This window comes from Desulfosediminicola ganghwensis (assembly GCF_005116675.2).
In the GTDB taxonomy this organism is placed as follows: domain Bacteria; phylum Desulfobacterota; class Desulfobulbia; order Desulfobulbales; family Desulfocapsaceae; genus Desulfopila; species Desulfopila ganghwensis.
Window position 1 is genome coordinate 1,649,388 of the sequence record NZ_CP050699.1, and the last position, 57,671, is coordinate 1,707,058.

Genomic DNA, 57,671 nt, shown 5'->3' on the forward strand with positions numbered 1-57,671 from the left:
CTTTTTTGGCAAACACTCGGGGGTGGAACCCTCACCGGAACGGGCAATGCATGTGACCTTAGGTGGGGAATACGGGAAGATTATGGGCTACCAGATGGCGGCCTCCGGCTATGCCGGGGTCTGGGCGACCAGCAATACCCGACAGGCTATTTTCGATGCCATGGCGCGGCGGGAGACCTACGCCACCACCGGTCCCAGGCTGGTGGTCCGCTTCTTTGGTGGCTGGGATTTCACCGAGCAGGACGCCCTGTCCCGCATGCCGGCCCATGTCGGCTATCAAAAAGGGGTTCCCATGGGCGGTGATCTCTCCATGACACCGGACGGCAAGTCGCCCACTTTCCTTGTTGCCGCCCTGAAAGATTCGATGAGCGGCAATCTCGATCGGATCCAGATCATCAAGGGCTGGCTCGGCAGTGACGGCAAGGCCCAAGAGCGGGTGTATGATGTTGCCGTTTCCGATGGTCGCGAGATCGGTGAAGATGGCCGCTGCCGGACACCGGTGGGTAATACCGTCAATGTTGCAGAGGCGACCTGGACCAATACCATCGGCGATCCAGAGCTGATAACCGTCTGGACAGATCCTGACTTTGATCCGGCCCAGAGGGCATTTTATTACGCCCGGGTCCTGGAGATCCCCACACCCCGTTGGACAGCGTATGAGGCCAAGAGATTTGAAATAACCATGCCGCCGGAGGCGGAGATGATAACCCAGGAGCGCGCCTATACGTCGCCTATCTGGTACACGCCGTAACGGATATCTGCCACGATATATTTCCCACTATCAGGGGGAACACAAATGAAATCTTCGATGATCTCTCACACCCTGGCCGCTGTCCTGATCCTTGGTATGATCGGGACAGTCTTTGCCTCTTCCACAGGGATGTCACCCAGCAAAAAAGGCGTGGGCGACGCTCTTTCCACCAAGGAGTACTCTCCCTACGTCGGTCGTGATTTCCCGACCCAGGTGTTCTGGGGTGACACCCATCTTCACACCGCTGTTTCCGTTGATGCGGGCACCATGTGCCGGGTCGGCCAGGAGGAAGCCTTTCGCTTTGCCCGGGGGGAGGAGGTGACCACCACCCATGGGTTGCGGGTCAAGCTTTCCAGGCCGCTGGATTTTCTGGTGGTATCCGACCATGCCGAGATGTACGGGTTGATGCCGCAATTGCTGAAAGGAGACCAGCAGGTGCTCTCCACCGAAAAGGGGCAACGCTGGTACGAGATGCTCCAGAGTGGTGATTATGATAAAACATTTGCCGCGGCCATGGAAATTGTCGCTTCGCTCTCCGAAGACGAGCCGCCGATTAAAAGTGAGCGGGCGGTAAAAAATGCCTGGAACAGCTACACGGCCTTGGCGGACAAATATAATGAACCGGGCAGGTTTACCGCGCTTATCGGTTATGAGTGGACAGCTATCGGTGGCTATAACCTGCACCGAAACGTCATCTTCCGGGGGGATAGCACCACAGCCAACAGGACCGTCCCTTTCTCCCAGTACGACAGTAAGAACCCGGAGGATCTCTGGGCAGAACTGCAGCGCTTTGAGCAGCAAACCGGCGCCGAGGTCCTGGCCATCCCCCATAACGGCAACCTGAGCAATGGCCGCATGTTCAATGTGGAAACCTTTGGCGGTAAGCCACTGACCAGAGAGCTTGCCGAGCTGCGCAGCCGTTACGAACCTCTTGTCGAGGTCACCCAGATCAAGGGTGACGGCGAGGCCCACCCGCTGCTTTCCCCCGATGATGAGTTTGCCGATTTCGACACCTGGGATCGCTCCAACCTGAATGGCACCGAGGCCAAGGAGGAGTCGATGCTGCAGTGGGAATATGCCCGCGAGGCCTTGAAAACAGGGCTCAAGCTGGAAGACTCACTGGGAATCAACCCTTTCAGGTTCGGTATGATCGGCAGCTCTGATGCCCACACCGCGTTCGCGGCGGTGGAGGAGGAGAATTTCTTTGGCAAGCACTCCGGTGTGGAGCCGGAGCCCCAGCGGTGGAAGCATGTGGTCATCGAGGCTCCCGATCCCCAGTTCACCATCTATGGCTGGCAACAGGCGGCCGGAGGCTACGCCGCAATCTGGGCCAGGGAGAATACCCGGGAGGCCCTGTTTGACGCCATGATGAGAAAAGAGACCTATGCCACCACCGGCTCCCGGATGCTGGTCCGTTTTTTCGGGGGCTGGGATTTTGAAGACAGCGATACCCTCTCCAGGCTGCCTGCGGATATCGGCTACAGGAAAGGGGTGCCGATGGGCGCGGACCTGCGCAATGCCCCGTCTGGAACAGCGGCGCCCAGTTTTCTGGTTGCGGCGCTTAAAGATCCGTATAGCGGCAACCTCGACCGTATCCAGATCATCAAGGGCTGGCTGGACAGCGACGGGATGACCAGGGAGAAAGTCTATGACGTTGTCTGGTCGGGTGAGCGCACCCCGGACGAGAAGGGCCAGCTTCCGGCCGTGGGCAATACGGTGGATGTGAAAAACGCTACCTGGACCAACTCCATTGGCGCGCCTGAGCTGATAGGGGTCTGGACCGATCCTGATTTCGATCCGGCTGAGAGAGCCTTCTATTATGCCAGGGTGCTGGAGATACCCACCCCGCGCTGGACAGCCTATGAGGCGAAGCGCTTCGGGGTCGAGATGGACAGCGAAGTGCCCATGACCGTGCAGGAGCGTGCCTATACCTCACCCATCTGGTACGCCCCCTGAGAACTGTGGCCTGTCAATAAAATGAAGCGCGGCTCGTTTCCCGGGCTGTGCTTTTTGGGTGTATGATGTATACCGATATCTATGAAAAAAATTCTTAACGACCCGTTGTTGCATTTCTTTGCCATCGGCTGCCTGCTGTTTCTCGTCTTTGAATATTTTGGATCAGCAGGCGAAGACGAAGATCTTACTATTCGAGTTTCCAGTGGGGATATTAAAGCGCTGGAGGCGAGTTTCAGCAGGACCTGGCAGCGCCAGCCTTCCAGGGAGGAGTTGGACGGCCTTATTGACGAAAAGGTCCGTGACGAAATTGCCTACCGGGAAGCGGTTGCCCTGGGCCTTGACCGTGACGATGCCTATATCCGGCGCAGGCTGCGCATGAAGATGGAACTTCTGGTCGAAGACATCACCACGGCGGTGCCGCCTACAGATGAGGAGTTGAAAGCCTACCTTGAGGAGAACCGGCAGGCCTTCAGGCAGGAGATGCGGCTGGCGTTCAACCATGTCTACCTCAATCCGGACCAGCACGGAACCACTCTTGATACGGATATCCAGCGACTGCTGGAAGAGCTTGACCGGAAGGGGGAACAGGCGGATCCGAGGATGTATGGTGACGCTATCATGCTCCCCAGAATCTACTCGCTCTCCTCCGCCAATGTAATCGACAGGCAGTATGGGGCCGGTTTTTCTAAAGAGCTTGCCGGCATGGAGACGGGGAGATGGCAGGGGCCGGTTCGTTCGAGTTATGGGCTGCACCTGGTCCTGGTTCGGCAAAAAAAAGAGGCGCACGCCCCTGAGCTTAAGGAGGTGCGAGCTGCGGTTGAACGGGAGCTGATGTCTGCCCGGAGGCAGGAGGTAAGGAAGCAGACCTACGACACACTGTTGGATAAGTACAGTATCGTTGTCTCCCGGGACAATGGCGTAAGGGATTAATATGGTCTCTTGGACGAAATATCTCTGGCCGGCAATCCTCTTCTTGTGGCTGGCGCTGCTGCTTCTGCCCAACGAGGTGCTGAGCCATGAGAGCCAGCCCGGTGCCGTGGAGATCAGGCATCTGGCGGGGGACCGCTATGAGGTCGCCTGGCGCGCCCCGATCTATTACAACAAGCCCCACCCGGCCAGGCTGCAGTTGCCAAAGAACTGGCAGACCATTGGGCAACCTGTCCAGCGGCGCACCCGGGACGCCATCCTCTTTACCAGGATAGTCTCCACCCAGGGCGAGGGGCTTGACGGACAGATCCTGCGTTTTCCCGGTCTTGAGTCGACTATAACTGATGTTTTTATCAAAATAGCGTTGGCCGACGGCAGTGTCATGACCACCACGGCCAGGCCAACACGACCCTGGGCAGAACTCCGCGGTGAGCGCTCCTGGCATATAACGGCCCGGGAGTATCTCTTTCTCGGTTTCCACCACATTCTGCTCGGCCTGGATCACCTGCTGTTTGTGCTTGGCTTGCTCCTGATCGTCAAGAGCAGGGTGATGTTGCTGCAAACCATCACCTCATTTACGATCGCCCATTCAATTACCCTGGCCATTGCCACCCTTGGGTATGCACGGGCGCCGCTGCCGCCGCTCAATGCGGCTATAGCCCTGTCGATCATGTTCCTCGGGCCCGAGATCATGCGCGCCCGGCGCGGTGAGGACAGCCTGACCATAGCCCGGCCCTGGCTGGCCGCCTTTGGCTTTGGCCTGCTTCATGGCTTTGGTTTCGCCTCCGGGCTCTCCACCACCGGCATACCGAAGACCGAATTGCCGTGGGCGCTGCTCTGGTTCAACCTTGGGGTTGAGTTCGGACAACTTGTTTTTGTCTCCCTTATCTTGTTGCTTGCCTGGTCGTTTAGAACCTTGAAGATAGTGTGGCCAAAGTGGGTGGAGGTGGTGCCTGCCTACTCCGTCGGCAGCCTCGGAGCCTACTGGACCATTCAGCGAACCATGATCATGATCGGAGGATTCTAGGATGAAGACTGATAAAAGCGCGTGGCTTGTCCTGGCGGCTTGGCTGCTGCTGATGGCATTTCCCTTTGAAGCCGCAGCGCACATTGCCGGAGGGCAGGCCACCGGCTTCTGGACCGGGCTTGAACATCCCTGGTCCGGCCTGGACCATATCGTGGCCATGGTGGCGGTGGGCTTATGGGGAGCTCAGCTCGGTATGCCTGCTCTGTGGGTTTTGCCGGTTGTTTTTCCGATGCTGATGTCGGTGGGGGCCATGCTGGGATTGCTTGGCATCCCGGTTCCCGGAGTTGAGGTGGGGATAGCTGTCTCGGCGGTGGCTCTTGGCATCATGGTTCTGGGGGAGGTGCGTCCCGGGATGGTGGTGGCCATGCTGGTTGTTGGATTCTTTGCGATCTTTCATGGGCATGCCCACGGCACTGAGCTGCCGGCCGGGCAGAGCGGACTGCTCTATTCCATGGGCTTTATTCTCGGCACCGGCTGTCTGCATGGAGTCGGTATCCTCATCGGTCTGGTTCACTACTATCCCCTGGGGAAGGGCCTTTTGCGGCTAACCGGTGGCTGTATCGCGGTTATGGGCCTGTTCTTTCTCTGGCATGCGGTAACCTGAGCCGAAAGCGAATGGATTCTGGGAAAACGTCATTGTTTGTTTCTGTGCTGACAGCAGTCTTGTTCATGTTGTGGCCGGGGACTGCAACTGCCCATCTGGTCACCACCGGCATGGGCCCTGTCTATGACGGCATAGGCCATCTCCTGCTGACGCCGGAGGATATCATCCCGGTTGTGGCGCTGGCTCTATTTGGTGGGATGCGAGGTGCGGAGAGCTGTCGGAAGCTGCTGATGATTGTACCCCTGTGCTGGCTGTTGGGAGGTATTACTGGCTTCGGTGGCACAAACATCCCGGATTTCCCGGTGCAGGCTGGTTCTTTGCTGCTCATCGGTTTACTGGTGGCTGGAGATGTCCGGCTACCAGTGCCGGTAACGGTCGGTATTGCCGGGCTGTTCGGCTTGCTGCACGGTTTCATGAATGGGGTGACCCTCAACAATGAGCTTGAACCATTGGGTCTTTTGGGAATAACGATAGCCCTGATTGTGATAATCACCATAGTATCCGCCTTGGTCGTTTCCATAGCCGAGGGCTGGAAGCGGGTCGCCGTCAGGGTGGGAGGAAGCTGGGTTGCGGCCAGCGGCCTGCTGATGTTTGGCTGGTACCTGAAGGGGGCCTGATGCCGGTTCAGCATTTAAGGGCGGCTATCTGCCGTATTCTGATGTTTGGTTTTGACAATTAATCCTTGTGGGTTACCCCCAGAAAGGTGTGCCAGACACCATTTCCTTTCCAGTGTTTGAGTACTGAAACCGGCAACGTCTTCAGATGGGCGGAGATCTTTTCCGCTTCGCTGCTGAGCAGGCCGGAGAGCACAAACCACTTCTGCTGCAAAAATCCTTCACTGGCCACAATATCCTTCATCACCGCGTAATGAATATTGGCAACCATCAGGTCGGTGGGCCGTGCAATAAGCTGTTCGGCGCGGCCGCTGACCACCTGGATGTTTGGTTCCAACTGGTTGAGCACTACATTGGCCTGGGCGGTCTGGGCGGCGAGATGATTGAAATCCACGGCCAGACATTTTTCGCAGCCCAGCTTGGCGGCTGCGATGGCTAGAATTCCGGTGCCTGTGCCGAGATCGAGCATGGTCTTCACCTTGCCGCCCATAGAGGCGATCTCGATCGCCTCCAGACAGTCGCGGGTGGTGGGGTGTGCGCCATTGCCGAAGACCACACCGGGGTTAAGCGAGATCGCTATCTGACCTGGTTCAACCTGCTGCTCGCTCCATGAGGGCTGCAGCACAAATCTGCCGATCTGAACCGGATCGATTGAGCCGCCCTGCCAGTCGGCGTAGCTCATCTCATATTGATCAACGAGTTGAAGTGTATTGTGATCTTCGACCACTTGGCCGACGGTTTCATCGGCTGCTTCCAGAAAAAAGAGAAATGAAAACTCATCTTCTTCCCAATTACCTAAAAAGGCGGGATGGGAGATGACGTAATCGAGGCTGATAATCCCTTCCAGGTAGTAGATATGCAGTATCGAGTCGGGGCGAAGTAGTGCTGTTGCGCAATTCATCTGCTTTTTCCTGACACAAATTATTGGTTGAAAATCTTCTGAAGAATTAACAGTTACATCGTAAAAAGCTGACTATACAGCGTTCACAGGCTGGCTGGAAGGATAAATTGAGCCAGGGTCCCCCGGTAGCCGTCATCGCGCGTAGTGATTGCCATCATTACAGCGAAAGAGGAAAGAGATTGTCCGCCTTGGCCGAATGCGCTAGTCTTATGGACTGTGAGCTGATGTAACATCGGGGCTCTGGCGTAGCCGAGCTGTCTGTGAAAGAAATGAGAGACTCTGTGCATGTCCGGCAGAGGATCGGTGACAGGTGGATGATTGCTGATGGATATTATTAAATTTGCTATTCCTGAGATTATTTTCGGCAGGGGAAGCCTCAATTACGCGGGTCAGTGTGCTTTGCGACTCGGCGGGAAAAAAGTCTTTCTGGTCAGCGACTCGGGTATCGAGGAGGCGGGCTGGCTTGACCGGTTGATGCACATTCTGAAAAAGGATGGGATCGAGTGGGTCTATTATCCCGGCGTAACCTCCAATCCCCGTGATTATCAGGTGGAGCAGGGCGCCGAACTCTACATGAAGAACGGCGCAGACGTCATTATCGCCATTGGTGGCGGCAGCCCGATGGACACAGCTAAGGGCATCGCTATCCTGGCCAACAATGGCGGACGGATACGTGATTACGAAGGGGCCAACAAGGTGGAACGCCCGTTGCCGCCCATGGTCCTGGTTACCACCACCGCCGGCAGTGGCTCCGATATTTCCCAGTTTGCCATAATCACCGATATGGAACGGGCGGTGAAAATGTCTATCATCACCAGGACACTGGTGCCCAATATTGCCATTGTCGACCCGTTGATTCTCAGAACCAAGAGCGAGACACTTATCATCAGGAGCGCATCGGATGCGCTGGCCCATGCTGTTGAAGCGTACCTGTCGGTGATCGCCTCGCCATTTACCTCAATGCACTCGTTGAAAGCGATTGAGTTGATCCATAAAAATCTGAAGCTGGCAGTGGAGACACGTTCGCTTGAGGCGCTTGAGCAGTTGAGTATCGCCTCGGTCTCTGCCTCCATCGCGTTTTCCAATGCCGGTCTTGGGGCAGAGCATGCCCTGGCGCACTCCCTGGGCGGCCAGTTTGATATTCCCCACGGCGTGGTTCATCCCATCCTGTTGACCTCAGTGATGCGATTTAATCTTGATGCCTGTGAGCAGAAGATGGCGGATATCGGCAGGGTGATACTCGGCGGTCAGCGAGGCTCTGATAACCGTACGGCGCTTGAAGGCATTGACAAGCTCACCGAGTTTTTCTCTTCTTTCGACGTTTCTTTAAAGCTGCGGGATGAAGTCGGCGAGGAGGGCAAAGAGATGCTTGAGCCAATAGCCAAAATGGCCATCAACGATGCCTGCAACCTCACCAATCCGCGACCGGCCACCAGTGAAGAGTTGCTGGCTATCTGTGAGGAGGTGTGGTAATGCCGGGGAAAACGACCCTAGAGGACCTGATAGGGATAGAGCACTGCAAGCTGGGATTTTACCAGGAGTTGCAACAGAACGTCGCCCAGCTGAGCAGATCGAATATGAAGCTTGACGAGAAGCGCAAAGAAAACCAGGCGCTTCTGGACGGGATCACCGATATGATGATCGTCCTTTCCGAAGATCTGACCATTAAACGGGTAAACCATGTCTTTCACCGCTGGTATCCGGGAGTGGACCCGGTAGAAAAGAGCTGCCACCAGATCTTGAGAGGAAAGTCGACCCGTTGTGAGGAGTGCCCGGCCCTGAAAGCTTTCGACTGCAATGAGGTGGTCAAGGATTTCTGCATTTACAAAGTGGATGGTAAGTATCGGCATTATGAGATCATCGCCTCACCATTGAAGACCGACCCGGCCTCTGAGCGCCAGGTGTTGTTGTTCAAGCGCGATCTCACCCGTGAAAAGGAATACCAGGCGCAATTTTATCAGGCCGAGAAAATGGCCACCATTGGCACCCTGGCAGCCGGTGTGGCCCATGAAATTAATAATCCGCTGACGGCAATCAGCGGTTTTGCAGAAGGTTTGCAGCGCAGGGTGAAAAAGCTGGAAGGCGTGGTGCCCGAGGAAATGCTCAGCGATTTCAGGGAATATACCCGAACCATTATTGACGAGGGACTCCGCTGTCAGGATATCGTCAGAAACCTGCTTACTTTCAGCAGGCCCAAGTGTACCAGTCTGGGGCCGGTGGATATGAATGGCTGCGTGCGGGACACCCTGTTTTTGCTCAAACATCATTTTAAGCGACAGCAGCATATTACAATCACGACCAGGTTGGCCGAAAGTCTGCCCTCTATTTGTGGAGATGAATCGCAGTTGAAGCAGGTGATACTCAATCTGCTCACCAACGCCTGTGATGCAATCGCAGAGGGCGGTATGGTGGAAATTTCCACTGTGGAGACAGAGACCTTGGGGGTCAAACTGGTGATCAAAGATACCGGTTGCGGCATCTCCTTAGAGAATCTGGATAAGTTGTTTGAGCCGTTTTATACCACCAAGCCGGTTGGGCAGGGGGTTGGTATCGGCCTGTCTACCTGCTATTCGATTGTGAGGAACCATGGCGGGGAAATCGTGGTGGATAGTACTCCCGGTAGCGGGTCTGCATTTGAAGTACGTTTGCCCGGGGTTGCCGATAGTGGAAGTTGCTCTGAGCAGACATTTTGTTTTTAGGAGATGAGCAGGGGGATGGAAGAAAAAAAATACAATATTCTGGTAATTGATGATGAGGAGCCGATTCGCAGACTTTTGCAGAATGAATTGAGCAACTCATATCGGGCAGTGCATGTGGCAGGGTGCGGGGCAGAAGGTCTGAAAAAGGCCCGTGACTACTGGTTTGACGTAGTCTTGCTCGATCTCAGTTTGCCCGATGTCCATGATCTGGAGTTGTTGATAACGATCCGGGAGTCTGTGCCCGATTGTGAAGTTATTATGATCACCGGCCATGGTGACATCGACAGCGCTGTGCAATCCATGAAACTCGGTGCCTGCGACTTTATCCGCAAGCCTTTCAATCTGGATCGGCTGGAACTGATAGTGGAAAAGGCACACCAGCGGGTGATGCTGGCACGTGAGAATGCGATCCTGCGTCATAGTGCCGACAGCGGCAGCGTAGCCGTCAATTTTATCGGCAACTCCAAAGCGGTAAAGGATATAAAATTTCTGGTGGAAAAAGTCGCACCAGCCAGAATTCCGGTACTCATTACCGGTGAATCGGGGGTGGGCAAAGACGTTGTCGCCCGGCTCATCCACCAGCGTTCCGGCTGTGGCGCCAACCCGATGATTGCCAAGAACTGTGCTTCGCTGCAGAAGGAACTAGCTCGAAGCGAGCTCTTTGGTCATATCAAGGGCGCTTTTACCGGAGCAACTGAAACCCGTGAAGGACTGTTGGCATTTGCCAATGATTCAACGCTCTTTTTAGATGAGATAGGCGAGTTGCCGTTGGCTGTTCAGGCTTCCCTGCTGCGGGCTCTGGAGACCAAAAGTTATCGAAGAATCGGCGAAAAGGAGGAGCGAACGGTCAACACCCGCTTTCTTTTTGCCACGAACCGGGTGCTGCTCGAAGAAGTTGAAAATGGCCGTTTCAACGAGGCTTTTTTCCACCGTATCAATGCCTTTACTATCGAGATTCCACCTCTTCGGGAGCGGAAAGAGGACCTGTCGCTGCTGGTCGACTATTTTCTGAACGCCTTGAGCCCGGATGGCAGCGATTACAGGATAATTGACACGGCCATGGACTGTGTGCTGCGTTATCACTGGCCTGGCAATATCCGGGAACTTCGTAATGTGCTGGAGCGGGCAATAATTCTGGCTGAGAATGGTCTTATTACCGAGCGGTGTCTGCCCCATGATCTGGCGGGCGGTGCTGCCGAGGAGTGTTCACCGCTGTCTCTGGAGACAGTTGAGCGCCAGCATATCATCAAGATGCTCGATTACTTTTCCGGTAATCGCCAGAAAACTGCGGAGTCTCTCGGAATAAGCAGAAAGACTCTCTATAGAAAGCTCGCCCGGTATGAAGATTAAATTCTGAGCCTCTTTATCTTTTGTCCCTTCCCTGTGTGTGTCAAAATGACCCGAACAGCCTCACTAGCGGGTCATTTTGTCTTTACACCCATCCTGCCTAAATAAAAACCCATAATTACTGTTGGTTAGCTGTAAAATTTCAGCCGTGTCACCTCGCCGATTGGTACCGATATGTCACAGTTGCGTGGCAGGGTGTGACCTTTTGCAGTGAGAGGGGATTGGCTATGTGCCTGTAGTAGCGTCATTACTGTTTTGGCACGACTGTTGCTATATATGTTACGGATTTTGTGTTGATTATTGTATGAGCTCTTCCAGAAGCGGTTTTCTGACCCGAAGCACCATAGCCGGGAGAAAACTTCATATTCGTAACATCAGAAAAAGGACGGTTTCATTATGGCTACACAGGAAATGGTTTATGGCTACTTCATCCCAAGCGTTACCCTGATCGGCATTGGTGCAAGCAAAGAGATTCCAGCCAAAATCAAAGCTCTTGGTGGAACAAAGCCCCTTATTGTTGCAGACAAAGGTATCACAGCCGCAGGTATTACCAAGACAGTAACCGATATGTTGGAAGCGGATGGCATGGAATGTGTTGTTTACGATGAGACCATTCCAAATCCGACCGATAATAATGTTCATGCGGGTGTTGAGTCCTACAAAATGAACAAGTGTGACAGCCTGATCACCCTTGGTGGTGGTAGCGCCCATGATTGCGGTAAGGGCATTGGCCTGGTGATCGCAAACGGCGGCACCATCCATGATTATGAGGGTGTTGATAAATCAGCCAATCCCATGCCTCCGTATGTAGCGGTAAACACCACAGCCGGAACTGCTTCAGAAATGACCCGCTTCTGTATCATCACTGATACCAGCCGAAAGGTGAAGATGGCCATCGTAGACTGGCGCGTGACCCCGGGTGTCGCCATTGATGACCCGATGCTGATGGTAGGAATGCCTCCCGCGCTGACCGCTGCAACCGGTATGGACGCCCTGACCCACGCAGTTGAAGCCTATGTGTCCACTATCGCCAACCCCATGACCGACTCTGCAGCAGAAAAAGCTATCGAGCTTATCGCCAAACATCTTCGACCGGCAGTGGCTAATGGTGAAGATATTGATGCTCGCGAAGGTATGTGCTTTGCCCAGTATCTGGCTGGTATGGCTTTCAACAACGCCAGTCTCGGCCATGTGCATGCAATGGCACATCAGCTCGGCGGTTTTTATGACCTGCCCCATGGTGAGTGCAATGCCATCCTGCTGCCACATGTCAGCCGTTTCAACCTGATCGCCAAGGTGGATCGTTTCGTCAAGATCGCTGAACTCATGGGCGAGAACACCGAAGGGTTGTCACCGCGTGCAGCGGCTGAACTGGCACTTTCTGCAATTCAGAAACTCTCCACCGATATCGGCATCCCGGCCGGTCTGGTCGAGTTGGGCAAGCGCTACGGTAAAGAGGTCAAGGCTGAAGATATCGGCACCATGACCGCCAACGCCCAGGTTGACGCCTGCGGGTTGACCAATCCACGCCGACCTACCGATGACGATGTAAAGGCTATTTACACCGCCGCGTTATAATACTCTGACATTTGCTGCATGAGCGGCTCAGCTCTTGAGCCGCTTAAAAGGTGAGATGAGGGTGGCCCGGTAGGTATGTCCAATGCCCTGTCCAGCATCGCATACCGCTCTGACTATCCCGTCTCTATACCAAAAAGGTCCCTGCATAATTACATGCAGGGACCTTTTCTTGATTACGGGCTGTTCAGTATACTGCTTACTTTTTCTTTTTCCGATCTTGAAGCAGCTCTGTTCTGGCAATCTCAGTCAGTGTTCTGAAGTCGATTTTACCACTGCCCATCTTGGGCACATTTTCCATAACCATGAAGGTTTTGGGAATGGCGATGGCGGGCAGATGTTCGGCCATCTGCTTCATGATCGATTTCTTATCAACCTCGACTGTGGTGACAGCCACGATCTTGGCCCCTTTCACCGCATCGGGAACTTCAACGACGGAACAGAGCGCATCGGTGGGAAGCATTTTTTCGAGAACATCTTCAATCTTCACCAGGGAGACCATCTCCCCGCCGATCTTCACAAACCGTTTCAGGCGGCCGACATGCCAGAGGTAACCGTTGGCGTCGATGTTGCCCATATCACCAGTATCATACCAGCCACGACGAATATGCAGGGAAGTCTGCTCGAAATCGTTGAAATAGCCCCGCATGACGTTCTCGCCTTTGATCAGGATACGGCCATCCTCACCGGGTGCGCACTCTTCGCCGGTTTCATAATTTTCGATACGTACCTGTACTCCCGCCAGAGGTTTGCCCACACTACCCGGACAGTTGTCTTCGGGGCAGTTTGCTGAAATAACCGGGGAACACTCGGTGGCGCCATACCCTTCCAGCAGGGTGATGCCGTGTTTTTCCTTGAAGGCATCGCGCAGTGAATCGGGACATTTGTCGGCGCCGCAGAGAGCGATACGAAGTGAATCGAAATCTCCACTCTCTGACTTACGCAGATAGCCCCAGAAGAAGCTTGGGGTACCGACCATCAGAGTTGGTGAATGCTTTCGGGCAATCTCACAAACCTTATTGTATTCCAGTGGATTGGCGTAGGTAAGGATGGTGTTGCCGTGATAGAGGGGAATCCACATATTCACGGTCATGCCGAATACGTGGAAATACGGCAAGGTAGAAAGGAAAACCTCATCGTTGGTGAACTTGAACCTTTCGGTAGCGGATTCGATGTTGGCCAGGATATTTCTGTGGGTCAACTGAACCGCTTTGGGATCTTTTTCACTGCCGCTGGTAAAGAGGATGGTCGCATTGGAGCGATCGGGGCCATTATAGAGTAGTTTTTTCAAAAGGTTGGGAGGCAGTTTGGACAACAGGGCGGCTTTTACTTTCTGGAAGCCATTGATGTTATCCATGATGTCCTCGATGTAGATCATGCCGTCTACATATGGACACTCAATCTTCTCCAGCAGCGCCTTGGAAGTGATAATCGACTTGAAGTCACATTTATCCTGGGCGAAACGGCAATTCTGCTCTGCTCCGGTGGAGTAATTTATCATTACCGGAGTTCGGCCACTCATGAGGATGGCGATCTTGGCAAGTATGCAACCGGCAGATGTCGGCAGCATCAAACCAATGTTACCTTTCTCCAGTTTTCGAAAAATCCCTGTAAGGATGAGGGATGCGATTAACGCTCTGTCATAACTTACCTTTTTGTTGGTGGTAAAGTCATGAATTGCGAGCTTATCGCCAAACTGCTTGGCGGAATTGATGAAATGGTGGTGTAATAGCACAGAAATCTCCTAGTGACCTATGACCTGTTAATATCCGGTAACCAAATACCATGTTTTGTGTACTTTGGCAATGTCAGGTCTGGAGGAAAAATAGCCATCTTTTCTTTGGGATGCGCCGGGACTCGTTGTTTCGACGATATTGTCGAGCCCGTTCTTTGATTGTCGTCTCAAGCATAGCTCAAAACACGGTGTTGTTCGAAAAAAATGCGTACTTTGACGGAGAAAGTCCGTTTGTTGTGAAAATAACTTATTGGCACGCTTCTTGGATGGTAAAGGGCAAACAGGTTGTTGTCAGTTGAAAAGACATATTTTCACAAGGAGAGTTTCAATGAATATGCGCAAGATTACGTCCATGACCATGCTGGTTTCCATACTGCTTCTGTGTGTTAACTCTGTAGTACTTTATATCGTTCCGGAGGGAAGAGTCGCGTATTGGGCCGACTGGCACCTGATCGGTCTTACCAAGAGTCAATGGGGTGATCAGCATATCACCGTCGGTGTACTCTTTCTGGTGGCAAGTATTCTGCACGTTTTCTACAACTGGAGCCCGATTGTAGCCTACATGAAAAACAAGGCTAAAGAGATCAAGGTCTTCACCGGATCTTTTAATGTAGCGCTGATATTGACCATACTCGTTGCGGTGGGAACGTATTACGAGGTACCGCCCATGAGCACAATTCTTGATATTGGTTCTGCTATCAAGGATGGTGGCGCCGAAAAGTATGGTGAACCGCCTTATGGCCATGCAGAGCTTTCTTCTCTGAAATTCTTTGCCAAAAAAGAAGATCTGGATCTTGAGAAAGCGATCGCCCTGTTGAAGGAAGCAGGCCTGAAGGTGGAAGGAGAGAAGGAGACCCTGAAGGATATTGCCGGAAGCAACGCAATGACTCCAAAAGAGATTTATGAGATCATCAAGCCTGCAAAAGTTCAAGTGAAAATAGAGAAGAAAGCAGGTGAGGAAGCACCGGGAAATGCCGGTGTAAGCGCACCCCAACTGCCTGATCATCCAAAACCGGGCTTTGGCAGAAGAACTCTTGAGGAGGTTTGTGCCGAGTATCAACTTGATCTACAGTTTATGATCGATGGTCTAGCCAAAATAGGAATTAATGCCAAAGCGGATATGACTATCAAGGATATCAGTAAAGAAAGCGGCAAAGAACCGCTGGAGATCTTCGAAGCGATTCATGTCATCGTGAATGAACAGTAGAGGCAAGTAATGAAGAAGGCTGGAATAGCAGTGATAATAATGCTTGCCCTGATAGCGACAAATGTTCTAGCCTCTGACATCATCCACGGTGAAGTCATCGACATTGACCGGGAGGCGATGAAAATGACGATCAGGACAAGTTCGGAAGAATCCGGTGAAATGATGAGGATCGTCTCTCTGACCGAGAAGCTGCTCATTAAAAATCAGGCTGGTGCCAAACGGCTCCCGGGTTGTATACAACCTGGGAATCGGGTGAGGGTCTGGGGAACGGTCAATGATCTGGAAGAAGAAGAGAAGGTCTTTGTCGCCGAGGAAATTCGAGGCTGTGGAATGGGCGGTTGTAACGACCCGACAGGAGTACGGGATCGCCTGAACAAAAGTAGAAAACGAAACTGTTGTCGCTGACGGAGTTGATAGAAATGGCAGGTCGCAAGACCTGCCTCTTTGTATTTAGATATAATATTACAGCAAGATACGGGTAGAAAGAGAAGGAGACTGAGATTTATGCGGGGTAATCCAATGTGGAAGACCAGCCTGCTGATCTGTGCGATTTTGGTGGCGCTGGTGACAGGCTATTTTGCGTATCAGGTTCATACTGCCTCAAACCAGTTTCGGAAAAATTCCCGCGAACACTCTAAAGTACTGGCGGCGGCGGTTGAACTGAATATCCGCAATGCGATGCTCAGCAATAACGGCCTTGAACTGGTTATTACCGATTTCCTAAAAAACAGCGCCCGCTTTATTTCCTACCTCAACGTTATCGAACGGTTTGATCAGCAAGAACTTTCCGCTTTTGCCAGGGAAAGTGGTCTTGCCGGTATAACCATTGTCTCAACTGGTGAGGGTGTTCAGGTGTCCGGGCCGGAGGGATGGGCAGAAAATGTTCGCTGCAGTCAAGATCGGATTCTTTCTTTAGACATTGAAAAACATCTCTATTCTTACGTCTATACTTCTGAAGATACAGAAGAATGTGTGGTTGTCGGTTTTGCATCAGACGATGTGGCACATATACGGCAAAGTGTTTCGGTAGAGACATTGCTCGAAAAGCTTAGTGAATTACCTGGAATAGTTTCCGTACAGCTGGAAAAGAGTACGCTTGATAGTTCAGGCCAGGAGGAACAACTGGCCAAGCTGGTACAACGCGATGGGCAGAAGGTGACAGAAACACGAATTCGCATAAATGACAGCGACCTGATTGTTACCCAACGTGCCGGGCATTTTGCTAAAAGGCTGAAGCAGATGGCTATTGAATTCATGGTGTTCGTTGGGTTATTGCTGGTCTTTGGCGTACTTTCCAGCTGGTGGCTCTATCATGCTGAAAGACGACGTCTTGCTGAAGCACGCGAGTATGAAAAAGAGATGGCCCGCCAGCACGAGGAAGCGGTCCTGGGCAGGGCTGCGGGAACCATCGCCCATGAGATACGCAACCCGTTGAATGCAATAAATATGGGCCTTCAGCGCTTACAATTGGAAACTGAAGGGCTCGATCCGGAGCATCTTGATCTGCTGGTTTCCATGCGGCAAGCGGTGGCGAGATCCAACGGAATTATCACCAATCTCCAGCAATATGTTCGTTCCTTCGAAGTAACGAAGGAGCAGGTTAAGCTGTTGCCCCTGATTCGCTCAGTGCTGGATCTTTATGGTGCAGCCTGTAAAGCGCAGGGGGTTGAGGTTGTGCTGGAGGCAGATGCGGAATATACTGTGCCGGGTGACACAGGACTTTTGGGCCAGCTTTTTGAAAATGTTATCAAGAATGGTGTGGAAGCTCAGTCCCATGGAGGCTATTGCCGGATTTCTGTGAGTGGTAGCGATACCTATTGTCGGGTAAGGTTGGAAAATGGTGGTTTTCTCCTCTCCGAGGACGACAGCAAACAGCTGTTTGAGCCATACTTTACCTCAAAGGTCCAGGGAACCGGTCTGGGGCTGGCTATTAGCCAGAAAATTGTCGAGGCCCATGGCGGGAGTATTGCGGCTGAACCCGATATCGACAGGCAAAGCCTTGTTTTGCTCATAGATCTGCCACGAAAATAGCTCTGTTGTTCCTGGTGAAATTGTGTCGACATGTTCGGGTAATGTTCTTTATAACGGTAATATATGCGTATTCTGATTGTTGATGATGAGCAGATGCAGCGGGAGATGCTGCAGGGCTTTCTGGAGAAAAAAGGCTACTCGGTATGTACCGCCTCAGGTGGAGAGGAAGCACTTCGCCTTTTCAGGTCTGAACCGGTACAGTTGGTATTGCTCGATCATCGCATGGAAGACATGAACGGGGATGAGGTGCTGGCCCATATGCGTCGGGAGTCGCCGTTGATACGCGCGATTATGATCACCGCCTTTGGCAGTGTGACGACTGCAGTCAAGGTGATGCAACTTGGTGCCGATGACTTTCTGGAAAAACCGGTAGACCTTTTGGAGTTGCTGGAAAAAATCGATCGTATAGAACAGGAGCTTGTAGCGGCCGAAGAGGCAGACGAGGTTACTGCTACTCTGGTGCAGCAGGAGCTGCCGGTGAATATCATTGGCTCAAGCCGGGAAATGCAGGATCTGCTTTCGCTGGTGCATCGGGCGGCGCCGGTGGAGTGGCCGACGCTTATCCGCGGGGAGACCGGTACCGGCAAGGAGTTGGTGGCAAAATGTATCCATTTGCTTGGCGAACGTAAAGATGGCCCTTTTGTGGAGGTGAACTGTGCAGCGGTTCCGGAATCTCTCTTTGAATCAGAGCTCTTCGGGCACGAGAAGGGCGCTTTTACCGGCGCTTCCAATATGCGCCGGGGCCGTTTTGAGCTGGCGGATAAAGGAACACTCTTTCTTGATGAGGTAGGGGAATTACCACTGCAGATGCAGGCCAAACTTCTCCGTGCCCTGCAGGAGAAAACCATCAATCGGGTGGGCAGTGAAACCAACCTGAAAATCGATGTACGGGTTATTGCGGCAACCAACCGGGATCTGAAAAAAATGGTAGCAGAAGGCAGCTTCAGAGAAGATCTCTACTTTCGCTTAAATGTGCTGGAACTCTTTATTCCACCGCTGAGAGAGCGTCGCGGGGACATTGTCGAGCTGGCCGAACATTTTCTCACCAGGCATGGTCGCGGAATCAGCTTTGATCCGGAAGCTCTGAGTGTGTTTGTCAAATACGACTTTCCCGGTAATGTCAGGGAACTGGAACATATCATTCAGCGAATGGTTACCTTTGCCCGCGGCAGAGTCATCAGGATGAGTGATCTCCCTGCCGAGGTACGGGAGCAGCCGGAGAATGGTGGCATGCTCAGCGAACGTCTGGCCAATGTGGAGCGGCGTATGCTGCTGTCTGCTCTTAAGGAGCATGGCTGGGTCCAGACCAGGGCCGCAGACTCCCTGGGTATCAGTGAGCGTGTCCTGCGCTATAAGATGAAGAAGTATGGTATAGAAAACAGTATGAGTTAAACGCAGTTTCCCTTTATGTCCCTGTGTATTACCAATTCAATCACGGAGGCAGAAGCATGCGAACGCTGTTGGATAAGGTTGTCTCTTTTCTGGGAAATCGTTTCCCCGGGGACCATTCCGGTAGCAATACGACCATAGATCTCCCAATTTCCCATGATCACCTCCGTGAACTCCTGTTACGGGACCCGGTACCCCTCTATTCGAAAGAGCATGATCTGGCCCTGTTCTGGTCAGCCAAATCGGGCTGCACCTTTGGGGTAAAATGGTTTTTGCACCATACAGACCTGCTTGGCCGGGCCCTGGAGCACAGCAGCTGGGTGCACGATTATCGTGAGCAGGTTCTGACGATTTCCCGGCAGTTTCAAGAGAATATCGGTTGCATCGCTACGTCCTCCATGCGGGTGGTCAAGCTGGTGCGCAACCCCTACGCACGGGCGGTCAGTTCGTATCTGATGGCAGTACGGGCAGGATACGAGAATGAACCTGTAGCGAGGTTCCTGCAACGGCCTGTGGATAGTAACAATGGCTTTTCTTTTGCCGAATTTGTTGACTATCTGGCGACCATAGATCTCAGGAATTGCAATATTCACCATAGACTGCAGCTGCATCCGGCTGAAGAGGCGGGCGGGGTGATGCCTGACCCTGTGATTCAGCTTGAGGAGAGTTTTAAACAACTGGCAGAATGTGAAAAAGTTTTGGGATTAACTCCAGCTGATCTCGGTCAATTCAGAAAGTCAGGTCATAACACCGCCAGAGAGGTATGGCCTGAGTTCTGGGGAGAAGTGCGGCTTTATCGCCATCTCGGCACTAAAATCCTTCCCCAGACCGCAAATTTCTATGATGAAAAACTCCAGATTAAGGTTGCAAGCCTATATGGGGCAGATTTTCACCATTACGGTTATGACCTGAACTGTGTACCAGGCAAAGAGGGTGTGGAGCTTGAGGAGCATGCACCGGATCAGTTGCTCAATACGATACGTGAGCAGCTGCCCGTAGTCGGGGCGGTTGAAATTGCCGGTAAGCCGGTGGGATACTGGCCGGACAGCTGGTGCGCGATACGTTTTGAGGCACAGATGACAACTTTCGCTGCGGCAGGCTCCGTCTCTTTAAGTGGTTGTCTGCCCGGAGGAGTGCTTTCTCACAATACCTTGACCGTGAAAGTGAACGATATCAGCAGAAAAGCTGAAATTGATGACTGTTCCGACTTTCGTGTCGAACTGCCTGTTGCGCTGGCCAAAGGAGAAACGGTGCAGTTGCGAATAGAGTCGGCGTTCAGCAAAAGTGGTGTCGAGGCTGAATTGAATAGTGATGACAGGCAACTATCCTTCTATCTGAAAGAGATCGCTTTTCATGCTGTAACTCCCGGGTCAATTATTTAACACATTGTAAAAATGAACTAAATATGAACAATAGTATTTAATAAATTAATTAAACTTGAAAGCGGTTCTGCCATATTGTAGTATGCATTTGATTTTGCATATACAGGAGGAACCATGAAAATCAGCAGAAGAAACTTTCTCAAAGGGAGCGCCATGGCGGGTGCCTTGACGGTACTTCCCAAGGTAGACGCACACGCCGCACCTGCTCCCGAGTCATATGCCACTCTTATAGATTTGAATAAATGTGACGGTTGTGCGGGGAAAGATACCCCGCTCTGTGTCGCTGGCTGCCGCAGCGGTCGGGCGCAGGATTTTCCGGAACCGATCCAGGATCAGGTTCGGGACTACTGGCCACAGAAAAAACATGAAGACTGGTCGAATAAACGGCATGTCACCGATCGCTTCACTCCATATAACTGGCTCTTTGTGCAACAGGTCCAGGTGGGAGGGCAGACACTTTCCATCCCAAGACGCTGCATGCACTGTGATAATCCACCTTGTGTGAAACTGTGCCCTTTCGGCATTAACCATAAAACACCTGAAGGGCCCGTATATATCCAGGAAAACCTGTGCATGGGCGGCGCGAAATGCCGCAACGTCTGCCCCTGGAGTGTGCCGCAGCGCCAGGCCGGAGTTGGACTGTACACGTATATTCAGGATTACCTGCCCATGGGCGGTGGGGTAATGTTTAAGTGCGATCTTTGCCGGAAAGAGCTGGTACAAGGCGGTACCCCCCATTGCATTTCGGCCTGTCCGAAAGATGCCATGAGTATCGGTTCCCGGGAGGCGATACTGGCCAGAGCTGAAGAACTCAAAGATGAATACGACGGCGATATGTACGGAATGGATGAAAACGGTGGTACCTCTACCATATATGTCTCCCCGGTAGCGTTTTCCGAAATAGATGCCGCACTTCAGAAGGCGGCTGCAGAGCAGGGCAGAAAAAAGGTCGTTCGTCTGAACAAGCCAGAGAATATGCTGGAGAAACAGAAAGGTTTGGCGTTGCTGAGTCTGGTGGCGCCAGTTATAGGTGCGGTAGCGGCATTTGGTCTGGCAGGAAGAAAGACCACGGATGAGGAGGTGCAGAAATGAAAAGAGTACGACATTCCCTCGCGGTCCGACTTACCCACTGGCTGATAGCTTTCAGCGGCATCCTGCTGCTCTTTTCCGGTTTTGGGCAGATGCCTATGTACGCACGTTATAACGTGGTGAAAATTCCAGGGTTGGCCTGGTCATCAGACTACGCCTTGACCCTTATTCTGCACTATGTATCCGCGGCAGTTTTTACCGCTGTCGTGGTCTTTCACCTGGTGTATCATCTCCGCAGAGAGGAGTTCGCTATCCTCCCTAAACGGGGTGATCTTGGTGAGTCGGTACGTGGCTTTCTGGCCATGTTCGGCCTGGGGCAGGAACCCGAAAATGAAAAATTCCAGGCCAAGCAACGGGTAATTTATGCCATAATCGGTTCCACCACACTGGTGCTGATTTGTACGGGGCTTTTGAAGTCCTACAAGAACCTTGGTGCCATCATTATCGACCCGATGATCCTGCAATGGACCGCCTACATTCACACGATCTTCGGCATGATCTTTATGCTGCTCCTGATCGCCCATGTCGCGGCATTGCTGTTCAAGAGCCACAGGCCGTTAATTCCCTCGATGATCACCGGCAAAATTGATCGCCGATATGCCGAGCATCATCACTCCAGGTGGCTGGATGGCGAAGGCAAGTAGTCGTTCATCGTTGCAATACAGCAGGATGCGCTGTGAAGTTTCATCCTGCTGTATCAGTAAAAAATAACTCCTTAACCGACAGATTATATCTCCGCAATTTGATAAATATTCTCTTGCAGTATGCGACCGTTGACGAAGTCCAAGAGGGCTGGAAGCCATTCTGGTCGTGGCGGTAGTTGAAAAGGTGCTCGGCCATTGCCAGCCCACTGGATCCGTAACGCTGAGATTGGACGTAAGCCGAGTTTAATATGGAAACTATTTATGGGCGGATTTCCTACCCTCCACCTCTTTTTCAACGCGGCACAACAACGCGGAATGCGGCCAACTGCCTATTTCAGGACTGCAGAATTCAGGATCGTCCGGGCAAAGAATATTGGCGTTTGACTCAAAAACACCAAATAACTCTGGGAGATTTGGCTCCCGCTCCGGGAACCACCAGGAGTGTTGGATGTCGACCATCTTGGGATGCATGACGTCTGTAATCTTTACCCGCTGGCGTATCGAACCAAGCGGAGTCGATATCATGGCCCAGTCTCCTTCGGAAAGCCCCAAATTTTCTGCTGTTTCGGGGTGAATTGAGACTAATGGATCGGGTATTTTTTTGCGGGCCTTTTCTATTTGTCGCTGTTCCGAATGATACATGGGCATAAAGCGGCTTCCGGTGATCAGAATCAGAGGATATTCCTCCGCCAACTCCGGGCTGCTCACCGGGCTCCATACTGGCTCACGGTATTGAGGCAGAGGATCTGCCCCCAGCTCTTCAAAAATCGAGGATTTCAGTTCGACCTTACCGGATGGGGTCCCGAAGCCGAACTGTTCGTACCGACGATATTCCATCTCGCCAAATACACCGTATTGATCCGCCAGTTGCTTGAATGTCAGGCCAACAGGTTCCAGAGAATGGTCATAGACGTCTTCAATCGTTTCCCAAGGCCAATATTCCTCCTGACCTAAGCGCATCCCAAGGCCGCGGTAGAAATCATAACTATTGCGCCGTTCGTACATCGGCTCAACCCCTTGCGGACAGGCCATGCAGAATCTGCCGGTCAACCAGATTTCAGAGGTTTCCACAGTGGAGGCTGCAGGAAAAACATAGTCCGCCAAGGCGGCGGATGGGGTCATGTAGTAGTCCACAACCACATATAGCTCCAGGGCTTGCAGAGCCTCAAATACCCGTTTTGTATTGGGTAAGGCAAGAAGCGGATTGTTTGCCAGGGTGATTGCAGCTGTTACTGGATATGGCTTGCCGGTAATAATGGCGTTCATGACCTCTCTGGCATGCGCGAGATTGGAATGCCACGCCTCGGGAGCGGCCATGTATCCTTCGGGGAGTCTCTTGTTGGCGGCTGAGTTTTTTTCCCATCCCGGGAAACCGAAAAACGGATATTGGTCAACGCCAAGCTGCTTGGCCTTTTGACTCTCAGGCAGCATATCGTTAAGCTCGAGATACTCAGTATCACGTATTTTTCCTATTTCACCAGCCAACGAGAAGACCTCTCCGCCGGGGATTTCCAGGTTGCCGGTAATAGCCCTGATAATTGCCCGACCTCTCGCACACTGCGTGGAATTGACGCCCTGCTTGTCCAGACCCAGTCCAAAAGGAATTACAGCCGGGCCGTTTGTTGCGTACATTCTTGCCGACTCTGTAACGAGAGCTGCAGGCACCGAAGTGATTTCTGCAACCTTCTCCGGAGTGTAGGGCTCAACCGCCTCTTTCAACTCTTCGAAACCAACAGTCCACTGGGATACAAACTCACGGTCATATAAATCTTCGGCAATAATCAAGCGAATCCAGCCGAGCATGAGCGCAAGGTCCGTGCCCGGGCGAATCTGCAACCACACATCCGCCTTTTCCGCCTCTTTTGTCCTTCTCGGGTCAACGACAATGACCTTGGCTCCATTTTTTCGGGCGGCAACAATTTTAGGGTAAAGGCCAACCGGGCTGGATTGTGAAGCGTTACAGCCCCATAAAACGACGCATTTGGCAGCCGGCACTTCGCTACCCATGATCATGCCCCCGTAGGTGGCAAATTCAGTCGCATAGCTGGGACACATGCAAATCGTGTTTACGCCACAGGTGTTGGGAGAGCCGAAGAGATTGAAAAAACGGCGGCAATCCCAATGATATGTTCGTTTGGTGCCATGGGTAAATGTCAGGGTTTCTGCTCCGTGTTTATCCCTAAGTTCCGAGAGATTTTGGGCCACTTCATCCAGAGCCTGGTCCCAGGATATCTGCTGCCAGCGACCTTCCCCTTTCTTCCCAACCCTTTTTAAAGGATAATTCAACCGCTGTGGGTGATAGAGATGATCCTGCATTAAACGGCCACGTTCGCAGATGACTCCCCGAGTGATTGGATGGTCCGGGTCTCCGGTAACCTTTACTACTTTGCCGTTCTCCAGATGCAAAAGGGTGCCACATCGTGGATGGCAAAGACCACAGTAACTTCTGCGAATTTCCTTCATGTGTACCTCCAGGCTTGGTTGAGAATAATCAGGTTTTGGGCCTTTGAACCATGGCTGGACCAAGCTCAATTGAAACCATTCCTTTCATTATCCAGCATGAATTTCACCAACATCAAAAATCAGAAGTGGAACTGCTTACGCAGGTAAATGTCCGTTTATTTGCTTAGAGTTACGCAGTACTTTATCCTGATATAATAATTTATATCGGTTGTAGATTATGTTAAAATAGACTGGCAGTCAATTTTAAATCGACCGGAAGTCGACAAAACATTCACACGCAAAAAATTGCGCACCATAACAGCGAGGAGAAGACATGAAAAAGGCCGCTTCAGTTGCGAGCCGATCAGGCTGTAAGACCACCCGTCGAAGCGGGGCACCATCGGGGCCAAGGAAGGCGGATGAGAGACGCGCAACCTTGATTAAAGCGGCAGGCAAGCTTTTTGCTGAAAAGGGCTACGAGGCTACCACGATGGATGAAATTGCAGCCGCCGCCAATTGCGCAAAAGGTACACTGTATCATTACTTTTCTAATAAGGCTGAACTGCTGCAGGTTCTGAGAGAGGGGTTCGAACTAGAAGCCATGAAGCGTATCAGGGCGAGCGTGGATAACTGCCATGCTGATGATTGGCGGGGTCGTATCAAAGCATGGATAGATGGGGCCGTTGAGGGGTATTTTGAGATGAATGAGCTGCACGACAGAGTAATCTACGGTTCAGGAATGCCGTTTCGAAACCCTATGGCAGATGCTGAAGTAACCAAATATCTTGCGACCTTGATAAGCGATGGAACTAAAGCTGGAGCCTGGCACGTTGATGATGAGCACTGGACTGCCGTAGTTATGTTCTACAGCTTTCGAGGTGGCTGTGACGAGGCTATTCTGGGAACACAGTGCGCAAAAGATATTCCGAATAAGCTTTACGATTTGTTTTTCAGAATTTTAGGTGTAAACCATTGAAGAAACTATAATTGTGATTTCAGGTTCTTGGATATGGAGTAGGCTGGTAAAAATGCGGCTTGCATTGTACTTTTCGTTAATATTGCCATTTCAAAGATCTTACCACTCTAATAATCTCAAGCTTTGCCTGCCTTACTGGATATTTTCGATCGAGTCATTCCTGATTCCTCCACCCATTGTCGAGCACAGAATTTCGGCAGGTGTGAAACATCTGCAACTGACTCTATATAAAAAACACGTATAATTAGAGGAGATAGGGTCGGAAAAGGAATATTGAATCAGGAGGAGGCGAGATGATAGAGAATGTCATTATTATGGGGGCCGCCGGTCGTGATTTTCATAATTTCAACGTCTACTTCAAAGACAATTCCCGATATCGGGTTGTCGCTTTCACCGCCGCCCAGATCCCCAATATCGAGGGACGAAGTTATCCACCGGAACTGGCAGGAAAAATGTATCCCGCCGGCATCCCTATCCGGGCAGAAGCGGAGCTTGCCGGCCTGATCCGCGAAAATTCCATTGATCTGGTGGCCTTTTCCTACAGCGATGTTCCGTATTCCGAGGTGATGCATAAAGCCTCGATCGCCATGGCTGAGAATGCCGATTTCATCATGATCGGTGCACGCTATACCATGCTGAAATCGGCTAAACCTGTGATCGCCGTCTGTGCCGTTCGCACCGGATGCGGCAAGTCTCCAACCACCCGGAAGATTTGTGAATTACTTGCAAAAGAAGGCAAGAAGACAGTGGTGGTTCGTCATCCCATGCCCTATGGGGACCTGCGAAAACAAGAGGTGCAGCGTTTCTCCAGTTACCAGGATTTCGGGAAAATGCAGTGTACTATCGAGGAGAGGGAGGAGTACGAGCCGCTGGTCGATCTCGGTATCACGGTCTTTGCCGGAATTGATTATGAGAAGATTCTGAGGGCGGCGGAAACAGAGGCTGATATCATCATCTGGGACGGAGGCAATAACGATACACCCTTTTTTGCACCCGATGTCCATATTGTCCTGTTCGACCCTCATCGGGCCGGTCATGAACTTCTTTACTATCCGGGTGAAACCAACATGATCATGGCGGATATAGCGATCATCAACAAGGTGAACACTGCCCAACCAAAGAATATAGATGAGGTGCGGCACAATATCGAGCGTCATGCACCAAAGGCCCGGATAATTTTGGCCGAATCCGAAATCAGCGTCAACAGACCGGAACGCATCCGGGGACGGCGGGTACTCGTTGTCGAGGATGGCCCGACGCTGACCCATGGAGGCATGGCCCATGGTGCCGGTATGATCGCTGCCAGGAAGCATGGAGCTGCAGTAATAGTCGATCCCCGGCCCTATGCGGTCGGAACGCTGGCGAAAGCGTACAAGACATATCCCCATATCGGTCCTGTCCTGCCGGCCATGGGGTACAGCCCGGCCCAGGTAAAGGATCTGGAAACCACCATTCACAATGTCGATTGCGACCTTGTTCTCTTCGCCACTCCGATCAAGCTCAACCGGTTGCTTTCCATCGATCATCCGGCTCTTCGGGTTTCTTATACATACCGGGATCATGGCAAGCCTGATCTTGAGGATGCACTCCGTCCTTTTCTTATGAAACTTTTCCCTTAGCCCGAATTTCTCATGAGCATTTTGTAAAAAATGAGCAAAATGTATTTAATTTAAAGGTAATGCTTCGTTCTGTTGCAGCAATTTCTTCATTTTCATGCCAGACCTCCTTTGTCTATGAGTGTGCTCTTTATTTGGGAAAGAGAAATTTTAAGGTGAATACCATGCTCCAGTCAGGGCCAAAGTCGGGTTTTTCCGCATAGCCGTAAGCCTGCAGTTTGAAATCAACGGGTTGATTGCCGAACCGGTGCAGTTTGCCGATGCCTCCGCCGACAGGGATGGTCCAGGTACTGTCGCTGTCCGCCTCCCAGTTGGCGGTAATGATGGGCGTCATGGAGAGGTACCAGCCGTTAGCCAGGTTGTAATTGATGAAATACTGAAACAGGAACTTATTGACATCCGGAGCATCACCCGGGCCGGCATACGACCACATATTTTGCGCAAGGGCTCCAATAACCCATTTCCCAGGCATCGTGAGTACCACGGCTGCGATTCCCGCCGACCATTTTTCCGAGCCTAATCCGTCACTTTGAGTGGGGAAATCAAGTACCGGCCCAATTCCGTAAATGACCTCCCCCGGCTCGGCAAGGCTGAAGAATCCCTGGTACTGGATGTTGCCGAGGCCGTTTTCCGAAACATTGGTCGGGGGAATGACCACATTACCCAGGTCGCTTCCATCGATATTAGCATCGACAGAGATGTAAGGAATGATGAATCGGTTGATCAGATTGTATTTTCCGATATTTACCGGATACACCGGCTTGGCGATGACGACGTCGGCACTGGAATCGTTGGGCATTCCTTCGTAATGCCAGTACTCGAAGGGCAGGCTGATCATGTCGCCCACGGGGTTTTGCGATTGTTTGGCCAGGTCACCTTCGGCAGACGCGTTGGATAAGGCCAGGAAAAAGGAAACGAGCATGATCAATACACTACAGTGGCGCTTCATGAAGTTATCTCCTCTCTTCAGGTTGTTGAGAAAAATAGCAAGCAGAACAGCATCCCGCTTTTCCCCGCGAAGGAAACGACACATAAGATGACTCATCGTGGGAAACGACAAACAAGCCAGGTAACGATTATAAGCATATGATAAACTGTATCGTCTTGCTATATCCCTGAACAAACGTTTTTTTATTTGTTGGGGTTGGGCGTCTCATGATTCTTTTTCAAGAAGAGGCATTGATAGTGTCTGGATCTTCATGTACGTCAGGATGAGGTGTGTAATGCTTCAATATTATTGATTCACTCATGGAATTGAGTCAGGTTGTTGATGCCTTGAAAGTATTAAAATCGGTGAATGGAATTTGGAACGGCACACAACGGTCTATTTAGACAAGCGGCATCTTCCTTTGAAGCAGATCCGGAACAATCTCAAAATCGATTGTGGAATTTTTTCTGAAAGTCTCCAGGAAATTTTGAAATGTAGTGGTAATCGTGAGCTAATAATTTGTGATAAGCATAAATGTTGACAGCTTTCGATAAAAGTGAGTTTCCTGCTTTTCGCCTGCAGTCGAGTTTGCCGAAGACTTGATTTGTAATGATGTTAGGCGCCATGTCAGGTACTACGATACAATCAATAGCAAGGGGAGCACTACCTTTGGGGTGTTCTGGAGGGCGGGATTCAAACATGTCTGTAATCCCTCAAGATCAAATCTCAAATTTTACACCTTATCCTTCCCACGTCCCACTTCTCCCTTCCGACCTCTAACCTTCCCAAATCCCAGTTCCAGTTGTTTACTCCTTTCAGGTGAGGTTCCAGATCCACTTATCCGTTTACTTCCGGGGTTCCGTGGTATATTCCCTGGCTTTTTTAAGGGCTGATGTAAACTCGTGAAATATCCGGGCCAACAGAACATGCCGCTGTCTCATAAATATTCCTCTGGGTGAGTTGTGGAGAAGATTTCCAGAGGGGTGAATTTGTCACTCCCTCTGGTTTGGAGACTACTCCTGTTTTTTTAACTTTTTGCAATTCCTGCTGTTGTTATCCAAGCGTCCAATGCAGTTATTTTTTGAGCGCTTTCCCATCACGCCACGGCTTGCCGGTACGTTCTCCGATAGACCAGTATTCATGCGCCATAAAATCAAAGAGAATAGGGTCGATCTTTTTCAGGTCAGGCTTTTTACCGGTGAGGCAGGTTTCATCTATGTACGTATTCACCAGTTCACCAATGAAAATTTCATGGGGTCCAAGCACGACGGTATCATGCAAACGTAACTCCATCGAGAGCGGACAATCGGCTATCATCGGGGCATGGGCGAGCTCTCCCCGGGCTACTTGAAACAGCTCGCTTTTATCCACCTTTTCACCGGTCACGAGGCCCGCATAGTCTGTTGCCACCAGCATTTTCTGCGAAGGGATATTAATGCTGAATTCCTTATGCTCATTAATGCCTATGTTGCTGTAGTGGTTGCTGTGCAGGCCAATTGAAAGATATTGCGGGACATCTCCATGGGCATGATTGAGTATGCCCACATGGGCGATGGTTATCCAGTTGGGTTTGCCTTTGACATCGGCGCCGACAATAGTGGTGAGCGAAGGATAAAGTCCGTTTTTGGCATCAATGTTTACACGGTTCATGGCGTTCTCCTTAAAAAAGATTAGTTGTGCATGCAAGTATTTGGTTCTAAGAATTCTTTTGCTTTAAATTTTTTCCATTAGCGACAGAGAAATACGTTAGTTATCCGTCCAACGTCCAACATGCTTTAAGCTACCCTTTCTGCAGCTTGCGGCTGGCCTCAAGAGTCAGTCGTGTCAGTTGATCTCCATTTTCCTGGCCGAGTAGTTCGGAGTAGCGTTTATAAAGATTATGCCAGACCTCCTTGATCTGCGGTTCAATCGCGAGACCTTTTTCCGTAGGGTGGATAAAGGTATTGCGTCCCAGTCCTTCCTTTCTGATAAGTCCACGTTTATCCAGTGCGTCCACAAAGCGGGAAACCGTGGAAGGGGCCATATTCATAGCCTCAGCCAGCTCCTTCTGGGCTATGCCGGGGTTCTCCATGGCCAGCATCAGCAGGAAGGCGTAGGAAGGGGTCATTGCTATAGCTGCAAACTCTTCTTCGCCCATGCGGGTGATTACCCTGGCCAGTGAGTTGGCGGTGAAGAAGAGACAACAATCGAGTGGGCTTTCTGTTTTATGTTTCATATCAGGTCCTGAATTATTAGTTGCACACACAAATATTCTTTTAGAGAGTATAAGTCAACAAATAATTTTAAGGTAACAGGGAGGCAGGAACAACAAGCGGCATACGCTAGGAGAATACTCCGATTTCTCACTGAGAGCCTGCAATTTTCAGGTTTGTATAGGTTGAATGAGCTTCTGATTGTCCCAGAAGTTCAATAAGAACTGGTAGGATATCACGCGTAAGGTGGCAGGCGTATGGGGTAGGCTAACCAGAGGGACGTGCCACATTTTCTCAGGATATGGGTTGGCCGTTTCCATACAAAAAATACCTAATCTTGACTGCAGTAAGAAATATTCAGTGCATATCTGGTTAAAATAAAACGAAAAAACAGCTTTTGTTACGTATACTCAGGAATCATCTTCAGTTGTCCTGTCTGTCAACCACAGCAGATAGTCGATGACCATCTTCAATCTCGCCTTGCATGATTGTGTCGTGCAAGTTCCCAATCTGCCTGACACCCTAGAAACTCCAATCCCTGAGGTGCGTAGCCGAAGATAATCCGAGAGTACCTTTGAGGTGAGTCAATCAAAGACGTGGTTTTTTTCTGCAGGTGTTTGAAATTGTGTCTCCTGATCCCGATTCTACAATTCCTTGAGCTTCTTCATATCCTTTTTATGGTAAAGATCAAAAAATATAACGCTGTTGTCCGGCAGCTCGTCGCATCCATCGCATTTTTGTTCTAGGCGTTGATTTTCCTTACGACACAGATGACACCAGTAATAGATCAGGCGGTAATCTTTCCGTCCTACATACTTTTTGAGCCGGCCATTATAAAGTCCTCTCATCTTACCGTCTGAATTACCGGGGTCAAACAACAATCGATCAATTACCCTGTTGATACGAGCATGACCAGATGGGTCAACAACCTCAACCTGGTCAAGCTTCCTTGAAAAATGTGGCATCGGCCGATATGCAAAAGTTGTGTTATTCATAGCGTAGGTACATGATAAAACATTTCCGCATGTTAAAATATTGGTTGTTATTCGACTAACACAAAATTGTTACCAGATAACGGCAAATAGATCTACTTGAAAACATTGTAGATCTTGTGTGCCGATGTTGGCAGAGATAGATGTCAAGTCCAGAATCATGGAACCAGTAAGTGTAGTTCACGTGATCCGTTGATGCCTGATACCGTTTAACTATATTCCAGAGATGCCTAACATTTATACGACAAAGATGCACATAATGCATTGATATAAAATGTAATAATTAACACAGCGCCCCTCCTGCCGTTTGAACCAACTATTCGACAAAATGCAAAAGTCTATTATTTGAAATGCGTAGAGTGTCAAAAATGGCGTGCCAACCACGAGACACTATGTTGTAATGTAAAGATATGATTAATCTATCTTAGTAACTCGCTGGCGTTTGTTCATTGCTTATCATATCACAAATGCCTTATCCTACGCGGGGTGACGGGGGAGAGCGATGACTCCAGCACCAGCAGTTTTGAAATGTTGTGGTAATTTAGCGTATCAGTCTATCTGTAAATAAACCTAAAGCGACAATAATCTTAGCTGTTGTAATTCGAGGTAACATCATGCAGCAAATTTCGCAGGAAAGGGAAGGAGAGGGAATAGGCAATACCCTACAGACACTGCTGAATTACACAGTTATTCTTGGCACCCTGATAGGTCTTTATTTCACAATAAGAATTAATTATCTCGTTTTTCATATTCTGGCAGAGGGTTACAGTATTATCATTGCATCTTCTATCTTCGTGATAGCCTGGAACTCCAAAAAGTATATTCACAATCCATATCTGTTGTTTATTGGAATTGCGTATTTCTTCATCGCCCTGGTTGATCTGCTGCATACCATGGCATACAAAGGTATGCCGCTGTTCACGGATTACGACTATTACGCAAATCAACTCTGGATTGTGGCCAGGTACATAGAGTCCATTACACTCCTTGTTGCCTTCGCTTATATGCGCTTGAACCGGATGCCTCGAGTAAATCTTGTTTTCATTGTCTATACGATTGTGACAGCTCTGTGCATAGCCAGTATTTTCTACTGGAAGATCTTCCCCGAATGCTTTGTTGAGGGGCAGGGACAGACAATGTTCAAGATAATAAGTGAATATGTTATCTGTGCCATTTTGGTGACATCGGTCTATCTTCTGGTGAAAAACAGATCAAGATTCTCACCGAAGATATTTTACATTCTCCTGGCGTCGATTCTTTTCACCATCAGCTCAGAGTTGTCATTTACACTGTACATTGACAACTATGGAATGATGAACCTGGTTGGTCACTATTTCAAGATTTTCTCATTTATCCTGATCTATCTGGCACTCATCAAGACAGGCATCGAAGAGCCGTTCAATTTGTTTTTTCTTGACCTGAACCGAGCAAATAATGATTTGAAAGAAGAGATTCGGATCCGCAAGGAAACCGAAGCGGAAAAGGAGCACCTTATCAACAATCTTACTCATGCTCTGGAGGAGATAAAAACTTTACAGGGGTTGCTTCCTATCTGCTCATTCTGCAAGAACATCAGGGATGATAAGGGGTACTGGAATAATATAGAGTCCTATCTCTCAGTTCATGCCGATGTTGAGTTCAGCCATGGTCTATGCCCGGATTGTGCAGAAAAAAATTATCCTGAATTCTATGAACAATAGGAAAAAATCTGCAGCTTCTCAAGTTGTCCTGTTTCTCCCTTCCCCATGATGGTAGTCATCACAGACGGTTAACCTGGAGAATTGGAGTTCAGTACATCTGAAAGAGCATCAAAGCTGATAGGTTTTTCCATAAAGGCGGCGGGACTAAGAGGAGAGAGTTGTTCACGCTTCGTATCGTTCAAGCATCCAGAAACGATTACCACCTTCACCTTTTGGCAGAGTGTTCTGATACACTGAAAGGCTTCAATGCCGTTCATTTCTGGCATATTGATGTCGAGCAGGACCACACCGATACTTTGTTTATTTCTGGTAAATAATTCTACTGCAGCAACACCATTAAGAGCAGTGATGACAGGATATCCCATATTTTTAACCATGGACGCTGCCACGCCGAGAAAGATGGCATCGTCATCAGCAATCAGTATTGTCGGCAGATTTTTCAAGAATTTTATCACCCGGAAACTCTTGATTGAAAAGACTAATAGCGTGTATTAAGCATTATAATCACGAGACTCTCTTGTATTGCAAAGTAGCATTCAGGAGATTAGTTAACAATGATAAAATGGGTGTTATCAGGAAAGGAGCTCATTTGAGGTAACAATTTTTGCTGTTGAAAATCCATTCAGATCTATGTTTAGTGATATTTTATTATAGAGGGTCTATCTTGTTAGGGACCCAGGCCCTTGCCAAATCTAAGATTAAGGCTATTTCATCTTCGCTGAAAAGTACATTGGTTGAGAGCCAAACCAGGTTAATAGAAGTCTTTGGTAGGACATTCCCACTACCAATCTAAAGAACCTGATGGACTGATCTGGCTTTCTACAGTTCATTTCCTCTCAATTCCAGATGAATACCTGCGGTGCCATATTCGAAGCTTTTGACTGTACGCATTAGTTCAACCTATGCGTACAGTCAAGACACTGAAGAAGATGGCCTTGCACGTGTTAATCCTGATACGCTCCGGCAGAATAGGTCAATTCATAGCTGTGGGAGTAGATCTCGATAAGGTTGCCGAACGGGTCTTCGCAGTACACCATGCGGTATGGTTTTTCGCCGGGATAGTATTCCCGTACAGGCATTCGCTGCTTGCCGCCATGCTCGACGATCTTTTTGGCGAGCCCTTCCACATCCGGGTCCTGCACGCAGAAGTGAAAGACGCTGGTCTTCCAGTATTCAAAATTGTTTTCCGGTTTTTCCGCGTTCTTGAACTCAAAAATCTCAACGCCTATTTTATCACCCGTGGAGAGGTGGGCAATCTTGAAACTTCCCCAGCCCTCGCCAAAGACATCGTTGCACATTACGCCGATGGCTGAATCGTCTGCGAAGATTTCAGTCGGTGGCATAATGACGTACCAGCCGAGTACTTTGGTATAGAATTCAACAGCTTTTTCAAGATTTGTAACTGAAAGACCGATATGAGAAAAGGTTCTTGGGTAAGTCATGTACGTGCTCCTTAATGGGTGTCATTGATTACTGGGCTATCCCAGAGTTACTGGTATAGTATAGGGAATAAATTGACAGGTACAAGAAGGCACTTATTGGTGTGATACGTACCCACAGGTTGGTTTTGTGAAGCTACAGTGTAGCGCGAGCGATAATTTTTTTTGGGATTGAAGATGATTGAAAGAAACGGAAAACACTACCATTGCCCTGTGGAGGTCGCCATGGACATGCTCAGCGGCAAATGGAAATGTCTCATGCTCTGGCATCTGCATGAAGGTGATAAGCGTTATAAGGAACTGGAGCGAATTGTGCCAGGTGTAAGCCAGAAGATGCTCAGCCAGCAATTAAAAGAGCTGGAGCGGGATGGTCTGCTCACCAGAACGGTGTATCCCGAGGTACCTCCAAGGGTGGAATACGCGCTGACTGATCTGGGTAAAAGCGCTTTTCCCATCCTTTCCATGATGCACCACTGGGCAGTTGAAAAGCTTAAGGTGACAGATGAGAACCATACCTCGGAAGTTACCAGCTGAAAGACATACTCACCTGCCTGAAACCGGCCAATTGAATGATGAACGGGGAAGAATGAAGTTGTTTGATGAGACCCGGATCAATGGTGTCTCATTCATCGCTGAGTATCAGGAGCTGACCAGACGCGTTCATAACATGGAAGCAAGATCGCTATGCAGAGCTTTTTCGTTGATTTGCCTGATTATCTTGTACTTCTATGTTTGACGCGTGAGCGTGCTTTTGATGATCCTGATAAAATCAACAATCGATTCGTTACGTATGGTGTTGGCTTTCGCCATGTAATATGAGTAATCGATTGTGCCATGCTTATCACGTCGAACAGGTCTGGAGTCACTTTTGCCTGTACTTTCCAGGCGACCACCCTGGTATTGGATTGCCTCCATATTTTCAGCACAGGGCTCCTCAAATTTCTCAGTCCACGATCGAGTAATAATTCTTATATTTTCCATGACTAAACTCTGTTCACCAGCAGGTTGAATGTAGATATTTGTAAGTGAACATCATCGTACTCAGGGTTGTGGAAAAATACATTGCTAAGAATTGTTTGTTTTGTAATTATCTGGCAACAATTAAGACAAAAATTCTAATATGGCGCAATTATGGATAACTACGATCTGAAAATACTTGATTGTTTGCAAACTGACGCGAGGATTTCGAATGTGGCTCTGTCCGAGGCGATACATCTATCACCTGCACCATGCCTGAGAAGGGTTCGTGAACTTGAGAATCAGGGAGTCATCAGCGGCTACACGGCGCTGCTCGATCAGGAGAAGATGGGATGGGGGGTAACTGTGTTTATCGAGATTCGGCTCGACAAGCAGGTGTTGAGTTATATTGAGGTATTTGAAAAAAAGATTGCCCAGTATCCTGAGATAATGGAGTGCTATCTGATGACAGGTTCATCAGATTACCTGTTGAGAGTAGTAGCCCGGGACTTGCCATCACTGCAGACGTTTATCACCGAAAAACTCGCCACGATACCGAACGTTGCCAATATGCGTTCCAGCATTGCTCTCAAGCAGGTGAGATATAAAACGGCTTTGCCACTTGAATGAGGCTGTAACGATTATGGATAGTCTGCGGAAATGGTTTGCCGCGTTAAGTTTGCTCTACCCCGTTCGTGTTGTTGAAGTGAGCTGATAAGGTTTCTCTTCGGCAGAGTTCTGAAAAATTTTAATTATCTGCTTGCAAAATGTATAATTTATAAATTATACAAAGTAGAGTCATGTAGATCTGAATGTGGACGCAGACGAACATATTATGCCAGCATAGCTGAAGAAAAAGGAAAAGATTCATATATGGAATTCAAGAGCTTGAACGATGCGGCCTATTCGGAAATCCGAGCAAAAATATTGCAGGGGGAATATGAACTCGGCAGCCGGATACGCGAAGATGTCCTGGCCGAACAGATCTCGATAAGTCGCACTCCGGTCAGGGAAGCAATAAACCGCCTTGTTGCAGACGGGATAATCATCAAAAAGCCACAGCGAGGTCTGTATCTTATCGATCCGGACCCTGAGCAGATTGAAGAACATATTGAGATCAGACTGTCTCTGGAGAAACTCGCTGTTAAAAAATGTATCGAACTGCTGACAGATGAGAACCTCGCAGCGATAAATGACTCACTACGAGCGTTTGAAAAAGAGCTTGAGCGAAAAGATTACACTGCGTGTAACGAGCTTGATGGCGAGTTTCATATGCTGATAGCACGATTGTCTGGAAATAGTCGTCTGGTAAACTTACTCGATGAATTTTCGGCCTTCTTCCAGTTGATCAGGAAAGAGGAGAAGAAGCATAATCCGGAAGAGAAGAACAGCATCACCCTCTCTGAACACCGGCAAATTGCTGAGGCTATCAACAACAGAAATGTCACTGCGGCCCAAAAGGCAATCGAAGGCAACATTCAAACGATGCGCCACACTTTGCTTAAAAGCACCTAGTGGTTTGGTGAAAAATTGAGGGGAATTCTTCCAAAAGGGCAATCGTGGATAAGCTCTAGATATTCCCCTGAATAACAATAAATCACTACTGATTGATTGTGCTATGCAACGCGCAGCCACTGATAGTTGTCGATATGAATAATTTATAAATTATAAAATGTTAAAAATGTGACGCCTTTTCAGACCGGAGAAGAGCGCGACAGGAGGTGAGTGAACTTGTTCATGCTGATTGCCACATTCCCTGAATCTGCTGAAAAGTACATAAAGGGATGGGATAAAAGGCCAGATTTTCGTATCTGGTGCAGGTGTAGATCGACAATGTAATTGAATGTGTGAGGAGTGTTATGCCGAGATTTAATGCGAATTTGTCAATGATGTTTCAGGAGGTTGAATTTCCGGATCGTTTCGAAGCAGCCGCCAAAGCTGGCTTCAAAGGTGTGGAATATCTTTTCCCCTACGATTTTGAAGCGGAGCAACTGGTCGAGTTGCTGCAAAAAAATAATCTTGAACAGGTGTTGCACAATCTGCCTGCAGGAGACTGGGCAAAAGGTGAGCGTGGCATAGCCATATTCCCTGATCGAATAGGTGAGTTCCAGGACGGTGTCGGTACAGCCATTGAATATGCCAAAGCTTTGGGAAATAAGAACGTCAACATGCTGGTTGGAATAGCACCGGATGATGTCAGCAACGATGTTTTGACGAGCACGCTGATCGAAAACGCCACTTTCGCGGCAGGGGAACTGGCAAAAAATGATATCGGCCTCTTTTTAGAGCCGGTCAATAGCAGGGATATTCCGGGCTTCTTCCTCTGTAGAACACAGCAGTGTCTTGATGTGATAGCAGCCACCGGATCAAACAACATCAAACTGCAATACGATATCTACCATATGCAGGTCATGGAGGGGAATCTCGCACCCACTCTGGAGAAGAATCTGGGCAGCATAGGGCATATCCAGCTGGCTGATAATCCCGGCCGTCACGAACCGGGCACCGGTGAGATCAATTATCCATTTCTCTTCGATTTTATCGACCAAATCGGCTACCAGGGCTGGATCGGTTGCGAATACATTCCGGCCACTACAACAGTAGAAGGGTTGGGCTGGCTAGACCCATACCTGTAATGCGGGCTAGCCCCAGGACTCAGATCCGCAGTTTGTAAGAATCAACACTTGTAAGAATTCAATGGAGAAAAAATGCGCAAGATCGGATTTGTCGGACTAGGAATAATGGGCGCCCCAATGGCTGCAAATATTCTGGCTGGTGGTTGCCAATTGTATGGATGCAGCCGAAGTGGTGTTCCCCAGGGGTTGATAGATAAGGGAGCAGTTGCCTGCGCAACCGCAAAGGAAGTGGCAGAACAGGCAGATGCTGTCATAACAATGGTTCCGGATACTCCCCATGTGGCAGAGGTCTTGTTTGGTGAAAATGGAGTCGCCGAAGGATTGAGCCCGGGCAAAGCAGTTATTGATATGAGTTCCATATCACCGATCGAAACCAAAATGTTCGCCAAACAGATCAATGCGCTTGGCTGCGAATATCTCGATGCACCAGTATCAGGCGGAGAGGTCGGCGCCAAAGCAGCGACATTGACAATCATGGTCGGCGGGTCTGAGGGAGCCTTTGAAGCAGCAAAGCCGATCTTTGAACTTATGGGTAAAAATATTACCCACGTTGGCGCAAATGGTGATGGTCAAACCTGCAAAGTCGCCAACCAGATCATTGTTGCCCTGAACATCGAGGCGGTGGCAGAGGCCCTGCTGTTCGCTTCCAAAGCTGGGGCAGACCCTGCCCGCGTGCGCGAAGCGTTGATGGGTGGTTTTGCATCTTCAAAAATTCTGGAGGTGCATGGCGAACGCATGATCAACCGCACCTTTGAGCCGGGTTTTCGTATTGAGCTGCATCAGAAAGACCTGAACCTGGCGCTTTCCAATGCCCGGGCCATGAAGCTGAGCCTGCCAAACACTGCAACGGCGCAGGAACTGTTCAACGCATGTACAGCAAACGGAGGAGAGGGTTGGGATCACTCCGCTATGGTACGTGCTCTTGAACTTATGGCATCCCATGAGGTTGCCTGACAAATAGCCCTGCCTGTTGTCCTGAAGAAGGAGAATGGTGCGACCCCCCATTACCCTGTTTGGGGATGGGGAGGTTGTTGGCATCATGCGGTATCATTAAAATAAAGAAAGAGGCCTGCTGAGACGTTAACAGAATACGAAAATATTTAGTTTGGCCGAGCCGGTAACGTGTCATATCAATCCTGAATCTTTACTGTTCCCGCAATTTCAAATATGTTTATAGTAATATCGATTGTGAGCTGATCGCAGGATTACATATGAGGATTGCATTGAGTCTCCTGGAAAACTGTATTTTCCAGGTTAATGTTGAATCTTAACGAGTTTCAGCGCCATGCCTGACAGAGCTCTCCGAAAGCTGGTTAACAGCATCTCTTTCCGTATCGCTTTACCATCGTTCTTCACCATTCTGCTCTTCATCATAGCCATATTCTTTATTATTCTTCCCGAGCTGGAAAAAAGTTTCATTAGCAGGAAGCAAGAGACAATCAGGGAACTGACGGAAACGGTCTGGAGTCTGCTGGAGTCATATTCTGAACGTGAACAGTCGGGCGAGCTGACGAGGGAAGACGCGCAGAACAGAGCCATTTCACGTATCAGAAAATTACGATATGGCATTGATAAGAAGGACTACTTCTGGATTAATGACACGTATCCCAGGATGGTTATGCATCCGTACAGGCCGGATTTGGAGGGAAAAGACATTTCCGATTTCGAAGACCCGAACGGCGTATTCCCTTTCAGAAAATTTGTCGATCTTGTTAATAAAAAAGGCTCGGGATACATAGACTATCTGTGGCAGTGGAAAGATGATCCGCTCAAGATATCCCCTAAGTCATCCTATGTCATGGGGTTCAAGCCGTGGGGATGGATTATCGGCACCGGCATGTATTTAGATGATGTCCACGCGGAAATGGCCGCCATACGCATCAAACTCAAGGTCATATCTGCAGGCATCCTGTTCATTGTCTCATTATTGGCCGCCTATTCGATTCGCCAGACGATGCTGGCAGACCGGGAGAGGGAAAATATTGCAATAGAGCGGGAACAGCTGCTCGAATCATTGGCGCAGAGTACTGAAAGATTTCGAAACCTGCTGGAGACGACCAGCGACTGGATCTGGGAAACCGACAGAAGTGGCAGGTATATTTATTCAAGCCCGCGAGTAAAGGATGTGCTCGGTTACGCACCCGAAGAAACTATCAACAAAGACCTGATGGATCTTGCATCTCCCCGTTCATCCGAGGCGTTGTCGCCCCAATATGAAGAGTTGTTGAGGGCTAAAAAGCCGTTCAGCGGCTTTGAGTGCACTTGTCTTGGCAAAGACGGGCAGGTAGTGGTGTTGGAAAACAATGCAGTGCCTGTTGTAAACGAAGAGCAGGTTCTGCTAGGTTTTCGGGGGATTGCCAGAGATATAACGGATCGGAAAGTTGCCATGGAAGCATTGAAGAAAAGCCGTGACGACCTGCGTGCCAGCCTTGAGGAAACCGTAGCGTCTCTTGCGTCAACAGCGGAAAAAAGAGATCCTTATACCGCAGGCCACCAGCTGCGGGTAGACCGTTTAGCATGTGCTATTGCCAAACAACTTGATCTTTCTGAAGATGAGATTGAAGGGCTCCACATCGCCGCTTTGCTGCATGATATCGGCAAAATTACCCTGCCTTCCGAATATCTGGCTAAACCAACAGAACTTAGCAAGAAAGAACGGGCGATTATCGAGTGCCACCCAGAGGTGGGGTATGAAATACTGAAACCGATTCATTTTCCATGGCCTATAGCGGATATTGTCTATCAGCATCATGAGCATCTGGACGGAACAGGCTACCCCCAAGGGTTGATGGATAAAGATATTTTGCTTGAAGCAAAAATTCTGGCTGTTGCCGATGTGGTGGAAGCAATGTCTTCCCATCGGCCGTATCGGCCATCACTGGGGATCACTAAGGCGTTAGATGAAATTAGGGATGGACGGGGCATTCGGTATCACGCGCCAAGCGTTGACGCCTGCCTGCACCTGATCCAGGAAAAGAAGATAGAGTTCTGCACAGAAGATTGGTGCCAGATATTTCTTTAAACCAGCAGCTTACCCATCAGCATGGGTGCCCTTGATAGTCAAAGAGAGAGGGGCAGGGTGGATCGAATTCGGCTGTTTCAATTGTCTGTCAGTTTTATTGATTCGCTCTAGATTTTACAGATTTTATTTAACCAATACAGGTTATTGAAACTTTTTTGATCATCTTATCGGAGGTCGATTCGCTCTTCAATAATCCCCATGTAGCTGCGAATATGTTCTTCGGCAATTCTCCTGCTTGTCTTTTTGTCGCGTTTTTTGAGTGCATCAAGGAGTAGGCGTTGGCTTTTGAATTGATCGAACATCTGTTCCTTGCTGAAAACAAGGTAATGCCAGAATCTGGCACCGACACTCTGGTAGTTACGGAGTAATTTTTCCAACTGTGGGTTCCCTGTGGAGGAATAAATCACATTGTGAAAATCAGATTCATGCTTCAGTAAGGCTTCACCGTCTACTCCATTTTCAATTTCCAGTGCTGCCACATTTTCAAGGATCCCGGTAAGCGCATGGAGTTCCTCTTCTGTAATCCTCTCTGCTGCCAGTTCCCCGGCGATTCCTTCGAGACCAATCCGTATTTCAGTTATTTGTTTGAGGAATTTGAAGTCCATCGGGGCAACCCAGGTTCCTGACCGTGGAATGCGCTTTATGAGACCCTCGTTCTGGAGTTCTAAAAAAACCTCGCGCAACGGTGTTCGCCCAATTCCATACCGTTCCATAATATCTTTATCTTTCAACAATTCGCCGGGGGCGAGTTGTTGAGTAATGATTCGATATTTAAGCCCTTCATATGTTCTTTGCTTGGTCGAGGTCATGTGTTCCCTGCTCTGTTGCTATTTCGATCTCAGCAGTCTCATCCGAAAACTGACTTCAGGAAAAGAAGGTAAGGCCATTGTAAATGGATGTGGTCCTGAGAATTCCTCATGGATTCCTCAATTAATCCGACAAGAATATAATCCAACGAATTAAAAATGAAAACCAACTCATTTTACTCACAGAATTGTGTTCAAATAAAATTCCTGAACCTAACTGTGTATCAATGCGAGGTGATATGTCATTAAGAATTGGCCCATTGATTTTTTATTACAACGGATTCGCGAATTTTTCCTGCAACCACTCCATTTCTTTCCCTTTTATTTCTAAGTGATTGTAACCCATAAGGGACAAAAATGTAATCAGTCAAATTGGCGAATTACAAATATGGAAGGTTTTTGTATCTTGACTGCTGGTATATCAGCTAGTATATCAGTAGTCAGGATACAAAGCCCATTGCCTTAAAACACCCATGAAATCAGCGTGGTTTTGCAGAGAAGAATATGTCTAGCAGAGAGAAGGAATTTCACAAAAACGGCGTAGTCACGATGGTTGGGCTTGATTTCGGCTCAACAACAAGTAGCGCGATGGTGGCTCATGCTCGTGTTGGCCGTAATTCAGTTACTGGCCGAATGGCTTTCGGTCATCCCGATATCATATACCGCTCTGAACCCGTGTTCACACCTTTTGAAAATGACAGGATCGATGAAATAGCACTGCGGGGCTATCTCGACCGCTGGTTGCAAGCAAGTGGTATAAGAATAGATGAACTGTTCTCAGGCGGGGCAATTATCACCGGTCTGGCCACCGAAAAAGCAAATGCAGGCCGGATCGCTGAACTGGTTAAAGAGCGAGTGGGAGAAGCTATAATCGCAACGGCTTCGGATCCTTGCCTGGAGTCCTGGCTCGCCTTTATGGGCAGCTGTTCAACTCTTTCCCGCTGTCACAGCGAGCGTGCCATAATCAATCTTGATATCGGAGGTGGCACTACCAATCCGGCTCTTGGTGTAAATGGGAATGTGCTGGCTGCTGGCTGCTACTTCATCGGAGCCCGTCACTTTCAGTTTGAGCCTGGAACATATCGCCTTACCTCGATCTCCGCTTATGGTCGCGTGCTCCTGGATCACCTTGGGATTTCCAGAATAGTTGGAGACGATCTGAAGATACCTGAGCGAGACGCGATTCTTGAGTTCTATCGGATAATGCTGGAGGCAATTGTCCGAGGCACGGATAAATTACTGGAAAGCCATGCCGCCCGATTACACACTCAGATCCCTCTGCCTACGAAAGAGTTGTCGAGAAAACCTGTAATTACTTTTTCCGGCGGAGTCGGTGAACTCATTTACAGGCATGCACTTGGCCAGCCTCTTCCCGATACCACCCATTTTGGGGATCTGGGTATAGATCTGGCTCGCTCCATCATGTCCTCGCCGATCCTTTCCGCGGGTATCTCCAAGCTTGTACCTGAAAACATGGGCAGGGCCACAGTCTATGGACTTGCCATACATAGCACCGAGGTCTCAGGGGCCACCCTGTTCCTTCCACGAAAAGAGATATTGCCCCTGCAGGATGTGCCCATCGTGGGGCGGATGTCAATGGATGCCGGTGATGAAAAAGTTCGTCAGCTTATCAAGATGATAGCTAAAAGCGAGCGTGGGGGGGCGATACAGGTTACCGCTGCTGCTGAAGATGATCAATCTGAAGGAGTTATCAAGGGGCCGTCAGTTGAAAAAATGGAACGGGTAAAGGCCTTGGGTCAGAGGCTGTATTCTGGCGTAGTGGCTGAAGGGATCACGCCCGATACTCCGCTCATCGTGCTTGTCCCTAACAATTGTGGCAAATCGCTGGGAAATTACGCCACTGGCTGGCGACGGCTTTCTGCCAATATCGTGGTGATCGATGAAATTCCTGACAGGAATGCGCACTTCGTCAATATTGGCCGTAATCGTAATAACATTGTGCCTGTGTCGTTTTACGGGGTGCAGTAATGCACTCTAAAAAAAAATAAATTTGATAAACGTTTTATGAAAATTATTAAATCGTTAGAAGACATATTCGTGCCTGCTCCGGGCCCTGATGAGGTATATGCAACCTCCCTCCTCGATCGGCAGTTCAACTTCAAAGGCTTGAAGAAACTGCTCGGAGCTGCAGACATCAGCAAGGCGGGTGACCGTACCGCAGGGCTTGCAGCCAAAGATGAAATGGAAAGGGAGGCGGCACGCTCAATTCTCTCAGGTCTTTCCCTGCAACATATTTACGACACGCCCCTGACCGATGGCAGCGGACGGGTCGATAGTGTCATGCGTGCCGGATACGAGATCGACCTTGAGCTGTTTCGCACGATCGCGACCATGACCGTAGGCCAACTGAAAGATCATCTCCTTGCTTCGGGCGGCGCGGAGGTTGAGCGGCTGGGTAAGGCATTAACGCCAGTTATGGCGTCTGCTTTAGCCAAAATAATGGATGTGCATGAGCTTGTCTTCATCCCCAGGAAAATTTCCAAGCCCACCAGGGCACGAACGCTTATTGGTCTGCCGGGCTGTCTCTCATTCAGGCTTCAGCCGAATCACCCCAAGGATGATCTCGATGCAATTTCTCTCTTGGTCTATACAGATCTCAGTTTAGGCATGGGAGACTGTCTGATCGGGGTGAATCCCTCTGAGGGCTCGGTGGATAACGTGAGCAGAATTCTTCATCACCTGGATAAACTTCGGCGAGAAACCGAAGCGCCGTCTCAGATCTGTGTTCTGGGGCATGTTAAAACTCAGCTGGCGGCTCTCGACCAGGGGGCGCCTGTGGAAATCCTCTTCCAGAGCTTTGCGGGAACGGAGAGAACACTTACCGAGGAGTTTGATGTCACCGTAGAGTTTATGGATCGGGCGTACGCGATTATGGCGGAGCGTGGTCCTCTTGCGGGTAGAGCAGATCAGTTCATGTACTTTGAGACCGGACAGGGGAGTGAGATGACCTACCGGAAGCATGACGGTATCGACATGACGACCTGCGAAGCTCTCTGTTATGGACTCTGCCGTCGCTACGACCCTTTCATGGTCAATAATGCTACAGGCTTTATTGGCCCGGAAACTCATCTGAACGATTTCGAGTTGATGGTATCTACCCTGCAGGATCATTTTATGGGAAAAATCCTTGGTCTGCCCATGGGGATAAGCCCAAGCTATACCCTGCACTCACAGTCACATCTGGAAGGGCAGCAGATGGCCGTTCAGCTGGCGACAGCCGCAGGTGCGAACTTTTTTATGGATGTTTACTTGGGGGCCGATCGCATGCTGGCCCATTTTGTGAACAGTGGCCATGACGACCAGACCATGCGGGAGATTTACAATCGGAATCCTGCCCCAGAATTTCTCCGATGGGCGGTTGACCGGGGGATCTTCGAGCAGACTCCTGACGGCAGGGTGACGAGGGGGCCGAACTGGGGCAATCCCAGGCTGTTCATTTCCTCAGACGCGGAGTTTCAGCGATTGCGGGAATCCCTTCCCAACGCCCCCGGTTTCGACAACGCAGGTCCTCGTCCCGTCAATGCTGTACAGCGGGTTCTCCGGGCTAACCAGGCTGTAGGGCGAGAGGCTGTGCACAGCGACCTGAGATTTGCCGAATTGGCGTCATTCAACTTTCGAACCTTGTCCACTTTGGCTGTGGCCAAGGTCGATCATCTGAAAAACCCTGAGCTTGGCTCACGGCTCAGCCCTGAATCTGCTGCAACGCTTACCCCAGAGCACCGGGACGTGCAGATTGTCGTAACAGACGGACTCAGCGCAGAGGCGGTTCACCATAATATCTCAGATTTGCTGCCTGTGCTCCAGGATGGTCTGGCCAGTCGGGATTTTACCATGGGGCAGCCCATACTCGTTCCGTATGGGCGGGTAAAACTGGTCGAGGCATTGGGGGAAGCCCTGAAACCGCAGCTGCTGATTCTGCTGGTCGGGGAACGCCCAGGTGGAGATGCCCTGTCATCAAGGAGCCTTTCAGCCTATCTGGCTATCAGGCTTGCCGACAGTTCGTCGCTGCCGGAAGCCATACGCTACAGCGGCAACGCCAGTATCGTATATGAGTACACGCTGATCACCAATATCTATGCTGGAGGGCTTCCTGCGGTTGAGGCGGGAAGTGTCGTCGCGGAAAAAGCGATGGAAATACTCGAACATCAAGCCGCAGGAAATAGACTGGAAGATATTCTCGCACGGCTCGAGGGAGTTAACGAACACCTTTGAAAGCATATACAACGCTGCTGCCGCTGACGCCGTAGCAATCAATCAACACATCAATCCCCCAAAGGAGGAAAGACCATGATGTACCCTGTCAAACATTTCAAGAAGGCCATGTGCACTCTGGTGGCCCTGTCGATGTTCGCGCTGACTGGCCCAGCTGGCGTGGAAGCCGGTTCCGTAAAAATGAAATTTTCTCATCAGAACAACGTCTATGATGCTGATCAGTTACTGGCCGAGACCTTCAAGCAGCTGCTGGAAGAGCGAACCGACGGTGGGATTAAAGTCGCTATTTATCCGGGAACCCTGACCACCAGCGAAGAAGAGGCGATGGAATTCGTCAAATCCGGAACTGTCGATGTTGATACCAACTCAGCCGGACACCTTGCAGGATTTTATAAAGATATTCAATTTCTGCAGCTGCCCTACCTATTCAAAAGTCCAGCCCATTATAAAGTGGCCAGGCAGTCAGGGGTTATCAAAGAGATACTCGCTGAGCTTGAAAAGGCAACGGGGTTGATTGCTCTCGGTATCTATTCAGACTGTAACGGTTTTGCCATTGCCAGCACCAAGCCGATTAAGAGCATCCAGGATGCGAAGGGAACAAAACTGCGTTGTATGCAGAATCCTCTCTTTGTGGATATCTACAGCGAGTTCGGGTTTACCGTTACCCCCACAGACTGGGGTGAACTCTACACTTCCCTGCAGACTGGCCTGGTGGAGGCAGACGACCTCGGCGTGTATTGTAACAACATCTTCAAGATGAGTGAGGTGGTAAGTAATTATGCAATCCTCCGTCAGATGTGGACGCAGAAAGTCGTCTTCATCTCTCCAAAGACCTGGGCCAAGCTCTCTGGAGAACAACAGGAGCTGGTACGCTCCGTAGCCAATGATGCGATTGAACTCACCGATGCATGGCAATACGCTCGGGAGCAGGAGGCCATCGAAAAGGTACAAGCTGCAGGCGGTACCGTGACATATCCGGATACTGCCCCGTTTAAAGCGGCTTCTGAGAAAGTTTACGAAAAGTGGTTTGCGAGTAATCCGCACTGGAAAGCCTGGTACGATCAGATCCAGTTTCTTGATCCTGATGCGAGAATGCCAAAAGCATACGAAATCAAATAGTTGATATCATGTAGCAAGCATACTGGTCCTCTCAGGACTTTTGGCTTGGGCAGGGCCGGTATGAATTGCTCATCGGTGAACCCGGTGGAGTTTGCTGGAAAAAGTTGCCAAGGAAAGAGGGTGAAATGGAAGATATCGAGGTAAAACCTCATACAACTGCAGGAGTAATGGCCCAGACTGTTCGAGTGACGAAAGTCGTTACCTGTACATACATTTCAGTTCTGCTGGTTGGAATGGGGCTGGTGCTAGGGGCAAGCATTCTCCTTCGGTTCTTCTTCGACCAACCCGTAGCCTGGTCCAACACCATAACACGGTATGCCTACATCCATATTGTTCTGCTGGGGGCAGCTGTCTCCTACATGGAGGGTAGCCATGCCCAGATTGATGTGATTTACCAGTGGGTACCCCGAAAGATGCAGCTTGGTTTTGACCTTGTCCATAATGGTGTGATGCTGTTTCTCTGCTCTGTCCTGACGGTGATGGGGGCCAAGCACGTTGTAAATATGTGGCAGGTGCACTCGCCTATTATTACTGGTTTTCCAGTGGGTGTTGTGTACCTCGCAGTACCGTTGTGTGCTGTGGTTATGGTGATATTCATATTCCAGCGATTAGTTGAATTGAAAGATAGGAAAGAGGGTTGAGCATGTTGTACATTGCACTGATGGTAATCTGTTTTTTTGTTCTCATGGCAATACGGGTACCGATCCCCTTTGCTTTGCTCGCTTCAACTCTGGTCTACTATTTCGGCGCTGAACTGCCGCTCAATATTGTGGTGGTTCGTCTTCTGCGTTCATTCGATTCGTTTATCCTGCTGGCCATCCCTTTCTTCATCCTCGCAGGTCGAATCATGTCCGAGGCGGGAATCAGCGACCGGTTGATCCGGGTGGCTGACCTTATCGTCGGGAGAGTCAAAGGCAGCCTGGCGTACACAAATATTGTGGTCAGCATGTTCTTTGGCGGTATCACCGGTACAGCCATTTCAGATACCACAGCAATTGGTTCTATCCTTATTCCCTCAATGGTGAAAAAGGGGTACTCGAGAAGCTTCAGTGCCGCAGTTACTGCTGCCTCATCAACCATGGGTCCTATCATTCCCCCGAGCCTCATGTTCATCATATATGGCTCCATTGCCCAGGTCTCCATTCGGGATATGTTTCTTGCCGGCGCTATTCCCGGGTTGCTGGTCGGAATCTCACAGATGGCGGTGGTGAAAATTCATGCCATCAAGAATGACCTCCCCAGAAGGGAGGAAACGATTTCTCCTCGTGAGGCGTGCATAATTGTTCGGGACGCCTCTCTGGCTATCCTGCTGCCGGTAATAATTCTCGGCGGGATCCTTCTCGGAATCGTCAGTCCCACCGAGGCGGCGGTCGTGGCTGCCTTTTATGCCGGTATCATCGCCATGTTTGTTTACCGGACTCTGAGCGTGAGACGGCTGCTGACGGTAATCAAAGAGTCCGCGGTTGAGACTGGCAGCGTTTCGATAATTATCGCTGCTGCTGCTCTTTTTGGCTGGGCGTTGTCCAACGAGCAGGCCCCTCAGATGTTTGCAGAATGGCTGATGGATAGTTCATTATCGAAATGGCAGATCCTGTTGATGATCAACCTGATGCTGTTTGGGCTCGGGATGTTCATGGACAGCATTCCAGCCATCATGATTGTGACGCCTGTCTTGCTGCCTCTCTTTAACATGCTCAACATTGACCCACTGCATGCCGGTTTATTCATGAGCGTTAATCTCATTACCGGTCTTGCCACACCGCCCGTTGGCTGCTGTCTGTTTGCTGCCTCGATAATATCAGAGTCACCAATGGAGAAGATAAGCCGGGCAATCCTGCCTTTTCTCCTGGCGAATGTTATTGTGGTGTTGCTGGTAACATATATTCCCAGCATATCTTTATTTATTCCTTCTTTATTGAAGTAATGATTTTGATCCAGGGTGGTGCCGCCAATTGCATAAGGTTTTGCTTGGTACGCTCTATGAGATGCATAGCCTTGCAATTGAGGGCTTTGTTCGGAGGAAGCCTTGCTTGCTCTGGTGCCATCAACCACCTCCCTTGCTGGAGTTTGGCGGCAACATACCCATGGTGTCTGGAGTCGAGGGAGGCAAGACGGTACAAGGACGTTTAAACAGTATTTTATCGTGAATGTCACCCTGCTTTTACTATAGGGTCGAAGGTCACTGAGGCGTTCTGTGCCGTTCACCATTAAAAAAGTGGGTACAGGTGGTAGCCACGCAAAATACATCCTGTTGGATGCTCTGATCCTTCGCGAAAATTTGATAACCCCTGGCTGTAATACAGCAAAGAAATGACGAAAAGCTCGCTAGGGGTAAGAATTTTCTTTGGGAAACGCCTGGTACGGACCCCTCATGCCAGGTGTTGCGGGGGCGGGGGAGAAAAACCTTCGGCTGTCCGATTAGGGTTTTTTCAATAGAGATTGCTCACATACTCAGCAGTATATTTGTAAGCGGTAATTAAACCCCACTCACATTTCCAGCTATTCGTAGATCGTCAGCTTTTAAATTCATCGGCAAAAGTTTCAACAGCTCTGAACGAGATTCTGCAAACGGTAATTTTTCAAATAGATATCGAAGGTAGTTATACGGTTCCAAATTATTGGCCTTGGCTGTTTCAACCAGGCTATAGATCACGGCGCTCGCCTTAGCACCTTCCTGTGTTCCTGCAAACAGCCAGTTTTTTCTGCCAACGACAAATGGGCGTATTGCGTTCTCAGCGGCATTATTGTCCGGCGTCATTTCAGGAATATCGAGGTAGACCAATAAGCGTTTCCACTGGTTGAGGGTATAATTCACCGCAGATCCAAGCAAACTCTTCGGTGTCACTTGGCTAGACTTTTTGCTCAGCCAAAGGAAGAAATCTTCCAGAATCGGCCGAGCCTTTTTTCGACGCAAGGCAAGCAGGTCTTCATCTGCAAGACCTTGTTTAGCTGCCTCTTTTTCAATTGCATAAATTTGTCGAATATAGTTCAGCGCTACATCGGTGCTGCCCGCCTTTTTGGTTTTGCCACGACCTTTTTGTGCATCAACAAATTTACGGCGAACATGAGCCCAACAGCCAGCGTGGGCAATATTCGGTTGCGTATCAAGAAAGTCGTACCCAGCGTAACCATCTGATTGCACGGCTCCACGATATCCCGCAAGCAGCTCCCTTGCAATTTTGGCTGAACGACTTGGAGCATAATGATAGATCAGGCCGGGATGATGTGGATCACCACCGCGACATATCCACATATACGATTTAGTTGTTGGTGACCGCCCCGGTTCAGCCAGAACCTGAACCGAGGTTTCATCGATATTGATTAACGGACCGGAATGAATCTCTCGCCACAGCAGTTCAAGAAGTGGTGTGCAGGCACCGGCAGCTTTCATTGCCCAATTAGCCATGGTTGCCCTGGGTATTTCAGCTCCCAGCCGGGAAAATTGTCTTTCCTGCCGGTAAAATGGCAGTGCATCACAGAATTTTGCAGTAAGTATATGGGCGAGTAAGCCCGCGGTAGCAATTCCCTTGCTGATAATCTGCTTTGGCGGTGGTGCAATTTTCACCACTGGCCCTTCAGACTCCAATCCTTCACAGGCTTTACAAGCATATTTAGGGCGAATATGACGCACAACCCGTATAATAGCTGGGACGATATCCAACTTTTCGGAAATATCCTCACCTATACGATCCAGCTCCGCCCCACAATTGCAGACTTTATCATCTTCGGGAATGTCATGTACGATTTCGACCCTGGGCAGGTTAGCCGGTAACGGCTTGCGGCCTCGTTTCGCTCGAGTATGTTCAGGGACTTCAACAACCTCGGCAACTGGCTCAACCTCAGGTTCAGGCATGTCAAAGAGAGGCAGTTGCATCACGCCTGCTTCGGCTCCTCCTTTTTCACTTTTTTTGCCAAACAGTTTGGCATAGAGTAGACGAACCTGCTCTCGTAAAAGCTCGGTTTCCCGCTCGTAACGACGTTGGGTTTCAACGAGAAGTCGTTTGAGTTCTGCCGGGTCATCAGGAAGGTTTGCTGTATCGAAATTCATGTGTGCAATATACCACATAAACATTGCCATAACAGCTAGTTCAAGCAATATTTCCATAAATATTATGATACTGAATTGTAGCTAAGTTGCATGTGAGCCTGTTGCACATCAAGCCCATGTAAAAGCCACTGCAAAGCAGTTTCATGGACTTCAATTACCTCTTCTTCTGATTCCGGCCAACGAAAGACATCTGCCTCAAGTCGTTTTTGCCAGATGCAAAAACCATTTTGATACCAGTAAAGGATCTTGACCATATCCCTTTTCCTATTACAGAAAGCGAACAGACTGCCCGAGAAAAGATCGAGGTCAAACTGATCTTCAACAAGAAGAGACAAACCGTTTATTGACTTGCGCATATCGGTAACCCCGAGAGCAATGTAGACTCGGACATTTGCTGGAGTGGGAATCATGTTAGCTGCTCCAGGGTCTTCACAGCTTTTTTCAATTGTTCGGCGCAGAAGTCACTCTGAATTTCGAGCTTAAATCGATTGACATGTACTGCGATGCTAGCAGGAGAAGCCGTAACAGGATTATCTGGAAGTGTTGCTGGTACAGTAAGTGGGTAAAACGCAACCTGCCTATCATTCAGGTTTTTTAGTTTGCGCTTCCAGTAGCCAAATGTCGCCAGAGCAATGCCGTGCGATTGACAATAGGTTTTCTGACTCAGATTACTTGATTGCCAAGCAGTGATATGTTTTTGCCAGTATTCCTGCTTCTGCTGTAGTTTCGAGATTGTGCCGTTCACGATGTATACCTCCTTGGTTATGGTGAGGCATACTGGAACATGAATTTATAGGACTGAAAAGATGGGGTTTATTGGTCGCTTACGTATATTTCGTTGATTGCTCACATTTGTAACAGCGGTATGCGATATTTTCATAATAGATTGCACACTCATCATAATGGCCTGTAGAGCTTTGACTAGATTTTGACCATTTATTTCTTTCTATTTTTATACTCACGTAGGTTGCTTTTGTACAGGTAACGTGTAGGGTAACCGGCGAGCTTTAGCGAGTCCGTGTTTACCCGTTTGTTATCTATTTATTTGATATTTGTTTTTTTTCAATACTTGCCAAAACAATTGCTAATATGGATGACACTAAACTAAGTGAGATGCAGTTCAATGTTGTTTTAAATGCATACTCGTTGGCAATTTGAGGTAGATTTAAAAGTTTCCATATTGGCCCTAATACTTCAGATGCGACTAAAGGGACTGTTGCTAACCCAAAGATCGTTGTGAGGCAAATGCCTACTTTTGCAGTTAGCTTATTCTCGTGAATTTTTGTTTCATTTTCTCGGATTGCCAGGGTGGTTTTAATTCTTTCTTTGACAGTATTAACACCTAGTTCTTCCCAACCTTTTTTTAGCAATTCTCTTATCTCACCAAAATGACTAGCGGTATACATATCATGTTCTAATTTTAGAATGGAAGATTGAGCCTTCAGTACTTCAGAGGATTCTGTGTATTTTTCAATAGCATTTAATAGGCTATAATATAACATACTGCCATACTCTAACATTTCTGAAATAACTTGTGCTTCATAGATTAGATGTCCCATTATTAGGATCAGCATGTTCTTTTTGTTGTAGCACTCCATTCTTAGACCAAACCCACAAACTTGCAGAAAGGTTAATGTAAATAGAATAATCTTCAAATGGTCGTAGATCTTTTTCTAGATAATTTAATGCCACTTTTTTATCTGCAATATTAGTTCTAGCTAATATACTACCCCAGTGGTACCCATGATGTTTTTCATTTTCACTAGCTGTTTTCTTTTGGTTTGAAAAGTTAGTAATGTGAATATGAGGTCTGCCTGTCCAATAAGAAGCAACATGGGGTATATGTCGTTGACCAAATAATATCTTTCTTATACCGTATCTCGGATTACTAATTATATGAGTTGCGGTTAGGAATATTGACAGTGCAACATTCTGCAATCTATCTTTTGTAGAAACCTCTTCTGAACTAGATAATGGGCTAAGTACAAATTGAAAATCACCTTCATCATATGTGGTTGCTAGAAAATCTACAGCTTCTTCATGTTTCTTCTGTAAGAAATAATGTTCTAGTCTTTTAAAAATATTCCAAGGGCCTAACGAATCATATGATGCACGAGTAGCATGCTTCGAAAATGATCTTGGAACTTCAACTTTCTCAAATGAATGTTTAAAAAGGTTGACGGCACCTGAAATTAAATTTTCAATTTTAGTAGTGCTTTGAGGGGATATCGTACGGAAGGATAAAGTGATTATGCCTGTTTCATAGATATTCAAAATTGGATAACAGATAACTTTGCCACCATTTTCTTCTGAATAAATTAGATTTATTTGACCTAAAAATGCTCTTAAGTATGGGTGAGGTAATGTGTCACTTTCACCACCAATAACCCTCAACTCATTAAATCGTAAATGGGCTGCTTGATACCATGCTTCAAATGCAAAACCACTTGGACCACTAATATCTTCTGGGAATTTGATTAATTTGATTTCACCCTGTGAACCGTATGGCTCATGGTTGACATCTGTGTATCCCCTACAAAACCCATCTTGAGACTTCCAAAAAGTTTGCCCATTTTGGAGCATTGCAAGCTCAACAAACTCAGCTTCAACCAATTTACATGCTGCAGCTTCTAAATCAATAGATTGGGATTGAATATAAGTGCTATATGTGTGCCATATTTCCCATTCGTGAATCTGCATTTTGTGGAATAGTTACTCAATTATAGATTGTTTTAAGATAACGTTGAGTTCACCGATCGAGTCGCCCGGGGGAATCTCACCCCCAGGCTCTCACAGAACCGTACGTGAGACTCTCGCCTCATACGGCTCTTCATGACCCCTATTCAGAATAAGTTTGCATTGCTAGGAGGTTCTTCCTATTGCTAGTTGACCAATAAGCAAATTCAGATATGTTACCCCCTTCGCTCCATCTCCATTACAGAGACTTCATCACTACTACGAGGTAATCTGCCCCCGTGCTCCGCATCAGTACTTTCATCCTTGTGGGACCGCCACTTGGATTTTTCCCTTAACATCGGAACGACAGGTTCCCACGTTCCTTATGAAAGCCTGTATTAGGATCATGCCACCTCTATGCCGGTCACCGTGTGGGCAGTAAACAGGTTGCCTCCACACTCATCCCAGATCAGCTCGCGTTACCCTGGTTTTGATGACGTCTGTCAACGCTGATTTCGGCACCTCGTCGGTGGTTCACTTTCGTTCATCTTCCTAAAACATACCTGACAGATTTACTTTCTGCCTTTCCCTACTCGCTCACTACCATGGCTCTTTACCACAGCAGCAGTAGGTGGTTTGAACCCAAATCCTGCAATCCGAGTTCGAAGAGCCCTCCTTCATCTTTCACAAAGTTACAGAAAGTTATGAGTTCCTTTCTTCGTGGCACATGCGAGCTTCAGCGAGTCCAGCGGAACGCAGTGGAGCGATAGTGAACGCCTTGTTAGCTTATTCCTAATAATTTTGGTATTATATTCACTGCAACACCGACTGAAACATCTTTAGATATTGCAGTAGTGTTTGAGAATATATTTTTAATTGCTCCAATATAAGAGGAGGCTTCATTTTCAAGTTTCCCTTCTTTAAACTTTTTGTTTAGGTGAGAGAAGGATTTCGAAGTCAGCCTATATCCACCTTGATGACAGGTTGAAATGAGATTTTCAGCCAATAGAAACTCGATCGTTCCTTGATATATCTCTAATTGTACTCGTTCATCATTGTGCCTTTCTTCTTCCACTTCTCGCCATTGCTCTTTAGATTTTTCTATTTTCTCTTTAAAATCTTTTTCACGTAATTTCTCGCTGTAACTATGTTCTAACAACTCAGCCATGTCTTTTTTGATTTTTAATTCTTTCAATTCATCTTTTTTATCAAAACAAAGATAGTCTGAAATAATTGTCATACGGTCAATAGAACAAGGTACCGGGAATTTCTGATAAAGAATTTCAAATATTTTAGCCGTATATATACTGAACTGTTCAATGTTATCCATAAGGTTATTTTTTGAACGCTTTGTTAGCTAAATTATATTTTTATTGTGGATATATAAAGTGTACAGGTGAAGAATTTTCAAGCCATTCAGTAGCATTTTGGCCTATTCGTTTTACTTCATCATATAGGGGCTTCAATTCAAGTTCGAACTTTGTCCCATCTCGATTTTCCGATATAAATATTAGTTCCTCTTGTAGGAGTACTCTTTTAATTCGAGTTTCATCTCTTATTAAATAATTATAGCCAGACCTAGAATCTAGAACGATTTCCATGATTGAACCTGCGTCATCTCGTACCCAATTGTCAATGCGTTCATCGAAATGTTCCGCATTGTCTCTAGCATTTCGCGTAAGAACTTCAGATGCACCTGAAACACTAAGTTTTTCCTTTAGCAAAGCCATTCTTTCCCTTTTTATGCCGTTAGGTCTAATTGGTGAGATATATTTAGATATCATACCAGCATGAGCCAGGAAGGAAGTTAGGTGAAACCAAACAAACCTTGTTTGTCTAGTTTGCTCATTTTCGATGCAATTAATCATTTCATGATAGTGAACTTCGGCACCTAATGAATGCATTGATACTTCTTGCATATACCATGTTAATTGTGTGTCATTCATATTTTTTTCAATAGCTAACGTAGAGCTAACAGGCGCGTGCAGTCTGTGCGTCCTTGTTCAGCTTTTTGTGTGCGCCCGGCATGGGCGTGAACTAATAGGGTTAAAGTCCATTGTGTGTGATCCTGTGTTAAGTTAAATGCTTAACATGGAACACTAACCGATGGCAAGAGCATAACCGCGAGGTTGTGTTTGGAGGAAGCCTAAGTGTAACGATGTGGGTCGACGAACAGAAATGTCATATAAGGCCGAGTCTCTGGGTAAGGCAGCACAACATGTTTAAGCCCAAGGATCAGGAGATACGGTAAATGACGCGATCGCTCATCATAAGTTCACGCAATTACCCGGGGAGGCCTGTCTCTCTAGCGTCTGGAAACAGGAGCGCGGACGGTGGTAACATCGGCTGTGATGAGACAGGAGTCAGCAGAGGCCATAGTAGGCGAAGGAAGTCACCCAAAAGGCACATGGGGGACTGGAAACGAGCCAGGTGAAGAGAAAAGCCTGGAAGACTCACCCCGCTGAAGGGCCAAACCCATAGAAGAAAGAGAGACCTCATATGCTCAACCACGCATTCAACCCGACAGGGCCGCCAATGGTAGGCGCGATGTGAGACAATCCAACTTTCGGTATTATCCGCAGCTGTTGCCTTCTTGCTGTCAAAGAGCTGCGGATATACTTTATCCGGCTACGGCCCGATGTTCTATGGGAAACGCCTAGTGCGGACCCGCATGCTAGGTGTTGTGGGGGCTGGGGGAGAAAAACCCCCGGCTACCCGATTATGTCTTTATTCCTTTGATTTTATATGGTTAATCAAGTCGTCACCTGACTTTTTCCTCAAGCTTGTGTAAGTTCTTAGAAGTGGTACATGGTAATCAGCAATTTCTCTTAACTTACCAGCCCTTATGGCAGGTTTAACTCTATTAAAATTATCTAATTCAACAAAATATTCTTCATCACCATCCCAATCACCGATTTTATATTGGCTGTTTGAGGTTCCATATGCGATTATACCTTTTCGACTTTCATACAGAAAAACGATATCGCCTTTCTTGATGTTCATTATAGAAAGTTTCCAAGGGTTGTTGTAAGCAGAAGCCCTTTCTTTACTAATCATATTGTCATGGAATTTATTTCCATGAGCTTTACAAGTGTTCACTAGATGATAAGAACTTACAACATCTTCATATGGATCTACAGTTGAGCCAAAAGCCTCGAAAGAAATATATTTTTGACCTTCGATTTCATAAACTTTATAGACCCAAGGTCTTATGTCAATACCTAAGCCATGCCAATATTTAATTGCAACCCTAGTCTCAACGTCAAGACCGTTAGTCATTACTATCAAAACTTGCTTATTGTTAAACCTTTTTCTATTTATTGATGTTTTCACACCAAAATAATCTTTATGAGCTTCTTCAAGATCTCCTGACCCGAATTTTTTCCATAGTCTATTAAGACGATCGTAATCGTAAGTCGAAAACATTTGAGCATAGCGCATTACTTGTAATAAATTGTTTTTATTACTTTCCCATGCTTTTAATTCAAAAATATATAAATTTCCTTCTTCGTCTAATGCTAATATATCAGGCTCTTCTTGCCAATTTCTAGAGTGGCCTATAGTAATTAAATCTGCAGACCTAATTACATGGTTAATATTTTTGTAAATTATATTTTCTAAATCTTTTTCTTTAAGACCTATCGAAAATAGTGTTTTTGACTCAACACTACTTAGAGTGTGGTCCCCTGTTCCAATTTCATTAATTTTGAACAACATTTATTGTATACCTTTAATATTTTCTGATTACCCCTAAAGCTCAGCATTTAAAAACCCCTTGAGGGTGGTCACTCTGTGATACCCCTGGCATGTCATAATCCCTTGGATAACCTTCATAGGGAGAAACGACATGCCAAAGAATACAGTTCAATTTCAAAAAGGCCTCAGCTTGAAGAGATTTCTCGATACATATGGCGCTGAAGAGCAGTGCCGAGAAAGGCTATTCAATGCTCGTTGGCCTACTGGGTACAAATGTCCGAGATGCGGTCATACCAAACACTACCTAATCTTAAC

51 protein-coding genes (2 of these 51 cut by a window edge) are annotated in these 57,671 nt (G+C 48.5%); 32 read left to right on the forward strand and 19 right to left on the reverse strand.

Annotated elements, in window-relative coordinates; genetic code table 11:
• The 6 genes from FCL45_RS06975 to FCL45_RS07000 all read left to right on the forward strand — a co-directional run.
• On the forward strand, positions 1-751 hold the 3' end of the coding sequence (locus FCL45_RS06975; RefSeq protein WP_136798968.1) for a DUF3604 domain-containing protein. The gene continues 1,160 nt to the left of window position 1, outside the view; 751 of the gene's 1,911 nt are visible here — the last part of the coding sequence; its start codon lies beyond the left edge, outside the window; it ends in the stop codon at positions 749-751.
• A 45-nt stretch (positions 752-796) separates the two neighbouring features.
• Positions 797-2,707, forward strand: coding sequence for a DUF3604 domain-containing protein (locus tag FCL45_RS06980; RefSeq protein WP_136798969.1), 1,911 nt, complete (start codon positions 797-799; stop codon positions 2,705-2,707).
• Positions 2,708-2,788: 81 nt separating this feature from the next.
• Positions 2,789-3,637 (forward strand): peptidyl-prolyl cis-trans isomerase, encoded by an 849-nt coding sequence (locus FCL45_RS06985; RefSeq protein WP_217907685.1) that lies wholly within the window; start codon positions 2,789-2,791, stop codon positions 3,635-3,637.
• A 1-nt stretch (position 3,638) separates the two neighbouring features.
• Complete coding sequence (locus FCL45_RS06990; RefSeq protein WP_217907686.1) at positions 3,639-4,661, forward strand: HupE/UreJ family protein; 1,023 nt, start codon at positions 3,639-3,641, stop codon at positions 4,659-4,661.
• Position 4,662: 1 nt separating this feature from the next.
• Positions 4,663-5,265, forward strand: coding sequence for a HupE/UreJ family protein (locus tag FCL45_RS06995; protein ID WP_136798970.1), 603 nt, complete (start codon positions 4,663-4,665; stop codon positions 5,263-5,265).
• 65 nt (positions 5,266-5,330) lie between these two features.
• Entirely contained in the window at positions 5,331-5,882 is a 552-nt protein-coding gene (locus FCL45_RS07000) for a HupE/UreJ family protein (RefSeq protein ID WP_167495858.1), read from the forward strand.
• A 58-nt stretch (positions 5,883-5,940) separates the two neighbouring features.
• Here FCL45_RS07000 and FCL45_RS07005 read toward each other — a convergent pair whose 3' ends face one another.
• Complete coding sequence (locus FCL45_RS07005) at positions 5,941-6,780, reverse strand: 50S ribosomal protein L11 methyltransferase (protein ID WP_136798972.1); 840 nt, start codon at positions 6,778-6,780, stop codon at positions 5,941-5,943.
• A gap of 324 nt (positions 6,781-7,104) precedes the next feature.
• Here FCL45_RS07005 and FCL45_RS07010 point away from each other — a divergent pair, with 324 nt between their 5' ends.
• From FCL45_RS07010 to FCL45_RS07025, 4 genes are all read left to right on the forward strand, one after another.
• Positions 7,105-8,253, forward strand: a complete 1,149-nt coding sequence (locus tag FCL45_RS07010; RefSeq protein ID WP_136798973.1) for an iron-containing alcohol dehydrogenase — start codon at positions 7,105-7,107, stop codon at positions 8,251-8,253.
• Positions 8,253-9,479, forward strand: a complete 1,227-nt coding sequence (locus FCL45_RS07015) for a two-component system sensor histidine kinase NtrB (protein ID WP_136798974.1) — start codon at positions 8,253-8,255, stop codon at positions 9,477-9,479. The genes FCL45_RS07010 and FCL45_RS07015 overlap by 1 nt, the downstream gene beginning before the upstream one ends.
• 15 nt (positions 9,480-9,494) lie before the next feature.
• The gene (locus FCL45_RS07020; protein WP_136798975.1) at positions 9,495-10,829 is read left to right on the forward strand and encodes a sigma-54-dependent transcriptional regulator; all 1,335 of its coding nucleotides are present in this window, start codon (positions 9,495-9,497) and stop codon (positions 10,827-10,829) included.
• A 393-nt stretch (positions 10,830-11,222) separates the two neighbouring features.
• Positions 11,223-12,404 (forward strand): iron-containing alcohol dehydrogenase, encoded by a 1,182-nt coding sequence (locus FCL45_RS07025; RefSeq protein WP_136798976.1) that lies wholly within the window; start codon positions 11,223-11,225, stop codon positions 12,402-12,404.
• A 196-nt stretch (positions 12,405-12,600) separates the two neighbouring features.
• Here FCL45_RS07025 and FCL45_RS07030 read toward each other — a convergent pair whose 3' ends face one another.
• The gene (locus tag FCL45_RS07030; protein WP_136798977.1) at positions 12,601-14,136 is read right to left on the reverse strand and encodes an AMP-binding protein; all 1,536 of its coding nucleotides are present in this window, start codon (positions 14,134-14,136) and stop codon (positions 12,601-12,603) included.
• Between the two features lie 328 nt (positions 14,137-14,464).
• On the opposite strand from FCL45_RS07030, the gene FCL45_RS07035 reads away from it, so the two are divergent.
• The 7 genes from FCL45_RS07035 (at position 14,465) to FCL45_RS07065 (ending at position 21,878) form a co-directional block, all read left to right on the forward strand.
• Positions 14,465-15,343, forward strand: a complete 879-nt coding sequence (locus FCL45_RS07035; RefSeq protein WP_136798978.1) for a DUF4405 domain-containing protein — start codon at positions 14,465-14,467, stop codon at positions 15,341-15,343.
• 9 nt (positions 15,344-15,352) lie between these two features.
• Positions 15,353-15,748, forward strand: coding sequence for a hypothetical protein (locus tag FCL45_RS07040; RefSeq protein ID WP_136798979.1), 396 nt, complete (start codon positions 15,353-15,355; stop codon positions 15,746-15,748).
• A 99-nt stretch (positions 15,749-15,847) separates the two neighbouring features.
• Entirely contained in the window at positions 15,848-17,374 is a 1,527-nt protein-coding gene (locus FCL45_RS07045; RefSeq protein WP_136798980.1) for a sensor histidine kinase, read from the forward strand.
• A 63-nt stretch (positions 17,375-17,437) separates the two neighbouring features.
• On the forward strand, positions 17,438-18,766 hold the full coding sequence (locus FCL45_RS07050) for a sigma-54-dependent transcriptional regulator (RefSeq protein ID WP_136798981.1): 1,329 nt from the start codon (positions 17,438-17,440) through the stop codon (positions 18,764-18,766).
• A 56-nt stretch (positions 18,767-18,822) separates the two neighbouring features.
• Entirely contained in the window at positions 18,823-20,145 is a 1,323-nt protein-coding gene (locus tag FCL45_RS07055) for a sulfotransferase family 2 domain-containing protein (RefSeq protein ID WP_136798982.1), read from the forward strand.
• 114 nt (positions 20,146-20,259) lie between these two features.
• Positions 20,260-21,237, forward strand: coding sequence for a 4Fe-4S dicluster domain-containing protein (locus FCL45_RS07060; protein ID WP_136798983.1), 978 nt, complete (start codon positions 20,260-20,262; stop codon positions 21,235-21,237).
• On the forward strand, positions 21,234-21,878 hold the full coding sequence (locus FCL45_RS07065) for a formate dehydrogenase subunit gamma (RefSeq protein ID WP_136798984.1): 645 nt from the start codon (positions 21,234-21,236) through the stop codon (positions 21,876-21,878). The genes FCL45_RS07060 and FCL45_RS07065 overlap by 4 nt, the downstream gene beginning before the upstream one ends.
• Before the next feature lie 255 nt (positions 21,879-22,133).
• Here FCL45_RS07065 and FCL45_RS07070 read toward each other — a convergent pair whose 3' ends face one another.
• Positions 22,134-24,341 (reverse strand): molybdopterin-containing oxidoreductase family protein, encoded by a 2,208-nt coding sequence (locus FCL45_RS07070; protein WP_136798985.1) that lies wholly within the window; start codon positions 24,339-24,341, stop codon positions 22,134-22,136.
• A 313-nt stretch (positions 24,342-24,654) separates the two neighbouring features.
• Between FCL45_RS07070 and FCL45_RS07075 the strand changes: the two genes are divergently transcribed.
• Both FCL45_RS07075 and FCL45_RS07080 read left to right on the forward strand, forming a co-directional pair.
• A complete protein-coding gene (locus FCL45_RS07075; RefSeq protein WP_136798986.1) occupies positions 24,655-25,296 on the forward strand; it encodes a TetR/AcrR family transcriptional regulator in 642 nt (213 codons plus the stop codon).
• A 293-nt stretch (positions 25,297-25,589) separates the two neighbouring features.
• Positions 25,590-26,915, forward strand: coding sequence for a cyclic 2,3-diphosphoglycerate synthase (locus FCL45_RS07080; RefSeq protein WP_136798987.1), 1,326 nt, complete (start codon positions 25,590-25,592; stop codon positions 26,913-26,915).
• Positions 26,916-27,042: 127 nt separating this feature from the next.
• Here FCL45_RS07080 and FCL45_RS07085 read toward each other — a convergent pair whose 3' ends face one another.
• The 4 genes from FCL45_RS07085 to FCL45_RS07100 all read right to left on the reverse strand — a co-directional run bounded on the left by FCL45_RS07085 (position 27,043) and on the right by FCL45_RS07100 (position 30,997).
• Positions 27,043-27,945: a neuromedin U gene (locus FCL45_RS07085; protein WP_136798988.1), complete on the reverse strand. Its 903-nt coding sequence runs from the start codon at positions 27,943-27,945 to the stop codon at positions 27,043-27,045.
• 969 nt (positions 27,946-28,914) lie between these two features.
• Positions 28,915-29,490, reverse strand: coding sequence for a flavin reductase family protein (locus tag FCL45_RS07090; protein WP_136798989.1), 576 nt, complete (start codon positions 29,488-29,490; stop codon positions 28,915-28,917).
• A gap of 130 nt (positions 29,491-29,620) precedes the next feature.
• Complete coding sequence (locus FCL45_RS07095; protein WP_136798990.1) at positions 29,621-30,055, reverse strand: MarR family winged helix-turn-helix transcriptional regulator; 435 nt, start codon at positions 30,053-30,055, stop codon at positions 29,621-29,623.
• 621 nt (positions 30,056-30,676) lie between these two features.
• On the reverse strand, positions 30,677-30,997 hold the full coding sequence (locus tag FCL45_RS07100; RefSeq protein ID WP_217907687.1) for a toxin: 321 nt from the start codon (positions 30,995-30,997) through the stop codon (positions 30,677-30,679).
• A gap of 641 nt (positions 30,998-31,638) precedes the next feature.
• Here FCL45_RS07100 and FCL45_RS07105 point away from each other — a divergent pair.
• A complete protein-coding gene (locus FCL45_RS07105) occupies positions 31,639-32,724 on the forward strand; it encodes an MASE3 domain-containing protein (RefSeq protein WP_136798992.1) in 1,086 nt (361 codons plus the stop codon).
• A 68-nt stretch (positions 32,725-32,792) separates the two neighbouring features.
• Here FCL45_RS07105 and FCL45_RS07110 read toward each other — a convergent pair whose 3' ends face one another.
• Positions 32,793-33,179 (reverse strand): response regulator, encoded by a 387-nt coding sequence (locus FCL45_RS07110; RefSeq protein ID WP_167495859.1) that lies wholly within the window; start codon positions 33,177-33,179, stop codon positions 32,793-32,795.
• 489 nt (positions 33,180-33,668) lie between these two features.
• Positions 33,669-34,166, reverse strand: a complete 498-nt coding sequence (locus tag FCL45_RS07115) for a lactoylglutathione lyase family protein (RefSeq protein ID WP_136798994.1) — start codon at positions 34,164-34,166, stop codon at positions 33,669-33,671.
• 174 nt (positions 34,167-34,340) lie between these two features.
• Between FCL45_RS07115 and FCL45_RS07120 the strand changes: the two genes are divergently transcribed.
• The gene (locus FCL45_RS07120; protein WP_136798995.1) at positions 34,341-34,697 is read left to right on the forward strand and encodes a winged helix-turn-helix transcriptional regulator; all 357 of its coding nucleotides are present in this window, start codon (positions 34,341-34,343) and stop codon (positions 34,695-34,697) included.
• A 192-nt stretch (positions 34,698-34,889) separates the two neighbouring features.
• On the opposite strand, the gene FCL45_RS07125 is transcribed toward FCL45_RS07120, so the two are convergent.
• Positions 34,890-35,144 (reverse strand): hypothetical protein, encoded by a 255-nt coding sequence (locus FCL45_RS07125; protein ID WP_136798996.1) that lies wholly within the window; start codon positions 35,142-35,144, stop codon positions 34,890-34,892.
• Between the two features lie 150 nt (positions 35,145-35,294).
• Here FCL45_RS07125 and FCL45_RS07130 point away from each other — a divergent pair, with 150 nt between their 5' ends.
• From FCL45_RS07130 to FCL45_RS07150, 5 genes are all read left to right on the forward strand, one after another.
• A complete protein-coding gene (locus FCL45_RS07130; protein WP_136798997.1) occupies positions 35,295-35,750 on the forward strand; it encodes an Lrp/AsnC family transcriptional regulator in 456 nt (151 codons plus the stop codon).
• A 243-nt stretch (positions 35,751-35,993) separates the two neighbouring features.
• Positions 35,994-36,635 (forward strand): GntR family transcriptional regulator, encoded by a 642-nt coding sequence (locus tag FCL45_RS07135; protein ID WP_136798998.1) that lies wholly within the window; start codon positions 35,994-35,996, stop codon positions 36,633-36,635.
• A 344-nt stretch (positions 36,636-36,979) separates the two neighbouring features.
• The gene (gene hyi / locus FCL45_RS07140; protein ID WP_136798999.1) at positions 36,980-37,756 is read left to right on the forward strand and encodes a hydroxypyruvate isomerase; all 777 of its coding nucleotides are present in this window, start codon (positions 36,980-36,982) and stop codon (positions 37,754-37,756) included.
• A gap of 72 nt (positions 37,757-37,828) precedes the next feature.
• A complete protein-coding gene (gene glxR / locus FCL45_RS07145; RefSeq protein ID WP_136799000.1) occupies positions 37,829-38,710 on the forward strand; it encodes a 2-hydroxy-3-oxopropionate reductase in 882 nt (293 codons plus the stop codon).
• Between the two features lie 331 nt (positions 38,711-39,041).
• Positions 39,042-40,778, forward strand: coding sequence for a cache domain-containing protein (locus tag FCL45_RS07150; protein ID WP_136799001.1), 1,737 nt, complete (start codon positions 39,042-39,044; stop codon positions 40,776-40,778).
• A 164-nt stretch (positions 40,779-40,942) separates the two neighbouring features.
• Here FCL45_RS07150 and FCL45_RS07155 read toward each other — a convergent pair whose 3' ends face one another.
• Positions 40,943-41,587, reverse strand: coding sequence for a GntR family transcriptional regulator (locus FCL45_RS07155; protein ID WP_136799002.1), 645 nt, complete (start codon positions 41,585-41,587; stop codon positions 40,943-40,945).
• A gap of 501 nt (positions 41,588-42,088) precedes the next feature.
• Here FCL45_RS07155 and FCL45_RS07160 point away from each other — a divergent pair.
• From FCL45_RS07160 to FCL45_RS07180, 5 genes are all read left to right on the forward strand, one after another.
• Positions 42,089-43,573, forward strand: a complete 1,485-nt coding sequence (locus FCL45_RS07160) for an ethanolamine ammonia-lyase reactivating factor EutA (RefSeq protein ID WP_136799003.1) — start codon at positions 42,089-42,091, stop codon at positions 43,571-43,573.
• 36 nt (positions 43,574-43,609) lie between these two features.
• On the forward strand, positions 43,610-45,817 hold the full coding sequence (eutB, locus tag FCL45_RS07165; protein ID WP_136799004.1) for an ethanolamine ammonia-lyase subunit EutB: 2,208 nt from the start codon (positions 43,610-43,612) through the stop codon (positions 45,815-45,817).
• Between the two features lie 75 nt (positions 45,818-45,892).
• A complete protein-coding gene (locus FCL45_RS07170; RefSeq protein ID WP_136799005.1) occupies positions 45,893-46,936 on the forward strand; it encodes a TRAP transporter substrate-binding protein in 1,044 nt (347 codons plus the stop codon).
• 125 nt (positions 46,937-47,061) lie between these two features.
• The gene (locus FCL45_RS07175; protein WP_136799006.1) at positions 47,062-47,577 is read left to right on the forward strand and encodes a TRAP transporter small permease; all 516 of its coding nucleotides are present in this window, start codon (positions 47,062-47,064) and stop codon (positions 47,575-47,577) included.
• A 2-nt stretch (positions 47,578-47,579) separates the two neighbouring features.
• On the forward strand, positions 47,580-48,860 hold the full coding sequence (locus FCL45_RS07180; protein ID WP_217907688.1) for a TRAP transporter large permease: 1,281 nt from the start codon (positions 47,580-47,582) through the stop codon (positions 48,858-48,860).
• A gap of 552 nt (positions 48,861-49,412) precedes the next feature.
• Here FCL45_RS07180 and tnpC read toward each other — a convergent pair.
• The 8 genes from tnpC to FCL45_RS07220 all read right to left on the reverse strand — a co-directional run bounded on the left by tnpC (position 49,413) and on the right by FCL45_RS07220 (position 57,377).
• Positions 49,413-50,984 carry an IS66 family transposase gene (tnpC, locus tag FCL45_RS07185; RefSeq protein WP_420811227.1) on the reverse strand — a complete coding sequence of 524 codons (1,572 nt, stop codon included), beginning with the start codon at positions 50,982-50,984 and terminating at the stop codon, positions 49,413-49,415.
• Positions 50,985-51,046: 62 nt separating this feature from the next.
• Positions 51,047-51,394 carry an IS66 family insertion sequence element accessory protein TnpB gene (tnpB, locus tag FCL45_RS07190; RefSeq protein ID WP_136800062.1) on the reverse strand — a complete coding sequence of 116 codons (348 nt, stop codon included), beginning with the start codon at positions 51,392-51,394 and terminating at the stop codon, positions 51,047-51,049.
• Positions 51,391-51,729, reverse strand: coding sequence for an IS66 family insertion sequence element accessory protein TnpA (gene tnpA / locus FCL45_RS07195; RefSeq protein WP_136800063.1), 339 nt, complete (start codon positions 51,727-51,729; stop codon positions 51,391-51,393). Before tnpA ends, tnpB begins: the two co-directional genes overlap by 4 nt.
• Positions 51,730-52,021: 292 nt before the next feature.
• A complete protein-coding gene (locus tag FCL45_RS07200) occupies positions 52,022-52,543 on the reverse strand; it encodes a hypothetical protein (RefSeq protein ID WP_136799997.1) in 522 nt (173 codons plus the stop codon).
• Entirely contained in the window at positions 52,524-53,684 is a 1,161-nt protein-coding gene (locus FCL45_RS07205; RefSeq protein WP_136799996.1) for a hypothetical protein, read from the reverse strand. The genes FCL45_RS07200 and FCL45_RS07205 overlap by 20 nt, the downstream gene beginning before the upstream one ends.
• A 757-nt stretch (positions 53,685-54,441) precedes the next feature.
• Positions 54,442-54,990: a hypothetical protein gene (locus tag FCL45_RS07210; RefSeq protein ID WP_136799995.1), complete on the reverse strand. Its 549-nt coding sequence runs from the start codon at positions 54,988-54,990 to the stop codon at positions 54,442-54,444.
• 40 nt (positions 54,991-55,030) lie between these two features.
• A complete protein-coding gene (locus tag FCL45_RS07215; protein ID WP_136799994.1) occupies positions 55,031-55,606 on the reverse strand; it encodes a hypothetical protein in 576 nt (191 codons plus the stop codon).
• Between the two features lie 781 nt (positions 55,607-56,387).
• A complete protein-coding gene (locus tag FCL45_RS07220; protein WP_136799993.1) occupies positions 56,388-57,377 on the reverse strand; it encodes a PDDEXK family nuclease in 990 nt (329 codons plus the stop codon).
• Between the two features lie 130 nt (positions 57,378-57,507).
• On the opposite strand from FCL45_RS07220, the gene FCL45_RS07225 reads away from it, so the two are divergent.
• A protein-coding gene (locus tag FCL45_RS07225; RefSeq protein WP_176360005.1) for an IS1595 family transposase crosses the window boundary here: on the forward strand, positions 57,508-57,671 show its start. The gene runs 784 nt beyond the window's last position; 164 of the gene's 948 nt are visible here — the first part of the coding sequence; the start codon lies at positions 57,508-57,510; its stop codon lies beyond the right edge, outside the window.

Excerpts from the sequence above, each read along its gene's own strand:
- FCL45_RS07105 (WP_136798992.1), top strand. The coding sequence starts at position 31,639 with ATGCAGCAAATTTCGCAGGAAAGGGAAGGAGAGGGAATAGGCAATACC.
- FCL45_RS07090 (WP_136798989.1), bottom strand. The coding sequence starts at position 29,490 with ATGAACCGTGTAAACATTGATGCCAAAAACGGACTTTATCCTTCGCTC.
- FCL45_RS07050 (WP_136798981.1), top strand. The coding sequence starts at position 17,438 with ATGCGTATTCTGATTGTTGATGATGAGCAGATGCAGCGGGAGATGCTG.
- FCL45_RS07080 (WP_136798987.1), top strand. The coding sequence starts at position 25,590 with ATGATAGAGAATGTCATTATTATGGGGGCCGCCGGTCGTGATTTTCAT.
- FCL45_RS07220 (WP_136799993.1), bottom strand. The coding sequence starts at position 57,377 with ATGTTGTTCAAAATTAATGAAATTGGAACAGGGGACCACACTCTAAGT.
- tnpB (WP_136800062.1), bottom strand. The coding sequence starts at position 51,394 with ATGATTCCCACTCCAGCAAATGTCCGAGTCTACATTGCTCTCGGGGTT.
- FCL45_RS07150 (WP_136799001.1), top strand. The coding sequence starts at position 39,042 with ATGCCTGACAGAGCTCTCCGAAAGCTGGTTAACAGCATCTCTTTCCGT.
- FCL45_RS07200 (WP_136799997.1), bottom strand. The coding sequence starts at position 52,543 with ATGGGACATCTAATCTATGAAGCACAAGTTATTTCAGAAATGTTAGAG.
- tnpC (WP_420811227.1), bottom strand. The coding sequence starts at position 50,984 with ATGAATTTCGATACAGCAAACCTTCCTGATGACCCGGCAGAACTCAAA.
- FCL45_RS06990 (WP_217907686.1), top strand. The coding sequence starts at position 3,639 with ATGGTCTCTTGGACGAAATATCTCTGGCCGGCAATCCTCTTCTTGTGG.
- FCL45_RS07015 (WP_136798974.1), top strand. The coding sequence starts at position 8,253 with ATGCCGGGGAAAACGACCCTAGAGGACCTGATAGGGATAGAGCACTGC.
- eutB (WP_136799004.1), top strand. The coding sequence starts at position 43,610 with ATGAAAATTATTAAATCGTTAGAAGACATATTCGTGCCTGCTCCGGGC.
- FCL45_RS07205 (WP_136799996.1), bottom strand. The coding sequence starts at position 53,684 with ATGCAGATTCACGAATGGGAAATATGGCACACATATAGCACTTATATT.
- FCL45_RS07060 (WP_136798983.1), top strand. The coding sequence starts at position 20,260 with ATGAAAATCAGCAGAAGAAACTTTCTCAAAGGGAGCGCCATGGCGGGT.
- hyi (WP_136798999.1), top strand. The coding sequence starts at position 36,980 with ATGCCGAGATTTAATGCGAATTTGTCAATGATGTTTCAGGAGGTTGAA.
- FCL45_RS07175 (WP_136799006.1), top strand. The coding sequence starts at position 47,062 with ATGGAAGATATCGAGGTAAAACCTCATACAACTGCAGGAGTAATGGCC.
- FCL45_RS07130 (WP_136798997.1), top strand. The coding sequence starts at position 35,295 with ATGGATAACTACGATCTGAAAATACTTGATTGTTTGCAAACTGACGCG.
- FCL45_RS07115 (WP_136798994.1), bottom strand. The coding sequence starts at position 34,166 with ATGACTTACCCAAGAACCTTTTCTCATATCGGTCTTTCAGTTACAAAT.
- FCL45_RS07055 (WP_136798982.1), top strand. The coding sequence starts at position 18,823 with ATGCGAACGCTGTTGGATAAGGTTGTCTCTTTTCTGGGAAATCGTTTC.
- FCL45_RS06980 (WP_136798969.1), top strand. The coding sequence starts at position 797 with ATGAAATCTTCGATGATCTCTCACACCCTGGCCGCTGTCCTGATCCTT.
- FCL45_RS07215 (WP_136799994.1), bottom strand. The coding sequence starts at position 55,606 with ATGAATGACACACAATTAACATGGTATATGCAAGAAGTATCAATGCAT.
- glxR (WP_136799000.1), top strand. The coding sequence starts at position 37,829 with ATGCGCAAGATCGGATTTGTCGGACTAGGAATAATGGGCGCCCCAATG.
- FCL45_RS07085 (WP_136798988.1), bottom strand. The coding sequence starts at position 27,945 with ATGTGTCGTTTCCTTCGCGGGGAAAAGCGGGATGCTGTTCTGCTTGCT.
- FCL45_RS07210 (WP_136799995.1), bottom strand. The coding sequence starts at position 54,990 with ATGGATAACATTGAACAGTTCAGTATATATACGGCTAAAATATTTGAA.
- FCL45_RS07125 (WP_136798996.1), bottom strand. The coding sequence starts at position 35,144 with ATGGAAAATATAAGAATTATTACTCGATCGTGGACTGAGAAATTTGAG.
- FCL45_RS07180 (WP_217907688.1), top strand. The coding sequence starts at position 47,580 with ATGTTGTACATTGCACTGATGGTAATCTGTTTTTTTGTTCTCATGGCA.
- FCL45_RS07010 (WP_136798973.1), top strand. The coding sequence starts at position 7,105 with ATGGATATTATTAAATTTGCTATTCCTGAGATTATTTTCGGCAGGGGA.
- FCL45_RS06995 (WP_136798970.1), top strand. The coding sequence starts at position 4,663 with ATGAAGACTGATAAAAGCGCGTGGCTTGTCCTGGCGGCTTGGCTGCTG.
- FCL45_RS07025 (WP_136798976.1), top strand. The coding sequence starts at position 11,223 with ATGGCTACACAGGAAATGGTTTATGGCTACTTCATCCCAAGCGTTACC.
- FCL45_RS07120 (WP_136798995.1), top strand. The coding sequence starts at position 34,341 with ATGATTGAAAGAAACGGAAAACACTACCATTGCCCTGTGGAGGTCGCC.
- FCL45_RS07000 (WP_167495858.1), top strand. The coding sequence starts at position 5,331 with ATGTTGTGGCCGGGGACTGCAACTGCCCATCTGGTCACCACCGGCATG.
- FCL45_RS07005 (WP_136798972.1), bottom strand. The coding sequence starts at position 6,780 with ATGAATTGCGCAACAGCACTACTTCGCCCCGACTCGATACTGCATATC.
- FCL45_RS07100 (WP_217907687.1), bottom strand. The coding sequence starts at position 30,997 with ATGCCACATTTTTCAAGGAAGCTTGACCAGGTTGAGGTTGTTGACCCA.
- FCL45_RS07065 (WP_136798984.1), top strand. The coding sequence starts at position 21,234 with ATGAAAAGAGTACGACATTCCCTCGCGGTCCGACTTACCCACTGGCTG.
- FCL45_RS06985 (WP_217907685.1), top strand. The coding sequence starts at position 2,789 with ATGAAAAAAATTCTTAACGACCCGTTGTTGCATTTCTTTGCCATCGGC.
- FCL45_RS07045 (WP_136798980.1), top strand. The coding sequence starts at position 15,848 with ATGCGGGGTAATCCAATGTGGAAGACCAGCCTGCTGATCTGTGCGATT.
- FCL45_RS07095 (WP_136798990.1), bottom strand. The coding sequence starts at position 30,055 with ATGAAACATAAAACAGAAAGCCCACTCGATTGTTGTCTCTTCTTCACC.
- FCL45_RS07075 (WP_136798986.1), top strand. The coding sequence starts at position 24,655 with ATGAAAAAGGCCGCTTCAGTTGCGAGCCGATCAGGCTGTAAGACCACC.
- FCL45_RS07070 (WP_136798985.1), bottom strand. The coding sequence starts at position 24,341 with ATGAAGGAAATTCGCAGAAGTTACTGTGGTCTTTGCCATCCACGATGT.
- FCL45_RS07135 (WP_136798998.1), top strand. The coding sequence starts at position 35,994 with ATGGAATTCAAGAGCTTGAACGATGCGGCCTATTCGGAAATCCGAGCA.
- FCL45_RS07155 (WP_136799002.1), bottom strand. The coding sequence starts at position 41,587 with ATGACCTCGACCAAGCAAAGAACATATGAAGGGCTTAAATATCGAATC.
- FCL45_RS07040 (WP_136798979.1), top strand. The coding sequence starts at position 15,353 with ATGAAGAAGGCTGGAATAGCAGTGATAATAATGCTTGCCCTGATAGCG.
- FCL45_RS07035 (WP_136798978.1), top strand. The coding sequence starts at position 14,465 with ATGAATATGCGCAAGATTACGTCCATGACCATGCTGGTTTCCATACTG.
- FCL45_RS07020 (WP_136798975.1), top strand. The coding sequence starts at position 9,495 with ATGGAAGAAAAAAAATACAATATTCTGGTAATTGATGATGAGGAGCCG.
- FCL45_RS07170 (WP_136799005.1), top strand. The coding sequence starts at position 45,893 with ATGATGTACCCTGTCAAACATTTCAAGAAGGCCATGTGCACTCTGGTG.
- FCL45_RS07160 (WP_136799003.1), top strand. The coding sequence starts at position 42,089 with ATGTCTAGCAGAGAGAAGGAATTTCACAAAAACGGCGTAGTCACGATG.